Source organism: Congregibacter sp. (genome assembly GCF_045107095.1).
GTDB lineage: Bacteria > Pseudomonadota > Gammaproteobacteria > Pseudomonadales > Halieaceae > Congregibacter.
Map to the genome: position 1 here is coordinate 1 of NZ_JBGCFU010000023.1, position 57,671 is coordinate 57,671.

Below are 57,671 nucleotides of genomic sequence, written 5' to 3' on the forward strand. Positions count from 1 at the left end.
TGCGGAAGTCACCAATCGCAACAGTCTTGCCGCGAAGATCCAAAAGTGACTTGAGATCTTCACGCTGGGAGGACACTAGTATCGTGCCGCCCAGGCTCCCGATATTTCCCGCTTCAGACGAACGATACATAGTCGCAAAAGCAGAAGTCATTCGGTCCGAGGCACGAAGACGAAGATAGTGATAGGGATCAGAAACTACGATCGCACTCTTCCCCCCTCGGGCCAGCGCATCCAACTCGTCAATCGACAACACTTCAAGGGTGAATTGAACATCTGCAAACTGCTCATTTAGACCTTCGAGCCAAGGGCGCATTTGGCGGGCGACTGCCTCTTGAGTGTCGAATTGGAGCACGGCAATAGTCACTTGCTCGTTGCCCTGGGAATAGCTGTTATGGGTAGCCGAGCTCGCCAGCACAAAAAACAGCACGGTGGAGAGCAATCCCTTGGCCATGGACCAAGGACTCATTGAACGGCCCTGGGCAAGTATTGCGAATCTATCAATCTTGGCAAACCCGCATCAGACGGCGAAACCATCTTCTCTGCGAGCATCCGGCGCGCGGTTTCTTCTATCGCGCCATCCGGTGCTAACAAAGCTCTTACACCCTGTAAGCGCGGAAGACGTATTTTTGTCAGAGTCGCTTTCACCTCCGCCGCACTTGAACCTTGATACTCAGCGTAGCGATACACGGCATCATCAGCGTTTCGGTCAAGGTGACTTAGCGCCTTAAAATGGGCCGCAATAACTTGCGACAGAACCTCTTGACGATTGATTAGGCTCGGACGATTAACCACGAGCACATCAAAAATCGTGTTGGAAGCCTCACTACTATCAAAGACCCTTGTAGCACCCAACGCGGAGATGTCATCGGCCAGCGGCGGATAAGCAACGACGGCATCGACCACACCCTGCTCAAAGGCCGCCAGGAGATCACTACCGGATAGATCAACAACCTCGATGTCCTCCATGTTTAGGTCTTCGGCATCTAAGGCCATACGCAGTAAGAATTCACTCACGCTACCTAACTCGACGGCAACGCGGGCTCCCCTAAGATCACGGACACTTTTTAGAGGCGCCTTGGCGAGCACGACATCCGCGCCGGCGGACTCATCCATCACAAGGACAATGGCGATTTTCGGCAGCTCAGTACGCAAGCGAAGGGCTTCATCAAGAGTCAGCGCGGCGACTTGGACTTCTCCGGAGCGTAGCGCCTCCATGGACTCCCCCCCAGATGCAGTACGACGGAGCACCGCTCCCTCGGGGAGCCAATTAAACTCGTCAGCCAGGCTCAAAGTTTCATAGCCAACCCATGGAGCGAAAGCGATATGAAGCTCCACCCTGGGCTGACAGCCAGTGAGCATGAACGCCGGTAAGAACACCAGCAAAAACGCGACCAAGGAGACGCGCATGGCTGTCACTGGGTTGTATGAAGCACGATCAAACATTAGCCGAGCGAGTCCGCGCGATTATCCTGTTATTCGGAGACTCAGCATTCTAGCAAGGGCGCTGCGGATGTCATCCACCAAGTAGGCTGACTAACTGATAAGCCAACAACGCCAGAACATACGCCATACCGCTATAGGCCAGAAACATCCTGATGGCCAGGCGATTGGACGCAGCCTCTTTGCTGAGCACCGCCATGGTAGAAACACACATCAGTGCCACGGCGAAGAACACCAACAAGGACACCCCTGAAGCTATGCCCAAATCGCTGTTCTGAATCTGCGCAACAAGAGGGACCATGTTTTCTTCCGCGCCCTCGATGCCGAATATCACGCCCAGCGTGCCAACGAACACTTCCCGTGCGAGGAAAGAACTCATCACCGCAACTCCGTAACGCCAGTCCAATCCAAGAGGTGCGAACACGGGCTCTACAAAACGACCAATCTGCCCAAGCCACGAGGCCCCCAGGTCAGCACCGTAATTTGGAAAATAACCAAGGAACCAAATCACGAAAGTCACCGCGACAATGATGCCTCCAGCCTTGGTAATAAAATGCTGACAACGTCGCCAGGACTTCCTTAGCAAAGGGACCAGCGTCGGTAACCGGTATGCCGGCATTTCGAGGACGAAGGGCAAGTCAGTTTCCTCCGAGTTACTAAAGCGCGACACCATCGCTGTCACCAAGAGTCCGCAGAGCATCCCAAAAAAATACACCAGAAACATCGCCAAGCCCTGATAGCCCACCAATCCTCCGAGGGCCGTGGTACTGGGAATAAATGCAGCGATCAAAAGCGTGTATACCGGCAGACGTGCAGAACATGGCATGAGAGGAATCGCCATGTAGGTCAAAAAACGACGCCTGGGTGAATCAATAGAACGTGCTGCATAGATTCCGGGTATAGCGCAGGCAACACCCGACAACATAGGAATAAAACTTTTACCCGTCAGCCCGAAGAAACGTAGGGGGCGGTGACAAATCAGCGCTGCTCGAGCCATGTAGCCCGAGTCTTCCAACAAACCGATGACAAAGGTGAGCACAAAGATTTGCGGCACGAAAACCAAAAACGCACCCAGACCGGAGAACAGAGCATCTGCCGTAAAATCTTTCAATAGCGGCGTGTCGATCATTGGAACCACTCGATCTGATATCCAAACGAGTCCTTGCTCCACCGCGTCCATTGCGGGCGTTGACCAGGTGAAAATCGACTGGAACAACAGATACATGATGGCGAAAAACGCGATACCGCCAAAACCTGTATGCAGAAAAAAAGCGTCTAATCGGTTTTGGGTGCGCAGAAGAATGTCACCTTTCGGCCCGTAGCTTCGAGCGAGCTGGTGGGCATTGCCGCGCAGCAGAATATCTGGCTCCTGATGATCGCTTGGGCAGACCGGATTCGATAACTGCTCTGTAACCGTGGCATCAAGACGCTCCAGCCCCTGGCCGGTGCGAGCGGAAATACCCAGCACCGGGGCCCCCATATCACGGCCCAGCGCCTCCAAATCTATATTGATGCGGTGGTTCTCCAGCACATCAATCATGTTCGCAAGCACAAGCACAGGCTTTCCAGCTCGGCCGCACTCCCGGATAACCTGAAGGGCGAAGTACAGACTCTTCTCGAGTCGGGTAACGTCAATGACGCAGAGCACTACTCCTAATTCCCTGTCCTTGAGAGCCAGTTCAAATTGTTCAACCGCTACTCGCTCTTCCCCGGAAATCGCTTGTAAGGAATAGGTGCCCGGGTAGTCATAAAGCGTGACTCCCGGATGTCCGGAAAGCTTTCCGCTGGCTATCTCCACCGTGATACCCGGAAAGTTGGCAACGCGATGCTGCAAGCCCGTCAGACGATTAAAGAGCAGCGTCTTTCCGCAATTGGGGCTACCGATAAGGAGGGCTTTGTGCGGTTCCTTGCGGGTATTATCAGTCATTAGTTTTAGGCCGTATGCGGACGTGGCTTGCAACTTCGTCATCCAGGGAGAACACAGTATTGGCAACGCGATAAACCTTTGGAGCACCCAGAGCAGGTGCCTGAAGACAGCTCACCATCTCCCCAGGGTGAAAACCCAGCTCCATTAACCGAATCCGGTATTCATCCTGGAGCGTTTCGTCGAAGCCATCGATCGCTCCAGACTGGCCCTTGATCAATGTCCAAAGAGTTACGGTCACACTAGTCCTGTTCGCTGCGGCGCTGCTGAGCCTGCCAAAGTTGCGAATAATACCCGTTCTCAAGAAGCAGGTCATGGTGTTTCCCCTGCTCGACAACTTTTCCACTGTGTAAAACCACAATTCGGTCAGCGTCTATGACGGTAGAGAGTCTATGAGCAATGACTAACGTCGTGTGTTGCTGCGCCATGGAAGAAAAAGCATCCAATACAGCCTGCTCCGAGCGGCTGTCCAAGCTCGACGTCGCCTCATCAAAAACCAGGATAGGAGCATCTTTAATTGCAGCGCGGGCAATACCCACCCGCTGTCTCTCTCCGCCGGAAAGCTTCAAGCCCCGCTCCCCCACTACAGTGTCTAGCCCCTTGGGAAGGCGCGCGACGAAGCCCTCCAGGTGTGCCGTCGCTATAGCTTTGAATAAATCATCGTCACCCGCCTCGGGATTGCCATAGCGTATGTTTTCTCGCAGCGTGTCATTAAACAGTACGCAGTCCTGAGGCACGATGGCAATTTGCCGTCGCACGGATCGCTGGCTTAGATCTCGAAGGTCCTGACCATCGATAGTTACCGCTCCAGAGTGGGGATCATAAAAACGAAACAAAAGCTTCACCAACGTTGACTTACCGGCACCACTGGCGCCAACCACTGCGACTTTCTCTCCGCCCTTGATCGAGAAACTCACGTCCTTAAGGATAGGTCTTGAATCTTCATAAGAAAAACTCACCGCATTGAAGCTTAAGTTCGAAGCATTAACCTCCAAGTCCTTGGCATCGCTCTTGTCTGACACCTTGGGCTGCCGATCCAGAAGGGCAAAGAGACGTTCAATGTTCGCAAGAGAACTTTTTATCTCTCGGTATACGAACCCCAGAAAACCCAGGGGCATAAACAGCTGCAACATAAATTGATTGACCAGCACAAAGTCGCCCAGGCTCATGTCGCCGCCTTGTACCTGCCAGGCCGCCAAGGCGAGCATAGACGTTTGGGAGAAAGCAATGATCAGTGCCTGCCCCCCATTGAGTGCAAAGAGTGACAGCCGGTTTTTTCGGCGAGCCACTTCCCAGGTAGCAAGAGATTCGTCGTAACGCTCCGCTTCGAACTCTTCGTTAGTGAAGTACTTCACCGTTTCGTAATTGAGCAAGCTATCCACAGAACGAGTGTTACTGCTCGAGTCCGCTTCATTGACCTCCCGAACAAAACGAGTCCGCCACGCGGTGGCACGAAAGGAATACAGACCATAGAGAGTGACAGAAGTGAGAACGATTACCGCGTAGGGCCACCCATAGCTGAGCAGCAAAATGCCCGTAACCATGGCGATCTCAAAAAGCGTCGGCGCAATATTGAAGATAAAGAAACGCAGCAAAAAGCTGATTCCAGAGGTGCCTCGCTCGATGTCTCGTGCAAGACCTCCGGTGCGCCTATTCAAATGAAAGTCCAGATCAAGGCTGTGGACGTGGCGAAAGACCTGAATGCCAATACGACGCATCGCTCTTTCTGTAACGCGACCAAAGAGCGTATCCCTCAACTCTCCAAACAGCGTGTTGGCCAAGCGCGCAGCACCGTAGGCAAGCACCAGGAGGAGCAAAAGCATCAGACTGGTTGCTTCGGCGCCTGCATCAAGGCCGTCTACCAGTGCCTTGAGCAGAAACGGGATCAGTAAGAGACCGCCTTTGGCGGCTATCAGGCATAACAAAGCAAGCAAGACGCGAGGACGGTTTTCTTTTAGCACGGGCGCCAGGCGGCGATAAATCAGGCCCAGCAAACCTGGCTGCAGGGGCTCAGTCGACCCCGTGTTGTCGAACCCTTTCACAGTGAGTCGGAGTCAATAGTAGGCTCGGAATCAATCGCGCTCCACAGGCCCTCATCCTCCCTCGCCAGCCCGAGTGAAACGAGCTTTTGCAGGGCATCAGCTATCTCAAAGTCGAGGTGAGCCTGCCAACGTTTCGCGAACCATTCTTCGATAACTGCATCGAGGTGTTCAGCGGTGACAGGCCTGCTTTCGGCAAGTAAAAAATACAAAGCTACAAAGGCCTCTTTGCACTCAGAGTCCTCTGCATCGTCCAGTACTCGTAAGAGAACGCCTCCATTGTTATCGAGCAATTTGAAGTAGAGGTCCCGGGTAAGCGCTTGGCGAAAGCGGTTCTTACGGTTTCGATAACTGGACCACTGCTTCCAAAGGTACGCCCCAAGAGCTCCAAAGCCCGCACCGATCAGCAGCAGGCCCCGTTTGTCCAAAACCACGGGGTCGCTGTGAAACCCCAGCCAAAAACCGCCCAAGGCTCCCAACAGAACCAGTGGCGCTCCGAGCTTAGTGGTCGCTACTATCGCCCCACTGGCCAGTGCAGGCACACCAATAAGGAGCCGATCGCTCCAGCGCATGGCGACGCGAGTATTGGGAAACAACATCTCCAAATCCGCATCAGGAACATTCTGAAACAACTTAATCATCACTCGGCCGGGAGTGAACTCCCTATCCGTCTTCACTCCCCGGTCGGCAAAGCGTAAAAACAGTACGACGCGGTCGTAGTTAAGAAACTTCGCCTTGCGCTTTATCAAGCCGAAGAACAAACGAACAGTCTCCGTGCGTTCGTTGCTGCCGCGGCAGTACAAAAGCACATTATCAAAATCCTTGAGATCGACGCGGAGCCGTATTTGAAAAAGCGAAGAACTGCGAAACGCCTTCTTTAACTGCTCATCGGTGAGCACTTCGTAATTTGCTCGATTGAGTAAAACCTCCAAACGACTCGCGAGCGAATCGGTCGTATCCTCTCCCGAGGGCGCGACCTTTGGAAACTGTCGTGTGTCCGCATCCGGGTCAAGGCTTGCGTAACACTCTTTGAGTTCCTGGCGGATTACGTGGAACTCATCGCGAAACGCGTTCTCGATGGACTTTGCGGCGGTTTCAAAGCGTTGTCTTGTAGATTCACCGAGACGCTCTTCAGCGCGAAGCATCTGCAAAACATCATTGCGCCGGAAAGGAATAAAGCGCAAACCCGCCAGCGGAGCCACCACAAGGGCGTCAGAAGTTACTTCGTCGACCTCGTCTTCGTCTTTCCTGTCGTCTAACGAGGCTGCAACCACCCGGATACTCCTTTGCCTGTCGGCGCGTTGAATTGTTTCAAATCCTTTTACAGCTTGTCATTCCAAGGTCTCACGATCAAGATAGCGCCCGCGCTTTCAACAGGACTTAAAGAGCAGCATGAACACAGAACTGTGGATGGCCGTAATCGGCGGCTTATGTATAGGCACATCGGCAGTGGTGCTTCTGTCCCTTGCCGGAAGAATCGCCGGTGTAAGTGGCATTCTTTGGGGGGCACTCACAGAACAGGCAACGCATCTATGGCGCTGGCTTTTTCTACTGGGGCTCGTAGGCGGCGGCGTCGCAGCACACAAACTATTGGAAATCCCTTTACCCTCGCCTCAGAACTTACCCACATCCTGGGCTGTGGTCGGAGGACTATTGGTGGGATTGGGAACAAGGTGGGGCAAAGGCTGTACCAGCGGCCACGGCGTCTGCGGCATTGGCCTTGTCGCTCCACGCTCTACTGCCGCTACCATAACGTTTATGGGGAGTGGCATTATCACGGTCTACGTCGCTCGCCACGTCCTTGGCGTTGGCTTATGAGACCTCTGGCCGGCCTTCTCAGTGGGTTGATCTTTGGCTTTGGACTTGTGCTTTCCGGCATGACCGACCGGGATAAAGTCCTGGGGTTTCTCGATGTCTTTGGAAATTGGCAGCCCGCGTTATTGCTGGTGATGGGTTCCGCGGTGATGGTCACCCTCGTTGGTTTTTCACTTGTGCGGCGTCAACAAAGACCGCTGTTTGCCCCCAGTTTTCACTTTCCTGTGAAACGTGCGATCGATGGCAGGCTTCTCGGAGGTGCCGCCCTCTTTGGCATCGGATGGGGCATCTACGGGTTCTGCCCCGGGCCCGCCGTTACAGCGTTGTTTTATGGAGACGCAGGCACCTACTACTTCTTTGCCGCAATGATAGCCGGGATGTGGATAGCCAATCGCGTAGAGTCGAGAAAGAAAAATGTCTGACACCCCCCCGTCCCTGGCATCTTTAAGAGCAGCGGCAAACTGAGTCTACGCAGCGATGCCGGCCACTCCACAGTACGCCTGGCCGATGCTAGCTGCTGAGCTTGGAGCTGAGCTTTGGGTAAAGCATGAGAACCACACGCCTGCCGGGGCATTTAAAGTGCGAGGGGGCATCACTTTCATTGATTGGTTACGTGAAAATCACCCGGAGTGTCGTGGTATCGCCACCGCAACCCGGGGTAATCATGGCCAAAGTCAGGCTCGTGCTGCCGCCGCTGCCGGGCTCAAAGCGACGATTGTAGTTCCCCGGGGCAACGCACGAGAAAAAAACGATGCCATGCGCAGCTTTGGTGCGAAGCTGATCGAGCACGGTAAGGACTTTGATGAATCCCGAGAAGAGGCTAAGCGTTTGGCTGCGCTGGAGGATCTTTATCTGGTTCCCCCATTCCACCACGCGTTGGTATCGGGTGTCGCAAGCTACGCCCTGGAGCTATTTTCGGCCGTACCTGACATCAAGCGAGTCTACGTACCCATTGGCTGCGGCTCGGGCATCTGCGCGGTCATCGCAGCGAGGGATGCTATGGGCTTGGACACTGAAGTGATTGGCGTTGTTTCTACGGAAGCAACGGCGGCGCAACAGGCTTTTCTTAGCGGCAAAGCCGAGACTACCGCGTCTGCGCGTACTTTTGCCGACGGCGTTGCCGTTCGCTCCGTAGTCCCAGAGGCCCTGGCGATTTACAGAGAAGGAGCACAGCGCGTAATAGCGGTTAGTGATGATGAGATCGCCCACGCTATGCGCCTGTACTTCCGCTGCACACACAATGTCAGCGAAGGGGCTGGCGCGGCACCGCTAGCCGCGGCCGTTCAGGAGAGGGACATCAACGCGGGCCAAAGGATCGCCGTCATTCTTTGCGGGGGTAACGTCGATACCGAGGTGTTTCAGGAGGTACTCTGCGGTCGTACGCCCCAAGTTTGAGCCGCTTGAGGGCACTTAGTGCTTGGCGCGATTTGGAAAGAACAAGGAAATGCTTCGATCAAAGATCGGTAATGCCCGGCAAACCTAGGCATTACCTTATCGGGACGGGGGTGCTTTAGGCGACAATTAATCCTGCAGCGTCAGCAGCAGACAAACCCAGCGCCGAAACAACCATATTAAAGAACTCTGCCTCGCGTGATGAAATATTGTCGTCAGCGTGCATCACCGCTACCAGACCACGCAGAATCGCTCTCCGCTGATCCATGTTCAGCTTGGGCGCCGCGTTCATCAAGCACTTGGGCAGTGGTGTGGACTCATAGATTTTCGATAGCGCGGCGGTTCTCACCTCACTGTCTGAGAGATCTTCGCCAAGCTCTTCTTTGATAACCGCCTGAACCGTAGCGATTTCTGCCGGGTGCGTGTACGCATCGGCATCCGTTGCGCGAGACAGAACCAGCACAAACAGCTCCCTGAAAAGATCAGAATCCGCCGTCTGCGGAGCTTCACCAAAAAGCTGTCTTACTTTGTTGAATTCTACCAGTGCCATATACCCTATCTCCCTGTTCAAGGCTGATCGACGCACGATCATACTGACTTTTCCACAGTGAGAATACCGTCCGCCGGCCATTCTTGCCAGAACTAGCCCCTAATCCGCCCAGCACCCTACTTCCAATATTGAGTTAAGCACCCTTCGACAAACCCAAAAGCCAGCAAACTGCGTACTTTGTCTGTGAATATTTTGCCCTTGCCCGTCCCGGGAAACCCCGGGCAGGCGGTATAATGAGCCAACGACTTTGCGAAAACCATCATGAAAAAGAATCTCATAATCGCCACGCTTATCGGCGTTGGCTTGCTCCTGTGGCTTGCGTCTGGATTGTTCAACGCCGGACCCGAACCCACATTGGACACGAAAACGGTGGCTCTGGCTGATCAGGAGCAAGATTTGCCTCGTGTTCGTGTACGCCAGTTCAATGCTGAACAGCGCACCCTGACACGGATTTTGCGTGGTAAAACTGCCAGCAAGCGTATAGCCAAGGTCAGTGCCGAGACGACGGGGCGTGTAGTAGCTCGTCCGGTGGAGCGCGGCGATCGTGTTGAGGAAGGCGCGTTGCTATGCGAACTGGCGGTAGACGATCGTCGAGCTTCGGTTCTGGAGGCGGAATCGGCGCTATCCCAAGCGGAGATAGAGTATCGCGGCGCTTTGGAGCTACAGGACAAGAATCTACTCTCAAAGATCCGCATCGCACAAGTAGCGGCTGAGCTCGAATCAGCCCGCGCAGGCCTTGCCCGCCAAAAGCTCAACCTCCAACGTACTCGCATTGTTGCGCCCTTTGCTGGAGTGATTGAAACACTACACATGGATGTCGGGGATCTCGCTGCTGTCGGGGCACCTTGTGCGACGCTGATTGACCTGGACCCCCTGCTGATCTCAGCCAATGTGTCCGAAAGAGATATCAACTATTTAAGTCTTGGCGGCTCGGTCACCGCACGCACCAGCACCAATGAAAAGCTCACTGGGAAAGTCACTTTCGTGGGCAGTGTTTCTGACGAAATCACACGCACTTACCCTGTCGAAATCACAGTGCCCAACAGCGATTACCGCTTAAGAGCTGGCCTCACGACCGTAGCCAGTGTCGAGACAGAAACGGTCTTGGCGCACCGTGTGTCGCCCGCGTTGTTTACTCTGAACGATGCCGGCCTAATTGGCCTGAGGGCCGTAGACCGCGATAGCCGGGTGGTATTCCATCCGGTAACTATCGTAGAAGATGCCGCCGATGGCGCCTGGGTGACGGGACTTCCAGGCGTAGTGCGTCTAATTACTGTGGGTCATGAGTTTGTCTCCAAAGGCCAAGAGGTTGATACCCTGGATGACAGCCTTTCACCCGCCACGGCCAGCCTGCTATGAGCAGCTATATAGACAAGGCGATCAACCGATCGCGTAGCACGCTCATGCTGATGGGCGTGCTGGTCCTGGCAGGCTTGATTTCACGATCAGCCTTACCCATAGCTAACGATCCACACATCGTATTGCCCTACTTCTATATCGGGATTCCTCATGAGGGGATTGCCCCCGAGGACTCCGAGCGCTTACTTATCCAACCCATGGAGATCGAGCTGCGCAAGATTGAGGGGATAAAGGAGATTAGCGCGACTGCTTCAGAAGGTTATGCCACGCTGTTTGTAGAGTTCGAGCCCAGTGTCGACCTTAACGTCGCGCTTTCGGATGTGCGAGAGGCTGTGAACAGAGGGAAATCTGAAATACCCTCCACCGCCGAAGAGCCGATTGTCCGCGAACTCGACGTAGATGATTTCCCGCTAATCCAGATTAATCTGCTTAGTCGGGGCGCGAGCGAGCGACAGATTTACGAAACGGCGCTAAGCCTGCGAGACGACATTGAATCAATCCCGTCAGTACTGAGTGCCGATATTCGTGGTGATCGCGAGGAAGTCCTCGAGGTTATCATCGATCCCCAGGCCCTGGAGGCATATCAGATCTCCAGCGAGGCGCTGGTTAACATCCTTCAACGAAACAACCGACTGATTCCCGCGGGGAGTGTCGATACAGGCCAGGGCAGGTTCTCTGTCAAAGTACCTTCCGTTGTAGAGTCCGCCAGTGACATTATGGGCCTACCCGTACAGGTCAGTGGTGACTCAGTGGTGACACTCTCTGACGTCGCCAGCATACGCCGCACTTTCAAGGATCGGGCCAGTCACGCGCGCTTCAACGGTGTTGAAACGATGACGATCGAGGTCAAAAAACGCGTTGATGCTAACGTGATTGACACCTCAGAAGCAGTGTTGAAAATCGTGGAAGAGGCCACGGTGGGGCTGCCCTCGACAATCGCCGTCGTCCCCTCACAAAACACAGCCGAGTTTGCGCAGGTCCAAGTGACCGAACTGCAGGGCAATATTATGACTGCACTCGCATTAGTCATGGTTATCGTAGTCGCTGCAATGGGCTTTCGAAGCGGTGTGATCGTTGGCCTGGGAATCCCTTTCTCGCTTTTATTCTCGATCATCATCATTTATCAGTTGGGCTACACCTTCAATTTCATGGTGATGTTCGGCATGTTATTGGGGCTCGGAATGCTCATTGATGGCGCTATCGTCGTCACCGAGTATGCCGATCGTAAAATGAGCGAAGGCGTTGAACATAAAGAAGCCTACTCCGAGGCTGTAAAACGTATGTTCTGGCCAGTGACTGCGTCCACGGCAACCACGCTCGCCGCGTTCCTCCCGCTGATCTTTTGGCCCGGCATCGCTGGCCAGTTTATGCGCTACCTACCCGTTACGGTGTTCACAGTGCTAAGCGGCTCTCTCGTGTACGCACTGCTATTCGGTCCGGTACTGGGTTCAATTTTCGGCAAACCTACAGTGCACAGCGCCGCAGCGCAGGCGACAATGGAAGAGCTCGATCATGGAGACCCCACGCATCTGAACACCATCACGGGGGCCTATGCTCGAATGATGGCATGGATCACCGGCCACCCACTCACCACGGTGGGCACCATTTTCTCCTTACTTTTTTGCGTTTTCTGGGCCTACGGGAAGTACGGCGCAGGCATGGTGTTCTTCAACGATTCCGATCCTCAGTTTATCTCCATGTCCGTTAGCGGCCGCGGCAACTTCTCTGAGAGCGACGTCAACAAACTGGTTCTTGAGGTCGAACATCAGGTGTTACAGGTGCCCGATATTCGATCGGTGAATACCCGCACGATCCTGCCCGGAGGCAACTCAGGGGGCGGCGGCATGGGCGGCGGTGCCGTCAACGATCGCATTGGCAGCATCTTTCTGGAGCTGGTTCCCGAGTGGGATCGAGACAGAGATGGCTTCGCCGTCATGCGTGAATTGCGTGAGCGGACCGGCGACTTTGCGGGAATTAAAGTAGAAGTTAACGCCATGGAGCAAGGTCCTCCGGTAGGCAAACCGATTCAGATCGAGCTCCGATCCAGACACCGTGACCTCCTCGAACCGGCCATGCTGCGTATTCATAACTATCTCGATACGCTCCCAGAGCTTATCGATATAGACGATACCCGCGCCCTGCCTTCGATCGAATGGCGTATGCAGGTTGATAGAGCGCAAGCCGCTCTGTATGGAGCTGACGTGCTCTCGGCGGGAGTCGCTCTTCAATTAGTTACAAACGGGGTGAAAGTAGCGGAGTATCGGCCGGATGGCGCTGACGACGCGGTAGATATCCGGGCCCGTTTCCCAATTCAGGATCGCGGTATTCGCGCTATGGATGATTTGCGGATCAGCACCGAGCAAGGGCAGATACCCCTGAGTAATTTCGTACGAATTCAGCCCGCGCCAGGTGTGGATACATTTCAGCGTATTGACACTTTCCCAGTAGAGCGTATCCGCGCCAACGTCGTTCAGGGCGTACTCGCGGACACCATGGTGGGGCAAATCCAAGAGTGGCTGGATACTCAAGATTTCGACCCGCGGCTGAATATTGAGTTTCGCGGCGCCAACGAGGAGCAGGCCGATTCTATGGCGTTTGTTCAGGGTGCCTTTTTGCTCTCACTTCTTTTAATGTTCGTGTTATTGGTCACCCAGTTCAACAGCTTTTACCAAAGCGGACTCATTCTTCTCGCCGTCATTATGTCCACTGCCGGCGTGCTGCTAGGGCTCATCGTCACCGGCAATCCCTTCAGCGCGATACTCACAGGAGTGGGGGTCGTCGCACTGGCCGGTATTGTCGTGAACAACAATATCGTACTGATCGACACGTATAATGTTGTGCGGGCAGAAAGTCCCGAACTGAGTGTGCAAGATGCCATCGTGCGCGCCGCAGCCCAGCGACTCCGACCCGTTATGCTCACGACGGTAACAACGGTCTTCGGGCTCCTGCCGCTGGCATGCGATTTATCTATCGATATCGTTAACCGCAGTGTCACAGCCGGGGGGCAGATGGCGACGTTCTGGGGCCCGCTGTCTCAGGCCATTGTGTTTGGTCTGTCCTTCGCAACAGTGCTGACGCTGATAGCGACGCCGGCTTTGCTGGCCTTGCCTACGGACTTACGAAACCGCTGGGCCGCACGAAAAAACAAAAAGCCTGTGACCCTGGAGCCGCAAAAGCCAGCAACTGCCTAAGCCCTTGTGCGGCACAGTACTAAGGCCTCAGGGTTTCGCCAACAGGTCCAGGGCCATCGCGGTGACGGCCCGACGGCCTGTCTCTAAAGTTGGGACCGGGTCCGGTGCAAAGAACGCTGAATGCAGCGAAGGCAGGCGTGCCTCTCCGCGACCTGCCGCCTCCCACAGTGGCTCAGGCACAGTGCCTACGCGAATCATGAAAGAGGGTATTTTCGCGTCGGTACGTCCATAGCGGGAGAAGTCCTCACCCCCCATTTCTTTGGGGATCTCAGCCAGCGCATCGTCACCCAGCTCTGCACGCATTGCGGCAACGCCCCGGGCAACCAATTCTGGATCGTTCCAAAGCGCCGGAGTGTATTCGTTTAAGACCTTAACCTCTGGCAGTCGGTCGTCGGGAAAACCCAAGGCTTCTGCCTGCTTTACGGTTATGCGCTCTATCCCCGACAGAAGCGTCTCTCGCACCTCATCTGAGTAAGAACGCACGGTTAACTGGAGCGTCGCTTTATCGGAGATAATGTTGTGCTTGGTGCCGGCATGGATCGAGCCCACAGTGACCACGCCGGGCTCCGCTGGATGAATGGATCGTGATACCAGCGTTTGCAAATCCATAATTACGGCAGCAGCGAGAACAACAGGGTCCTTTGCCGTATGGGGATAGGCTCCATGCCCCCCTACTCCATGGAGCGTGATATCCACGCTGTCTACATTGGCCATCATCCAGCCAGAAATATATCCGATCTTACCCGCGGGCAGAGTCGCAATAGTGTGCACCGACAGATTGTAATCAGGCTGAGGGAATCGCTCAAAAAGGCCGTCCTTAAGCATGTCTCGAGCACCCGCACCGCGCTCTTCCGCCGGTTGCATAATCACCATGAGCGTTCCCTGCCACTCATCTCTTCTGTTCACCAGTTCCAGTGCTGCTGCTGTCACTACGGTCATATGCACATCGTGGCCGCAGGCATGCATAACGGAAACATCCTGACCATTCATCTCTTTTGCACGCACGGTACTGGCGTAAGAGAGCCCTGTATCCTCCTCAACAGGAAGTCCATCCATGTCGGCGCGGACCATAAGGGTAGGCCCCTCCCCGTTCTGCATCATGGCAACCAATCCATGTCCCCCGACACCACTGGTCACGGTAAAACCTGCTTCTCCCAGCGTTTTAGCCAGCGTTGCGGCTGTTTGCTCTTCCTGAAAAGAAAGCTCGGGGTTTTCATGCAGATACTTGTAGTAGGCGAGCTCGTCAAAGGCCCATAGCTGGGGTGCGATGGCGCACATTGCGACGAGTGAGCTTACCTGGACAAATCGGAGCATGGTGATTCCTCAAAAGACGATATGGCGAGTCTAGCAAAGTCTGGGGCAGCAGATGCCCGACTCCCAAGCATCCCGTACAATGTCCTCACGTTTCGCCTAGTTAAGACACTTGAATAAAGACGCTCAACAGCCCGACATGCCGACACAGGACAATGTCTTGCAAGCCAACGGGGGCTTGCAAACCTACGGGCGCTTGCTGCGTTACGTACGCCCACTCTGGCCAGCATTCTTGGTCAGTATGTTTGGCTTCGTACTGTACGCGGCGACCCAGTCGGCTTTTGCCGGATTAATGCAATATCTGCCCGCCGCTTTTGACGGCAGTCCTCTTGGCAACACAGGCATACTGAATTCCAGCACGCTTAGCAGCTGGGAGCAGCGATTTGGCCTAAACCAAGCTGAGAACGTGCGTCTATTCCTACCGCTGGCACTCGTCGCCATTGTTACCGTGCGAGGCATCGGCTCATACCTGGGTAGCTATTACATTACCTACGTGGCACGACATGTGGTCAATCAGCTGCGCCTAGACGTCTTCGCTCACATTAACAATTTACCGGCGGCCTATCTGGCCCAGCGCAATTCAGCTGAGCTTATTTCTCTGATTACTTTCAATATTGAGCAAGTTGCCGCCGCGGCATCAACTGCCATCAAGGTGATTGTCCGCGAAGGGCTGACGGTAATCGCTCTACTGAGCTACATCTTTTATCTCAATTGGAAGCTTTCACTGCTGTTTGTCGTACTAGCGCCGATCATCGGCGGCATCATCAGCGTCGCCTCTACTCAGTTTAAAAAGTACAGCCGTCGGATACAGGATTCCATGGGCGGTATTACCCGTGTTGCTGCCGAAGCTATTCGAGGCTTTCCGGTGGTTAGAGGTTACGGTGGCACCGCCTCGGAGAATTCACGCTTTGAAGAACGCAGTCGCTATGCCCTGAGTCAGGACCTAAAACTGGCGCGAGTGAACGAGATCAGCACGCCGATTATCCAGTGGCTCACCTACACAGCGCTTGCAGGTCTCTTCTGGTTTGGTTTGGATCCAGCGCTACGTGGAAGCATGGATGCAGGCCAGTTTCTTGCCTACATAACTGCCGCTAGTCTCGTAGCAAAACCCCTTCGCCAGCTCACTCAGGTTAACGCTCGAATCCAGCGCGGTATTGCCGCCGCCGAGAGCGTGTTCGAAGTCCTCGATCAGAGTACAGAAAGCACCACGGGAAGCCCCCTGAAAGAGCCTTCTCAAGGTGCTTACACTCTATGTGATCTGCATTTTCGTTATCCTGGTACGGCGGAAGACACTCTTCATGGTATTTCTCTAGACATCACGTCTGGCGAAACACTGGCTCTTGTAGGGCGCTCCGGATCTGGTAAAACCACCTTGGTTAATCTGCTCGCCGCACAATACCCCCCACCTGCAGACTCCCTGCTTCTGGACGGGGTACCCATGGAGTCGCTCCTCCTTTCAGAGCTTAGACGCCAGATAGCCTTCGTCAGTCAACATACAACCCTTTTTGCGGCGAGCGTGCGTGAAAACATTGCCTATGGCGACCTGGCAGGAGCCAGTGACGAGGCCATTAAAGAAGCTCTTTCTCAAGCTAACGCCTTGGACTTTGTAAGTCGTCTCCCGGCAGGTCTGGACACAATACTGCGAGAAGAAGGCGATGATTTCTCCGGAGGTCAGCGCCAGCGGCTGGCACTGGCTCGGGCATTTCTGAAAAACGCGCCCATCTTGATTCTGGACGAGGCTACCTCAGCACAGGATGCTGAGAGTGAAGGACTGATTCAGCAAGCCCTGCAGCGTATCCTCGCGGGGCGAACAGCCATCATCATTGCCCACAGACTTTCTACCATAGAGCAGGTTGATCGCATTGCAGTGATGGATCAGGGCCGCGTCGTTGAATTGGGCACGCACGAAGAATTACTCGCCAACCAGGGTCTTTACGCCCAACTTCACCAGCAGCAGTTGCAAGCATGAAGGTATTGCAGGTTCTCCCCGCTTTAGACACCGGGGGTGTAGAACGGGGTACTTTGGATATTGCCAAAGCACTTGTCCAGGCGGGACACGATTCCAGCGTGCTCTCTGGTGGCGGCCGTCTTGTAACCCGGCTCGAAAAACAAGGCTCTAAACATATTCAATGGGCGCTGGGGAAAAAATCGCCACTTACGCTTCGCCATGTTCGTCCTCTGCGTCGTTGGCTTGCGTCCCAGCAGTTTGACGTTCTTCATCTTCGATCACGAATGCCCGGCTGGGTTTGCTGGTTAGCATGGCGCGGTATGGATCCAGCAACCCGTCCGCGCTTGGTGACCACGGTGCATGGCATGCACTCGGTCAGTCGGTACAGCGGGATTGTGACCTGCGGTGAGCGGGTGATTGTGGTCTCTGAATCCATCAGAGACTACGTACTACAAAACTATCCGAGTTGCGCCGCAGAGAAACTCCGGCTGATCTATCGCGGCATTAATCCTTTGGAGTTTCCCAGAGGACATCAGGCCACCGAGAAATGGCTGTCCGACTGGTATCGTGAATTTCCACAGCTGCTGGATCAACGAGTGGTCACCATGGCTGGCCGTCTCACCCGTCTTAAGGGCCATCACGACTTCATGGACGTGATTGCGCGACTTCGCGACTCAGGGCATCCGGTGCACGGCCTGATCGTGGGTGGTGAAGACCCAAAGCGTATTGCCTATGCCCGGGAACTCTACGCAGCAGTGGAACAACGAGGATTGGCCGCGCACATTAGCTTCGCAGGGCATCGCGGCGACCTTAGAGATATTTACTCAGTTTCGGATATCGTATTGTCACTCTCCACGCAACCCGAATCCTTTGGACGAACCGTTCTCGAACCTCTCAGCGAAGGGCGTCCCGTCGTGGGCTACGCTCATGGCGGTGTAGCAGAGATACTCGCAGCCCTGTATCCCCGGGGAGCAGTGGCCGTTCGTGATACGACTGCAGCGGCAGAGCAGATAACAGCCATCCTTGCGGGCCAGGTCGCGCCTCCCCGCCGCAATGATCAGTTTCTTCTGGATATAATGGCTAAAGACACCTTGGCCGTTTACGAGGAACTAACGGCTTCAAACAGATAGGCAAAATTGCACATCGGTGCTTTGCCCCATCATTCAACTAAGGAGCCGGACATGCTCATGGCACTTTCTACCTGGTGCGACGTGGAAGCCTATCTTAAGCGCAGCCGCAGCATCATCTTGCCCATCGGATCTATGGAGCAACACGGCCCCACCGGACTCATCGGCACCGATGCCATCTGCCCTACGGTGATCGCAGAGGCGGCCGCTTCGGACAATCCTGACATTCTTGTGGGACCGACCTTCAGTGTTGGCTGTGCCCAACATCATCTGGGGTTCCCGGGAAGTATGACCCTTCGCCCCAGCACTATGATCGCGGCCATCGTCGACTGGAGCTCATCACTCCGGCGCCATGGCTTCGAGCGGATCTACTGGATTAATGGCCATGGGGGCAACATTGCGACGATCGCCGCAGCATTTGCCGAAGTCTACGCCGAGCGCAGTTTTGCAGGAGCCGACTCCAGCATACCCGCTCTGACCATGAAGCAGCGCAACTGGTGGGAACTACCCGATGTTATGAGCACTTGCCGGCGCTTGCATCCAAAACATGAAGGCTCCCACGCCACAGCGTCGGAAGTTGCGGTGACTTATGCAGCGTACCCGGAACAGGTTCGTAATATAGAGCTCACTCCGAAGGTAGCTCCCAGCGGTGGCTTCACCGATGCCGACGACTATCGTCGACGCTTTGCCGACGGACGTATTGGATCTGACCCGACCCAAGCGACAGTCGCTGCGGGAGAAGAAATTATTGCGGTCGCCGCAAAAGCACTTCGCGAGGACTTCCTCGCTTTCGCAAACCGAACTGACCAGGCTTAACGCTCAAGCCTGTCCATTGCAGCAAAGCCCCTAGCCAAATCCGCAATAAGATCGTCCGGGTGCTCAAGCCCTATGTGCAAGCGAATCAACACCTCGTCGTCGGCCAAGGCCACGCTAGGTAGATTCCGCGTAGCCTGCATTGGCAGGCAGAGACTCTCAAACCCGCCCCAGGAAAAGCCCACGCCAAACAACTCAAGAGCATCGATAAAAGCGGCAAGCGCTGCCTCATCTTCTCGCCGCACGATCGTACCAAAGAGCCCGTTAGCCCCCTGAAAATCACGCTCGAAAATTTCGTGTCCGGGGCAGGACTCCCACGCCGGATGGAGGAGCCGAGTCACCCGGGGCTGGGTTTCTAACCAATTGGCAACCGTTCGTGCCCCCCGATCATGAGCCTCTAATCTAATCGCCAGTGTGCGCATGCCCCGTAGCGCCAAGCTGGCGTCATCGGGAGCCAGGTGCATTCCGTGTGCCAGAGTGTGATGGTGTAACTGGGTATACAGTTCGGGACTCCGAGTTGTGGTCACCCCAAATAGGCAGTCCGCATGCCCATTGAGATATTTGGTGCCTGATTGCATGGAAAGATCCACGTCAAAATCCAAGGGATCAAACAACAAAGGAGTTGCCCATGTGTTATCGATCGCGGTGAGCAGACCGTGTTTTTTTGCGACGGCAACGATCGCGGGAACATCCTGAATCTCAAAGGTGGCAGACCCTGGAGACTCCATGAAAATCATCCGCGTACTGTCTTCTACGAGTGATTCCAGATCGTCGCTCATCAAAGGGTCATAAAACGTCGTTCTGACGCCCCGGCGCGCAAGGCTGCCCACACAGAACTTTCGCGTAGGTCCATAGACGCTGTCGACCATAAGCAGGTGATCGCCCGGTGATAAAAAGCAGTTGAGAATACTGGCCATCGAGGCTGTACCCGACGTTGAGAGCACCGCTCCGACGCTACCATCCAGTTCACAGACTGCGTCTTCCAGAGCACGCGTGGTGGGCGTCCCCATACGTCCGTAGTACATGTGCTCCCGATCCAGAGGCGCGGCCTCCCGGGCCTTAAACTCCGCATAGTCCTGAAACAACACGGTCGAGGCATGGAACACCGGACTGGTTACCACACGCGGATCCGGACGCCCCGCATGCACGATCCGTGTGCTCAGGTGTCGGGTGTACGAATTCTCTATTGGGGACTTTTTACTCACGCTCGCGCTCATTTATTGCGGACAACATGCCAAGAGGCTAGCACCGTGGCGAGTACACGGCCAGTAGCACTAGACGAAGAATCATCGGTCTGCGAGAGTAACGTTTTCTTCCAAGGATCTTTCGCATGAGCGACCTCATCCTGCATCAGTATGCGGACTCCCCATTCTCCGAAAAAGTGCGCGCCATCCTGGGTTATGCCGCGCTGCCTTACAGGAGTGTCGATATCCCCGCGATCATGCCCAAGCCCGACCTCATCGCGCTAACCGGCGGATATCGCAGAACACCGGTGATGCAGCTGGGCGCTGATATCTACTGCGACACCGCGCTAATCGCTGAGATCATTGATACCCATAGCGCCCAATCCGAACTGTTCTCAGGGTCGGGGCTTGCCCAAACGATCGCAGCTGCACGCTGGACCGACAGTGAGTTCTTTCGTGTATGCGTCGGTTTGGTTTTTCAGCCGGCGGCCATTGCAGCGAATCCACGTTTTCAGGATCCTGGAGCTGCAGAGGCGTTTGTAAAAGACCGTGCGGCATTTACCAGCGGTAGTCCCGGCCTCGCTGTTCCTTTGTCTCGGGCTGAAGCTGTGTTTAAAGAGCATATGCGAGCAATGGAGCGGAGCCTGGCGGGCATGCCCTATCTTGGCGGTGATACGCCAAGCATTCTTGATTTTTCCACTTGGCACCTCTGCTGGTTTGTTCACCGACAGGAAGTACTTCGACATTATTTTGAAGGCTACCCCGCTGTTGACGCGTGGTTAGAGAAAATGACTGCCTTCAGTGATGGGAAGCTCGTGACCACTATCAGTAGCGATGAGGCAATCACTATCGCCAGAGATACAGAGCCTGCGCCTATTGAGCACGCTAGCGTAGATCCTTTGTTGGACGCCGGTGCAGGCGCGCGAGTGCAGGTCTTGCCCACGGACTATGGATTTCAAGCGGTTGTCGGCTCGCTGGTAGCAGCGGATGACAAACACATTGTCATAGCCCGGGAGGATGACCGCGCTGGCCGCGTAAACGTACACTTCCCACGCTATGGATTTGAAGTTTCACTGGCTGGAGACGAAGCATGAAACACATAGACCCCTCCCGAGAGCAATTTAATGCCTTCAAGGCGCTTCCACGAGATACGCCGATCATGATGCTCAATCTGATTCGTCTCAATGAGACGGCGACGTACCCTGACGGTGAAACTTGCAGCGGCGCCGAGGCCTATCGGCGCTACGGCGAACACAGTGGTCCGATCTTTAGAGAGCTTGGTGGCGAGATCATGTGGCGCGGACACCAAGAATGCATGCTCACTGGGCCCACAGACAAACACTGGGACATCGCATTCGTTGCCCGCTACCCCAATGCAGGGGCATTTTTGGCTATGGTGACCAATCCGGATTACCAGGCCATTGTTATCCACAGAACCGTCGCCGTGGACGATAGTCGCCTAATTCGCTTTGGTGAAGATCACTCTGGTGAGGGCTTTGCTGGCTAGAGGGATTCCGACCACTAGTCAGGGGGCGGCTTTCTCTCTGTAGGAACATGCCTTTTCGACATCGGCCGAGAAGCCCTCTATCAGAACAGACTGTGGAGGCCCCTCCCCCTCCATAGCCTGCTCATTCAGTATTTGGGCATCGATACGGATAGTCCAAGGCTTCCCTGCTCCAAGCTTCTGAGCGAGGTATCCACGCTCAAGCTCCAAGAAGTTCTCGCCCATAATCACCGGATAGCGAAAGCCCGATGCACAATCTGTAAAACTGGCAGCGTCTGCAAAGTAACGAAACTCTCCCCTCAGGGAGATCGCAAACTCGCTGGTATCAAACACAGCCTGTCGCCTTAACCCATAATTTAATTCTGACTCTATCGACTCCCCGGTACGATCGAGCAGACGCAATTCATCTGCACCAACAACCGACAAGAACACCCTGTCATGACCTGATGCGAGCAAAACGAGACGTTGCTGCGCAGCCTCATAGCGCCACTGCCCTATCCTGCCATTCACTGCATTGCGATCAAGGTACTCCTGCCGCAAGTGGAAACGTCCGTCCGGCCACATATCCAGCTGCCACAACACGCCAGGGCAACTCGCACAGGGCAGCTGTCCCTCATAGCTGGTTGCAACCTCAAGTTTAAAAGGCATGCCTCTCGTGGCACCGACCGTGCAACCCATCAACAGCAGCAGGCTCAGCAACATCGGTCTTAGGAACTTAACGCGTATTCGCTGCGGACGGCCCCTGAACAATCGGGCGGAAAATTGATGCATAAAAGAGTCCCAAATTAAGAGAGGCCTATGATCAGTCGAGACGATAGGGGGCGCAAGATGACGGTTTTTTGCGAAATTGTGTGGTTCAGGCTTGCCATACTTCATCATCAAGTACAAAATAAAGGAATTATTCTCTTATATTGGAAAGTCATGCGCGCCCTAGTGAAACGAGAAGCGACTCAAGGCCTCTGGCTGGAGGACGTCCCCCCGCCGAAACCGGGCATCAATGATGTGCTGATCAAGGTACGCCGTACTGCGATCTGCGGCACCGACATGCACATCTATAACTGGGACGATTGGGCGAAACGTACCATTCCTGTCCCCATGGTTGTGGGTCACGAGTTTGTGGGAGAAATTGTCGACGTCGGCAGCAACGTCAACGACTTCAAAGCGGGACAAATTGTTTCTGGTGAAGGTCATGTCGTCTGCGGACGCTGTCGTAACTGCATGGCGGGCCGTCGTCACCTGTGTAACGACAACAGCGGCATCGGTGTCGACCGTCCCGGCGCATTTGCGGAGTACCTCAGCCTGCCCATGTCCAATGTGTGGGAGCACGCCCCCGGTATCGACCTGGATGTTGCTTCCCTCTTTGATCCTCTGGGCAACGCGGTACACACCGCGCTGCAATTCGACCTCTTGGGTGAAGACGTGCTGATAACCGGTGCTGGACCGATTGGCTCCATGGCCGCAGCAGTCTGTCGTCATGCGGGCGCCCGGCACGTTGTGATTACTGATGTCATCGATGAGCGTCTCGCACTTGCCGCAAACCTGGGTGCTACGCGAACGGTAAACGTGGCGAAGGAATCTCTCGCGGATGTGCAACAGGAACTGGGGATGCGTGAGGGCTTTGATGTGGGACTTGAGATGTCCGGCAATCCTCAGGCACTCAATGATCAGATTACCCACCTATGCCACGGAGGCAAAATTGCCATGCTTGGCATCCCCGCGGAAAATACCGCGATCGACTGGAGTCGGGTGATTTTCAACATGCTCACGCTAAAAGGCATCTATGGCCGCGAAATGTATGAGACCTGGTACAAAATGTCCGTAATGATCCAGACCGGCCTGGATATCAGCGGCGTCATTACCCATCGTATGCCTTTCTCGGATTTCGACGCGGGTTTTAAGGCGATGAACGATGGCAGCGCGAGTAAAGTTGTTCTCAATTGGGATTAATGAACCAACAAGCGGCAGAAAAACAGCCAGGGAAGTAGTCTATGTACGGCAACTTTAAAGAGCACCTATGCAGGGAATTACAAGAGATTCGCGACGCAGGTCTCTATAAGGAAGAAATCGAGTTTACCAGTGCTCAGGGTGCCCATGTCGCTATAGAAGGCAGGGAGAATGTACTTAATCTCTGTGCCAACAATTACCTCGGATTGGCGGAACATCCTGAAGTGAAAGCCGCCGCGGCGAAGGGTCTCGAGGACTGGGGCTACGGTATGGCCTCCGTGCGCTTTATCTGCGGCACCCAAAGCGTGCACAAAGATTTGGAAGAGGCCCTCGCAAAATTTCTCGGACTTGAAGATTGCATTCTCTATCCGTCCGGCTTCGACGCCAACGGCGGTCTATTCGAAACTCTTTTAGGCCCCGAGGACGCCGTCATCTCTGACGCCCTCAATCATGCGAGCATCATTGACGGCGTGCGTCTATGTAAAGCGCAACGTTATCGCTATGCCAATAACGACATGGTGGAGCTGGAGGCGCAGCTTCAAGCGGCCGACGCCGCGGGTGCCCGCTTCAAACTCATCACCACCGACGGTGTGTTCTCCATGGATGGGAGTATTGCTCGCTTGGATCGTATCTGTGATCTTGCTGAACAGTACGAAGCACTTGTGCACTTTGACGACTGTCATGCCACGGGATTCCTTGGCGCGCATGGACGAGGCACTCACGAATACCACCAGTGCATGGATCGCGTGGACATCATTACAGGAACCCTCGGAAAAGCTTTGGGCGGAGCGAGCGGTGGTTTTACTGCAGCTCGCACAGAGGTTGTCCAACTGCTCCGCCAACGCTCGCGGCCGTACCTGTTTTCCAACACGGTTGCACCGCCGGTAGTCGCTGGCGCCCTTCGCGCTCTGGAACTCGTGGATACTCAGCCTGAACTACGTAGGGCACTCAAAGAGAACTCTGCATATTTCAGACGAGCACTGGAAGCCGAGAGTTTTGAGTTACTCCCGGGCGATCACCCCATCATTCCGGTCATGCTTCACGATGCGAACAAGGCCGCAAAGATGGCGGAATATATCCGCGCTCAAGGGGTTCACGTTGTCGCGTTTTCCTTTCCCGTGGTACCCAAAGGTCAAGCGCGAATTCGAACGCAAATGTCCGCAGCGCTCACACAAGAAGATCTGGATCGAGCTATAGCAGCCTTTGTCTCAGCCCGAGACATCGTCGCTTAATCGTGGCTTAGTCGTGGCTTAGTCGTGGCTTAGGTCCACCTACACGGCTCATAGGTTAGCTGGCGGCGCAGCTAGAACAAGGCCGGGTAATCTCGCCAGTAGTGACACAGATCGCGCTGCTGCCAGTCTCGATACACATAATCCCAATCAAGCCGGGGAATCCGCCAACCGTGATGAGGCTCCAGGTTGGTAGAAAAGACCGGCGCGCCGTAGTCGCAAAATCGCGTATCGATACTCAAACGAACGCGTTTAGCATCAACGTTGGGCTGGGCTCTGTGTACCGTTTGAGAATGAAAAAGAATCACATCCCCCGCAGTGACATCCGAGACGTGCCACAACGTTTCCTTGGGATAAATTTCGCACTGAACCCCTCCAACGCCCTGCGCTTCAAACACCTTCCGAACGCCATGCACATGCGAACCGGGTAAAATCGTCAGACGCCCCATGTCCGTATCTGCGTCATGAAGCGCAACCCAGATGCCCGCCATGCTAGGGCCGGCGTGATGAGAAAAGGCGTCCTGGTGTGGCGGCGTCTCAAAGCCCAGCTTTCGCGGCGCGGCGATGCGCGCCATCTTCATCGGATAAACGAAAGTTTCTTCCCCTGCTACCAAAGCCATAAGCTGCTGCACCTCAGCGCTATGGAACAGTCTGTGAAGCGACTCCAGTGCCTGTATCTCCGGGTACAGCGAATCCCATAGAGGGTCGCTTTCAAAAAACGGCTCTCCTGCAAGCACTGGCGTACCGACACTGTCATCCCAATGAATGTGGGGAGCCAGTACCGATAACATGTCACTAAGGACCGGTGCCACGGACGCACGTAAAGCAGCCGGCAAGTACAAGTATCCGTCTCGGGAAAACCGTTCCTGGAGGACTGCAATTCCCTCCTCAGTAGAGGAGCGGGTAAACGGCTCATAAACCGCTTCTTCGAAGCTTGTAGCAGCTAGCGCCATAGCTGAACGCCACTCACAAAAAATTGCCCGCTTAGCTGCAAATCCTTACTCACCTCTCTGATAAACCACCTGCCCTTCTTTGTATGTTGTTAAGACCTTCAGGTCCGCGAGACGGCTCGTATCAACAGCTAGCGGGTTTTCAGACAAGACCACCAGGTCCGCTAGCTTCCCAACTTCGAGACTACCTTTGCTGCCCTCTTCAAAGTGCTGCCAGGCAGGCCAAATAGTGAGCGCACGCAAGCCGGTCATCACATCGACGCGATGCTGGGGACCCAGCACTTCGCCGCTACGCGTGGTGCGAGTGACTGTAGCGGAGAGCACGCGCATCGAATCCGGGTTAGCCACCGGAGCATCGTGATGAGACCCAAACATCATCCCGCGCTCTAGCACCCAGCCCGTGGGAGAAATGTTCTGCGCGCGCTCGGGACCTAGCACCGAATCTCGATGCCAGTCTCCCCAGTAAAAGGTATGCATGGGAAAAAGCGACGGGAAAATGCCCAGCTCATCCAGGCCGGCTACCTGCTCTTTTCGCAACACCTGCCCATGAATCAGTACGGGCCGAATCTCGGCATCCGGATACTTCTCTCGCGCCATACGGACGGCAGTGAGTAAGGTATCTGTCGCCGCGTCACCATTAGAGTGTACAAGGATCTGCCACCCGTTTTCGAAGGCGCGCATGACATTACTATTGACCGTATTCACGTCGATGGCCGGATAACCAACATAGTCTTCTTCCTGACCCTCTGGTGGAACATGATAGGCGTGACTTAACCATGCCGTCTTCCCCTGTGGCGAGCCATCGATAGTGAGCTTTACACCGCCCACTCGGTAACGATTTTCATAAGACCGAGATGTAGATACGTCTTCCAGCATCAGCATGTCCGGGTAGGACACAAGATCGATCTTTAGCTCCCCCCTCTCTGCAACACGTTGTAGCGACGCCATCCCCTCAGGGTTAGCTCGTCCCTCCTGCGCAGTGGTATAGCCATAGCTAGCCATGGTGGCAGCGCCGGCAAGCGACATTCTGTCCTGAAGATCCTCACTACTTGCCGCCAGAGCAGAAAAAATCAAACGGAAAAACGCATACTCTTCGGCGACGCCGTTAGGCTGCTTGCCGTCACTCTCTCGACGGAACGCTCCTCCGTCAGGGTCCGGCGTATCAGGCCCAACACCCGCTAATTTGAGACCGAGGCTGTTAGCGACCCCCAAATGTCCCGATTGGTGGATCAGAAGAATCGGGACTTCGCTGGAGACTGCATCCATCTCCTGTCGCGTGGGGTGGCGTTGCTCTGCTAGCTGTGAGTCGTCGTAGCCAAAGCCAATCACCCAACCCAGCTCACGTTCTAAAGCGGGCTCTGACTTCATGTAATCGCGGAGAATACGCTGGATATCGGCAACGCTCGCACCACCCCCATCCGGTGGCGGCAAGATGTTACCGCTCATCGCCTGGAGCCCGATAAAATTTGCATGGCTGTGAGAGTCCACAAAACCTGGAAGCAAAGGCGCACCATCAAGGTCAATACGCTGAGTTTTTCCGTCGGCAAGCGCGAGCACGGTTGCGCTGTCACCCACTGCGACAATCCGCCCATCCTCTACTGCCAAAGCCTCCACAACGCTGCCACCCGCATCCATGGTGATGACCGGGCCACCGAAGAAAACCTTGTCCGGCGCTGCAACGCCAGCTAGCGATGTGACTGCGCACAAAGCGCCACAAAGAGTGCTGCGGATGCCGTTACGCGTGTTGTTGCGAGCGGTGTTGCGAGAGGTGTGGCCAGCGGTGTTGCGCAAGGTGCCACAAAGAGTGGCTTTCTTAGCTTTGCTTAGCTGCATCTATGATCTCCAAATCAACGCATATTTATTATCTATTGAACAATTACTGCGGTGACGCTCCGTCACCAACTTCTTCATGGTGGATAACCCACGACTCCTCTTCGGCAAGGGCGATCCAAGCCTGTAAATCAGCGTCTGCAAGCCAATGGGCGAGATATTGCTTGGCATTTTCGGGAAGCTCAAGCTCGTAGGCTCTAAAACGCAGGGCCACCGGCGCAAACATGGCGTCCACAATACTAAAGTCGCCAAGGAGCCAGGTACCACTCCCACTTTTTGCTTTGGCCTGCCGCCAAAGCTCACAGAGTCTATCAATGTCGCTGCGAACATCCGCTGAGACAAGGACGCTTCGCTGCCTCGCCCGACAGTTCATTGGCAGCGCATGGCGCAAGGCGCCAAAGCCGCTGTGCATCTCGGCCGCCATGGCGCGTCCAAACGCACGCAAGCCCTCGTCCGTCGGCCACATCTTTGCATCGGCGTAGCGTTCGTTGACAGTCTCCGCTATCGCTAAAGAATCCCACACCCACTCATCGTCGATCCAAAGTACCGGGACGCGTCTCGTCGGTGAATACTGCGCGATACGATCCTCAAATTCAGGTGTATCCATGGGCAAGACCACCACATCTGGATCCAAACCAGCCTTGCGCATGCACAACCATGCTCGCAACGACCAGGAAGAGTAATTTCGGTTGCCGCAGACTAGTGTCAGGGCTCTGGAAGTGTCTGTTGTCATGCCACACCTAAAAAAACTCAAACTTGTCGCGACAGCTTAGCGCATGTTGTGCGTAGAGGATGTCAATAACAACTATCTAGCATCTAGGAAACTCATGCCACAACCCACTATCATGTTGAGTCACAGAACCCTTCCTTCCGCCAACTACAGGTTTGCAGGCAGCTTCCTACCTTGCTTCGTTACCTCACAGTGTTTTTCTTTGCCATCTGGCTCGCGGGCTGCGCGAGCACGCCAGATGATATGCGTCCGCCAGGTAAAGAACACTGCGAGTCTTTCTTCATCTACGTTTTGTGCATCTCAGACCTCGATATCGATGGAAAAGTGGACTACATGTACTTTGACGACACACGGGAGATCTTCATGTACGCAGACACCATGCTAGATCAACTAAATGCCGTGCTCCCCCTGCATGCCTGCGCCGTCCCCATGAGTGAAACCACCCGGGAGCTCAGCTCCCAGCTTCTGTACAGCAACGACATCGGGTTGTCTGCACGATTGGCGGTCAAAGCAAAGCTCGCCGTCAGCTATCGCGCAGCCCAACCCGCCATTGACGCCTGTATGGCGTCACTGAATCCGGGCTCGCAGACGCAGGAAGAGGAACGCCCCTTTGACGACGAAGATGACTGGCTAGAGGGACCGCAGTAATGAGCCCCGTGAAGGGCTTGCTCAGAAGAAGCTGCTTGGCCATGCTTCTTCTGGGCATTTCGGCCTGTGGCGGCGGTTCTGGCGGCGGCAGTGCCGCAACTCCTGACGCAACGCCAGTCGCGGCTCCGCCCTCCCCGCCCACCACTGATTCGAGCGACACGCCTGAAAGCGAAGTCCCACCCACGCAGGACTTCCCGCCCGAGTTGCGGGGCATCATGGGAGCATCTCGACTCGCTTCCCGCGCCACTTTTGGTGCGGACTTCAAAACTATTGAACGCATAGAGACCGTAGGCCAGGAAGAGTGGATCGAGGAACAGTTTGAACTCCCCTTAACTTCTCACGATGCTGAAGTGGAAATTCTGCTGGCACGAGAAGCCGCAGGCGAATTTGACGCGCTCAGGCAAAGCCAGGACAACGACAATCTGGCAGCGGTCTATGGCCGCATGGCCTGGTGGCACACAACCATCACCGCTGAAGACCAGTTACGCCAACGGGTCGCCTACTCTCTTAGTCAGATATTCGTTATCTCTGATGAGGTCAACGCCCTGCTTCTAAGCCCCTTTGGCACAAGCAACTATTACGACATGCTGCTCAGCCACGCCTTTGGCAATGTTCGAGATTTGCTAAGGGACGTCACTCTGCATCCCGCAATGGGTCTTTACCTCAGCCACGTCAACAACGCCCGTAGCGATCCGGAAAGTGGCACTTTTCCTGACGAGAACTACGCGAGAGAAGCCATGCAGCTTTTTTCCATCGGCCTCTTTGAATTGAACGCGGACGGCAGTGAGCAATTGGGTTCTGACGGACAGCCCGTCCCGACCTACGATAACAACGACATACGGGAATTCGCAAAAATCTTTACTGGTCTTTCCTGGGGCGGGGAAAACAATCGCTTCGGTTCCGATCGTTACAACTTCACCGAGCCTATGCGTATGTTTGACGCTTTTCACGAACCCGGCGAAAAAGTACTTTTAAGAGGCCTTACAGTACCAGCGGGTCAGGACGGGCTGACGGATATAGAGGCTGCCATCGACAACCTCTTTATGCACCCCAACATCGCGCCGTTTCTTGGGAAGCAACTCATACAGAGACTCGTTACGAGTAACCCCTCGCCAGACTACGTCGCCAGGGTGAGCGCAGCTTTTGACAACAACGGCAGTGGAGAGCGAGGCGATATGCGCGCCATTCTTCGGGCTATTCTCTTTGACCCCGAGGCCTTGGCGGAGCCGGACCCTGAGAGTTCCTTTGGCAAGCTGCGAGAACCCCTGCTACGTTACACAGCGATGCTCCGACAACTTGGAGTTTCTTCACCCGACGGCTTCTATGCGAATCTCGGTTTCTTTGTGCAGCAACTCATTCAACAGCATCCACTTTCTGCGCCAAGTGTTTTTAACTTTTACTCGCCCAGACATCAGCCCATTGGAGAGCTGGCCGAGCAAGGCCTTGTCTCACCGGAGCTACAAATCACCAATAGCAATAGCATTGTTGAAGTATCTAACCTCATGCGCTACGCCGTGGTTGCGGATCTGGTAAACGACCTCAGCGATCCTCCATTCTTGAAGGCGGGACTCACCCTAGGTGATTTTTTGCCACTGGCGGACGACGTAGATGCCCTGATAACGCGGCTGGATACGGTCTTCACTTACGGCACTTTGAGTGCGGATACCCGAAACGCTGTCCGCGAACTGATAGAGCTCCTGGAAGAACCCGAACTCAGGATTCGTATTGCCGCTTATCTTGTACTGATTTCTCCTGACTATGCTGTGGAAAGCTAATGCACTCGAGAGCTAATCCGGTGGATATCTATTGATGAACGGAGAGTATTCGTAATGCGCCCCAACAATCGCACAATGCTGAATCGTCGAGGTTTTCTTAAGCACAGTTGCTCTCTCGGCGTAGCGACCGCAACCCTCGGCTCCAGCCTATTGCAATTGGGTCTGGCGCGGCAGGCGAGCGCTCAGAGCACGGGGGATTACAAAGCGCTTGTGTGTATTCTTCTTGCGGGAGGAAACGACTCCTACAACATGCTCGTGCCCAGAGACACGGATCTCTATAACAGCTATGCAGATATCCGTAGCGACTTAGCCCTCCCGCGTGAGTCTCTCCTCGATTTGCCCGGAACTGACGGCGAAGGACGAAGCTTTGGACTCCATCCGGGCATGCCGGGTGTGCAGTCTCTTTTTGCAAATGGGCAGGCAGCAACGATTGCCAACGTAGGAACACTACTCGCACCCATGGACAGCGCGGCTTTGGCGTCTGGGAGCACGGCATTGCCGTTAGGACTCTACTCACACTCGGATCAAATACAACAGTGGCAGACGGCGGTATCTGACGAACGTATCGCCCAAGGCTGGGGCGGACGCATAGCTGACATTTTGGAGGGTGGTAACCCCGCCAATGGAATCTCAATGAACCTGTCCCTGGCGGGCAATAACGTTTTTCAAAGCGGTAACTTAAGCACTCCTTACGCCATATCCTCGACTGGGGATGGCGCTCCAGCACTCGACGGCTATAACGACTCGGACGAGGGAGGCCAGTTCACCCGCGCTGCCATCGACAGCCTCTTAGCCGCCACGCAGGAGAAAATCTTTCGCCGGGAATACAGTAAACGACTGGCATCGTCCATCGAGTCTCAGGTGACGTTCGTCGAGGCGCTGGCGTTAGCAGGCGAGCCACCAACAAGTTTTTCGAACACGCCCTTCTCCGCGGCACTCCGACAAGTAGCTCGCGTAATCGCTGCGAGAGACTCTCTGGGTGCGAGTCGTCAAACCTTTTTTATCACCGTGGGCGGTTGGGACCACCACGATGATGTCATCGACAATCAAGCGATGATGCTCCCCAGCATTGATATGGGGCTTCTAGAGTTTCAAACCGCGATGAATGCTATGGGAATGGCCGAGCAAGTGACCACATTTACAAGCTCCGACTTTGGACGCACGCTAACCTCAAATGGCAAAGGTTCGGATCACGGCTGGGGAGGTCATCACCTCGTTATGGGAGGCGCCGTTAAAGGAGGACAATTCTACGGCAGCTATCCCGAAATTTACGCTGGCAACCCGCTGGATGTTGGGCGGGGCATTTATGCGCCCACCACATCGGTAGATGAATACTTCGCCGAACTCGCACTGTGGTTTGGTGTTAGTGGTAGTGATCTTGGCGTTGTACTGCCAAACGCGGATCGATTCTTCAGCGTCGATGGAGGAAGCGGGCCTCTGGGGTTCCTCAGCTAGACTTGGCCCTGCTGTAAAAGTAGGGCTGGGCAAGCGCCTCGCGTTTTCCTATGCTGGTGCACGTCTTTTTTGTGAGTCCCTTCAATGTTCACCAACTTAGTTCTCGGTGTGGCCACCATGGCGGTGTGTTTGGCGCTACAGATAGCCCTCTTGACTCGTGCCCTCCTCTACTACGCACATCGGCAGTCATCCCTCGATCACGCCACTTTCTTCGGGACCATGTCAATTTTGTCTGGCGTCATGTTCTTACTCATGTTCGGCAATTTAGGGCAGGTCGCAATTTGGGCAATCTTGTTTCAGTTCCTTGGAGAATTCTCCGAGTACCGCACCGCGTTCTACCACTCAGCGGTAAATTTCTCGACCCTGGGTTATGGCGATATTGTAATGAGCGATGAACGAAAGCTTTTGGGCCCAATTCAGGCCATTAACGGCGTTCTGATGGTTGGAATGTCTACCGCCGCATTCATGACCACTTTACGCGATGCCATAAAACAAAACCGCCATGGCTGGGCAGCAAAACACGCGCCGAAGATTCAAGAACTAGTTGATGAGGACCACTAAGAGACTGGTCGGATCACCAGCTTTACAACTCGGAAATTTGAATAATCGATAAGGAGCTAAAGCAATGCTAAGCGAATCCTACTCTATTGGAGCCGACTCCCCCGCTGTTCGGGACCTCACTATTGGCGACGCATTGCGCGAGGCAGCAGCCGAATGCCCACAGCAGATAGCCCTGGTCGCTGGCACCCCCGAATCCGAGACTCGCAGAGAATGGACTTACAGCAGTTTGTTACAGGAGTCAGAGCGTACCGCCCGAGCCCTACTGGAAGTCTTCGAACAGGGTGATCGCGTAGCAGTTTGGGCGCCTAACATTCCCGAATGGATCATGATGGAGTACGGCTGCGCACTGGCCGGCCTGGTTCTTGTAACAGTAAACCCGTCCTATCAAAGTGAAGAGCTCGCCTATGTGCTGCGCCAGTCCCGGGCCGCAGGCATCTTTCTATTACCCGAATTCCGGGGCAACCCTATGCTCCAGCACCTGAACGCCGCACGAGCCAGTTGTCCGGAGCTCAAAAAAGTTGTGCTGTTCACCGAGTGGCAGGAATTCCTGAATACGGCGGGTGAGAAAGACCTTCCCGCTGTTGCCCCCGAAGATGCCTGCATGATCCAGTACACCTCGGGTACGACGGGCTTCCCCAAGGGGGCCCTCCTTCATCATCGAGGATTAGTGAACAACGGCTCTCACACGCTGAGTATCATGGGAGCGCAACACGGCAAGACCTACATGGGCATCATGCCACTCTTCCATACTGCCGGCTGCGTTCTCGCCGTGCTGGGTGCCTTGTCCAAGCGCTCTTCGTTAGTGTTGGTCGAGGCATTCGAACCAGGTTTGGTTCTGGAGCTCATGGAGGAGTATCGCGCGGCAGCGATGCTCGGTGTTCCCACGATGCTCATAGCGATGATTGAACATCCAAGCTTCTCTGAACGCGATTTATCTGCGGTGAAGGCGCTGTGCTCCGGTGGCTCCACGGTTCCAGCAGACCTTGTAAAAAGACTCGAGGAAGCCGTGGGCGCACCCTTTACGATCGTCTTTGGACAAACGGAGTGCTCACCAGTCGCATGCATGACGCGTGCGGACGACAGTATTGAAGACAAGGCCTACACCCTTGGGCAGGCCATGCCTGGAGTAGAAGTGAAAATCATAGATACCGAAACCGGGGCCACCCAACCCGTAGGGGTTTTGGGAGAGTTCTGCACGCGTGGATACCACGTCATGCATGAGTACTTTGAAAACCCCGAAGCGACGGCCAAAACTATCGATGCAGACGGCTGGCTTCACACGGGGGATCTTTGTTCCATGGACGAACGCGGATATTGCAAGATCGAGGGCCGGCTCAAGGACATGATCATTCGCGGCGGGGAGAACATCTACCCGAGAGAAATCGAAGAGTTGCTCTTCCAGCATCCGAGCGTGGGAGAGGTCGCAGTGGTAGGCCTACCAAGCGAGCGTCTGGGCGAAGAAATTGGAGTATTTCTCCGCCCTGCACCCAATGAGAGTCTGTCCAGAGACACACTCTTTGCCTACCTGAGAGAGCATCTGTCGCCGCAGAAGACGCCAAGACACTGGTTTGAAGTGGAAGCCTATCCACTTACCGGGTCGGGAAAAATCCAGAAGTTTGAGTTACGTAAAAGCTGGGAAAACGGTGAACACAGCGAGATGCCCACGGAAACCTGATTCCACGGGCAAGGCCGGCTATTCCCTTGGCCGGGCAGGCCCAAGATTTTTGCTGGCTCCCTCAGCAATGTTGTCCCCAGAGTCACGTTCAGCCACTGCCTGTTTAAAACCCACATCCACGGCACGTTCACGAAACCACAGACCCTCGGGCGAATGACGGGCAATGCCGTCGAAGAAGTTGGCGAAACGTTGAGTGTTTGCCAGCCCCATCGCCTCGTAGGCCTGGTTAACAACCATTTTGCTCATCATCAGCTGATTTCTGGGAACACCCTTGATGCGATCGCAGAGCGCATGCACAGCCGCATCCAATTCATTTTCAGGTACCGACGCCTGAATCAACCCCATCTCAGCCGCTTCTGCACCGGAGATTAGATCACCGGTAAACAGCATGCGTTTGGCGTTCTCGATACCCAAGCGATACACCCACATCATCGTTGTAGGGATCCCCCAAACTCGTGCCGGGGGGTAGCCGATGCGCGCGTCATCGGCCATCACAATCATGTCACAGCACAGAGCAATATCACTCCCACCTGCCGCCGCCGCGCCATGAATTTTGCAAATCGTAGGCTTAGTGGCTCGCCACAGAGACATGAAGTCCTCCGTATTACGAGACATCATGGCGTAGTCCAACGTGGGGTCCCAGGGCATTTCCTGATTACCGTGCATCTCTCCCGGCGTCTGCGCGTACTCCACCAAATCATAGCCGCCACAAAACCCCTTACCCGCACCCTGAAGTACAATCACATGAACGTCGGCATCGTCATCCGCGCGCTCTACCGCTGTTCTCAAATCTGCTGGCAGGCTCGCATTAATAGCGTTTAGACGCTCTGGGCGATTGAGCGTTAAGGTGGCCACACGATCGTGAGTTTCATACAGAACAGTCGACATAAGAGTGTTTCACTTTTGCAATTCAGTAGGTCAGACACGATGATACCGCCCTGCACATTTGTCCGCAGGCCTTGCGGCCCAAACACCCAATCAGCGCGTACAATATGATGCTTGCGCACACACCGGAGAAGATAAGCAATGGTCACAATCCATCATCTCAATAACTCACGCTCTCAACGCGTACTATGGCTCTTGGAAGAGTTGGGTGTGGACTACGAAGTCCGTAATTACCAGCGTGATGCAGAGACAAATCTTGCACCTCCCGAGCTCCTTGAGATACACCCCCTGGGTAAGTCACCGGTGCTTACCGATGAGGTCAATACAGTCATCGAGTCCGGCGCCATCATCGACTACATCGTCCGGCACTACGGCAAGGGCCAGCTCGCCCCTGAGCCCGGCACACCTGCCTACGAGAATTACCTGCAGTGGATGCATTATGCAGAAGGGAGCGCGATGCTGCCTTTGATGCTGAAGATGTACACGGGGCGCCTACCCGACGGCGGAGAGCTCTTGCAGCCACGCATAAACAGTGAATTGGACAACCATCTCGGATTCATGGATCGCGCGCTTGCAGATCAGGATTGGTTTGTCGCAGATACATTTAGCGCAGCAGACATACAGCTTTCGTTTGTTCCGCAGGTAGGCAAGCTACTTTACGGACTTGAGAGTTTTCCGCGCCTCGACGGCTTTTTGGATCGCATACACGCTCGTCCCGCTTACAAACGCGCACTCGAACGAGGCGGTCCCTACGCCTTTGGAAGCTGATCTGAGAGCTCCGTGACAGCCCTAAGTGAGAAGCTGGCCGCCCGATCCCTAGCCCCGGAGCTCCCTATACTCCGGCTGCAGAGATGGAGTCGTTTGCCACCCACTGCCTTTGGCTTGCTCTGTGGACTCCTGATCGTCTGCGGGATGATGTCTCCTCTTCTGGGAATGAAGTTTAGTAACGCTCTATTTAATGACATTTTGGGCTCGGCGCTTTTTTTTGGCACCAGCCTGGGCATCATCGCCGGGTTCTCAAGACCCGTATTTCAAGGGGCGGCCCAAGACCTAAAAGACCTTTGCGGGGTTATCCCGTGGTCATCTGACGACATTCAGGCCGCCAGTTTGGCCCTTGCCCGCTTTACAGGGAAAGACGTCGGGGTCGCGGTAGTAGTCGGCTGCGTTGCAGGTATAGGGCACTCTTACGTTCTTGAGATTCAAAGCTCTTCCTGGGAGTTTGCGGTACCTCAATTTATCGCCATAGTCTTGTTGTGGCTCGCCATGTTCGTCACAGTCCCGCCGCTGATCATGAATGCCCGACTGTTCTCTGCTTTGGGACAGATTACTAGCCCGGATTTACTCCGCCCATCACGGCACGCCGCTTTCGGGGCCGCTGCACTCCGCCCTGCATTGCTGATGACGAGCCTTTTGTGTGCCTACGCGCTGCTCTTTCTCGGTGGAGAAAACCCGTTGGACGGTCCTGTGCTGATCGGTGTCCTGGGGGGGCTCATACCTCTGGTCGGCATCATCGCGCTGCCTCTTCGTGGTATTCGCAGGAGGATTCGCGAACAAAGGACCACGACTTTAGCGTCTCTCGATGCCCGCCTCGATGCGATCACGGAGGGCGACATCGCTGCAGCAGATGCAAACACACTTTTTCAACTCGATGCCGTGCTGGATATGCGAGAGCGTGTGGCACGGGCGCCCGCCTGGCCCTTCGATGTGGATGCGCTCAAACGCATTCTGCTTTTCACTGTCCTTCCACCTCTTACCTGGGCGGCAGCCGCCATCGTAGAGATCATGATCGACAGTTTCATTTAAAAAGTACGCTATTAACAACAAGTCAATGAACATACATTCAAGGAACAGCTTATGACGAACAATCAGACCTGGGTTCTACGAGCACGCCCCGTAGGCGATATTAAAGACAACGATCTTGAACTCGTAGAAAGCCCGCTGGGAGAACTGGCAGACGGGCATGTTCGAGTAAAAACGATTTACCTCTCTCTGGATCCTACGAACCGTATTTGGATGAGTGATGCCGATGCTTACCTACCTCCTGTAGAAATTGGTGAGGGCATGCGCGGTGGGAGTATTGGCGTTGTTGTAGAAAGCCGCTTCGAGCAGGTGGCAGAAGGCGCCATCGTCAATACTGGGCTGGCAGAGTGGGCGCGCTACAACGACGTCCCGGGCGCAATGGCGAATGTTTTACCGGCAATTCCCGGGCTACCCTTAACTGCCTTTATGGGCCCGCTGGGTGCAACGGGTATGACCGCGTACTTCGGTCTAACCGATATCGGCAAGCCCAAAGCCGGAGACACGCTAGTGGTTTCCGCCGCCGCAGGCGCCGTAGGATCCATGGTCGGTCAAATTGGCAAGATTCATGGTTGTCGCGTTGTTGGTATCGCGGGCTCCGATGAGAAATGTCAGTGGCTTACGGAAAAAGCAGGCTTTGATGCTGCCATCAACTACAAGACACAAGACGTGGGTGCAGCGCTAGATACTCACTGCCCTGATGGCATTGATATCAACTTCGAGAATGTGGGTGGGGAGATCATGGACGCGGTGATAGCGCGTCTCAACGACTTTTCTCGTATGCCTCTGTGCGGTTTGATCTCGGGCTATAACGATACCGATGCAACACCCGGGCCTTACAACTTCGGTAACTTGCTCATGCGACGGACACTCGTAAAAGGCTTCATCATTCTAGACTACCTTGATCGTTTTCCTGAGGGCATGCAGGCAATGGCCGGCTGGCTTATGGAAGGCAGGATTAACTTTGAGACAGACATCGTCGAAGGACTTGAAAATGCGCCCGCTTCTCTCGAGCGCCTGTTCACGGGCAAGAATCTAGGAAAGCTGGTGGTTCGTGTTTCCGACGAGCCTTAGGAGCAATCAGCAGAGCCTTAGTGACACTTAAGGTTTTCTCGTCTAGGGGGACGGCATCCCCGACGGATGAAGGGTAATCCCCCTAGGCTTAATAGGCGTATTATTGTTACTACGGCATTCGACTGCCGTGCCTATTAGCGGAGAAGAGTAATGTTGTCCCCCAAGCGCAGCCTGTGCCCCGCCCTGCGGGCGCTCATGTACGTGCCACTAACAGCGTCGCTGCTTATGCAACTAGTTGCATGTGGCGACAGCGGCGACAACAGCCCTCAACAAGAAAGCCGCGGAAGAGCCGCCGTACCGGTGGTAGTGGAAACTGTCCAACTGAAACCGCGGCAAACGCGCGTAGAGGCGGTGGGAACCGCAAGGGCTCACCGCTCGGTATCATTATTTCCAGAGGTCGCTGGCGAGGTCGTTGAGGTCAACTTTCAGCCGGGTGACCGTGTCACCAAAGGCGACATCCTGATCGCCTTGGATTCCCGCGACGAAAAACTCGCATTAGAACTTGCTGAGCTGCGCTTCGCAGATGCCAAACGCATGCTTGACCGCTACACACAGGCCAATAGCAGTGTGGGTCGAACAGTCCCAGAAACCACCATCGACACGGCTCGCACTACCCTCGATAGTTCGCGCATTGAACGCGACCGTGCGAGCATCGCGCTCCAGCGACGATTCATCACAGCTCCCTTTGACGGCTTCGTGGGTATCACGGACGTCGATGCCGGAGATCGTATAGATGCCACCACAGAAATCACCACGATCGATGATCGCAGTGTGTTACTCGTAAGATTTGATGTACCAGAAGCCTTTGTAGGACGACTGCAAACCGGCGACCCCGTACGCATCGAGGTATGGAGCGCAGAGCGAACCGAGGCGCGAGGAACTGTGGTCGATCTGGGCTCCCGCGTAGACCCACTCTCTCGTGCCTTCACTGCGCGTGCTGAGGTACCCAACACAGACGATCTGCTGCGGCCGGGCATGAGCTTCAGAGTCGAGCTAAACCTTACTGGCAAAGCTTTCCCAGCGGTTCCGGAAGTAGCTCTTCAATGGGGCGCTGAAGGCGCATATATCTGGATTGTAGAAAACGATACGGCGCGACGTGTACCTGCCACCCTGGTCCAAAGACAAGAAGGCAGAGTGCTGGTTGACGCCAGAGTACCAGAGGGCGCCTTGGTGGTCGGCGAGGGAGTTCAGTCCATGCGAAACGGAATTGCCGTTCGCACCATGGATGCCGAGGCTCTTGCGAGAGATGCCCGAGGTGTATTGATGCCCGCTGCCAACGAAGGCTAGCGCATCATGAGCAACTCTGAATTCAGCAATAGCGGTAACGATCTCCCAGCACTGGGCGTTCGACGCCCATGGTTAGTGACGGTGATGAACATGCTCATCGCTATCGCTGGTCTGGCTGCTCTTCTCGCCATTGAGGTTCGGGAACTCCCGGACGTTGACCGACCAATCATTAACGTTCGGGCTCAACTTCCCGGCGGCTCGCCTGAAACCATGGATGCAGAAGTAACACGTATTCTGGAAGGTGCTGTGGCTAGGGTGTCGGGCGTGACCGACATACGCTCATCCAGCGAGGAAAACAGCACCCGTATCCGCGCCGAATTTGGGCCCGGATACGACCTCGACCGCGCAGCCACCGACGTTCGAGAGGCAATCAGTCAAACCGTCCGGGACCTTCCCGATGACGTTGAACAACTAGCAGTTTACAAAGCGGACGAAGATGCCGAAGAGGTTGTACGAGTTGCTGTGCGTACGACGCGCTACAGTGAAGAAGCCTTAACAAGGATCGTAGAACAGGACATTGTGCCCGCGTTTCTAGCGCTCCCCGGTGTCGCCGACGTACCGCTGTTTGGCAGTCGACAAAGAACACTGCGCGTCATCATAGATCCTCTTCGCCTAGCGAGTTATGGACTTACAGTAAGCGATGTCGCAGCGGTGTTGCGCGACGCGCCCCTGGATGTCCCTGCGGGCAGCTTTCGTGGAGGTGACCAGCAGCTGCTGGTTCGAGCAGACGCCTCCGTGGTCACCGAAGCACAAGTCTCCGATACGATCATCACGGGCACGGTGCGTATTGGTGACGTTGCAGACGTCGCCTTCTCCCCCGCCGATGCTGAATCCATCGTGCGCCTGAATGGTCAGCGCGTAGTAGGCATCGGCGTAGTGCGCCAAGCAGGCTCCAACACCATTGAAATCGCCGCCGGCGCTGACCGGGCTATCGCTCAACTCAACGCCCGCTTTGATGATCTAACCCTTGAAAAGATTTCTGACAATGCGATCTTTATTCGCGGAGCTGTCCAAGAAGTTTTACTAAGTTTGCTCCTCGCCGTGCTGGTTGTTGTTGCGACCATCAGAGTTTTTTCCGGCTCCTGGCGGTTAACCCTCGTCCCTGCGATCGCCATACCCGTGTCCTTGTTGGGCACAGCCGCAGCGATTTGGATGCTCGGCTTTTCTATCAATATTCTCACTCTACTCGCTTTGGTACTTGCAACTGGACTCATTGTAGATGACGCGATTGTTGTGCTCGAGAACATCCAGCGCCGTCGCCAACAGGGTTTAGGCGCCAATGCATCCGCCGTACTCGGCACAAGGCAGGTCTTTTTTGCGGTCATTGCAACCACTATCGTCCTTGTGGCGGTCTTCGTACCCATCGCATTTTTGCCCGGCACGGCCGGTCGTTTGTTTCGCGAGTTCGGCCTTGTACTCGCGGTCGCTGTTGCAATCTCATCCTTTGTCGCGCTCTCATTAGTACCGGCTGCAATGGCCCGCCTGGGGAACTCCACTGAGGGTAGCTTCGACCGGCAAATGCGGCGCATCGGTGGCAGCCTGCAAGTTTTTTACAGCCGCAGCCTCCACGCGGTTCTTGCACACCCATGGCCTGTTCTTGCACTTTGTCTACTAGGCGCTGGAGGCGCGGGAGCGCTATACCTCCAACTCGATCAGGAGTTACTCCCAAGCGAAGATCGGGGCGAAATCAATATCTTCGCTCGAGGACCCGACGGCGTGGGCTTGCCCTACATGAGCCGACAAGCTGATCGTATGGAAGACGTGTTACTTCCCCTCGTCGAAAGCGGTGAAATCACATCGCTGTATACCGTGGTCGGCCGTTATGATCCCAACCTCGTTTTCATCAGCGCTCCCCTCGCCCACTGGAATGAACGCACCCGAAGCCAGCAGGAAATAGCCGCGGAGATAGCGCCTATATTACGAAATCTCCCCGGCGCTGGACCGCGGGTTTACAGCAGTAACAGTCTCAATCTCCGCGGCGCATCCGGCGGAGGACTCAAGATTGTTCTCACGGGTAACGAATACAGCCGTATCTATAGAGCCGCACGTGATTACGCTGACGCAATTCGTGATCGTCTCACCAGCGTGAGTGGCCCTCGGGTTGGCTATCAACCCACACAGCCTCAACTGTCGGTGCGCATTGATCGTCGACGACTAGCGGACCTTGGCATTGCGCTTCCGGAACTGGCGGAAACCCTCCGAGCGATGATTGATGGCCTTGACGTCATCGATCTAAACATCGACGACCAGGCGGTACCCATCATGCTTGAAGGCGGTGCGCGTGCGGTAGATGACCCCGGAGATTTGACCAACCTTTACGTTCGTGCTGGCAGCGGAGCGCTGGTAGCCCTCTCCAGCGTCGTAGAAATTGTTGAAGAAGGCGTCGCGAGCGAGCTGGAGCGTCAATCGCAGCGCAGGGCCATCGAGGTCGATGTGGACGTCGCTCAGGGTGTGGCCATGCAAACCGCCGTGGATGAGTTGAGAGCGCTTGCCCTCGAAGTTATACCCGAGGACATTGAAGTGCTGACGAGGGGCGAGGCAGCCACCTTAGAAGAATCCAGCCGAGAAACGCTGATGACCTACGGATTTGCCCTGCTCATCGTTTTCCTCGTCCTGGTGGCACAGTTCGAAAGCCTTACCAGCGCCATCGTGATCATGGCGGTTGTGCCCTTCGGCTTAGCGGCCGCAATTCTCGCCTTGTTCCTCACGGGAACAAGTTTGAACATTTACTCACAAGTCGGACTAGTGATGCTAATTGGTCTGATCGCCAAGAATGGGATCTTGCTGGTAGAGTTTGCCGATCAACTGAGAGATGAGGGACGGAACGTCCGGGAAGCCGTAGCTGAGGCCGCGGCGGTGAGATTGCGCCCTATCGCCATGACACTGGTATCAACGGTGTTGGGAGCCCTTCCGCTCATACTTTCCAGTGGCCCTGGCGCAGAGGCGCGCGCCGCAGTGGGTTGGGTCGTCTTTGGTGGTTTGGGACTCACAGCACTCTTTACCCTGTACCTCACTCCCATACTGTATCTTGGTGTTGCGCGCTTCGCCCGTCCCCGATCTCACGCAGCAGAGGCGCTGGATCTTGAGATGCGCGAAGCAACAAAATTGGGCCACGAATCCTAAGGGAGTACCCTTTGCTAATACGACAAGGTAACAACACAGCACAGCACCAGACCAGAGAGCCTGAGGTCAAGCAATTACTCCGTCGATGTATAAGACTGCTAATAGCTTGTTGCATCGTGACAGGTTTCCAAACGCACGCCGCCGAGAACCGTGCTGACAGCCCCTCTCCCGAGGAGAGACTCTTGGAGCTCGGTATCACGCTCCCCCCAGCACCGAGCCCCGTAGCGAATTACGTCAATGGTGTGCGGACGGGCAATCTCATCTTCCTCGCAGGCAAAGGCCCCAAGCGCGCAGACGGCAGCGAAGTATCCGGCAAACTCGGCAAGGATCTGAGCATCGAAGAAGGCTATGAAGCGGCCAGGCTCACCGCCATAAACCAAATGGCCGTGTTAAAGGTCATGCTCGGAGATCTTAACCGCGTCACTCGAGTGGTGAAGGTATTGGGCATGGTGAATTCTGACCCAGACTTCATCGAGCAACCCGCGGTAATCAACGGATTCTCCGACCTGATCGTGGAAGTTTTTGGCGAGCGCGGTCGGCACGCCCGAGCAGCCGTTGGTATGACCTCGCTCCCTCGGGGGCAGGCTGTGGAGATTGAAATGATTGTCGAGGTCGATGGCGAAACAACTCCATAGGTCAGGGTATCTGTCCGAGTGACGCTAGTCACTCGTATCCGGCAAGCTGCTCCGATCCGCTAGCCTCTTAAGGCTGGCAAGCCGCTCCGATCCGCTAAACCCTCGAACCCGGCAAGCTGCTCCGATCCGCTACGTTCGCTAGATTGGGGGACGCTCGCTTCGCGAATCGCAGCAGCTTGCCTGATGCCGATGTAGACGCCGACGCCGACGTCGACGCCGATCACACAAGGCGCTTTCGTAGCTCCGCGCTTGGACGACTAGCGCTACTTACGAAGCAAGCGTCCCCCTACTAGCGAGCGCAGTAAGTAGTGCTAGTCGTCCAAAAGTCACTTAGTAACAAAGTGCAAAAAAAGGGGCCCTCAGGCCCCTACTTCGAAACACCGATCTTCATAACCCCATACTTATGGCGCCCCAGGGGGCGAAGTGAGCTTTTCCATAACCTGCTCCAGAGAGAAACTCGCCGCCTTTTGTCTAGGAGGATAGTCCTGAAAAGTAGTAAGGAACTGACCCACATAGTCTTGCGCAGGCACCAACAGATAGGCGCGATCAATCATCCAATCGTAATAGGTGTTGGAGGTCAGTTGCGCCCGCTCGTAGGGATCCCGTCGCAGATTGAAAATTAGCGGTAGTCTCAGTTCGACAAAAGGCTCAGACCAAGCTTGCAGGGTCTGGGCAACACGCTGCTCCAGGAACACCAGCTTCCAGTCGTTGTAACGCAGCGCCATCAGATCACCATCGTCGGAGAAGTAAAAAATCTCGTTTCGTGGCGTCTCGGTGGTTTCACCGGTGAGGAACGGTAAGAAATTGTAACCATCCAGATGCACCTTGTACTTGCGCCCAATGGCGCGATGACCTTTTAACAGCTTGCTCTTCACGTCAGGTTCACCGGCGACCGCGAGGAAGGTAGGCAGCCAGTCCATGTGGTGCATGATTTCGTTGGAGACGGATCCCGCCTCAATTTTTCCGGGCCAACGAACCGCCGCAGGCACGCGCCAGCCGCCTTCCCAGTTGGTGTTCTTCTCTCCACGGAAAGGTGTCATACCCGCGTCAGGCCAGGTGTTCATGTGTACGCCGTTATCGGTCGAGTAAAACACCAAAGTGTTGTCCGCGATGCCTAGGTCATCAAGGAGCGTTAAAAATTCCCCGATGTGCAGATCATGCTCAACCATGCCGCAGGTGTATTCATCCGCTCGCGGATACATCGCTTTACAGGATGACATCTTGTTGTCTGCAACGTGCGTGCGAAAGTGCATCCTGGTACCGCTCCACCACACGAAAAATGGCTTGTCATCGGCCACGGACTTCTCAATAAACGCTTTGGCCGCAGCGACGGTTTCATCGTCGACGGTCTCCATACGTTTTTTAGTAAGAGGGCCCGTATCCTCGATTCGGCCATCGGCGAAGGAGTTGATGACCCCTCGAGGGCCATACTTGCGTCGGAATTCCGGGTCGGTTGGATAATCGTAATTCTCGGGCTCTTCCTCAGCATTCAAGTGGTAGAGGTTCCCAAAGAACTCATCAAAACCATGGTTACTGGGCAGGTGCTCGTCTTTATCGCCCAGGTGATTCTTACCGAACTGGCCCGTTACATAGCCATGGTTTTTCAGCAGGCCGGCAATAGTGGGATCTTCTTCCTGCATACCCAACTCAGCGCCGGGCAAACCAACTTTTGATAAGCCTGTACGAAAGACCGACTGCCCCATGATGAATGACGATCGACCAGCAGTGCAGGACTGCTCACCGTAATAGTCGGTGAACAACATGCCCTCACTGGCTATACGATCGATGTTAGGCGTCTGATATCCCATTACGCCGCGGGTATAAGCGCTGATATTGGATTGACCTACATCATCGCCCCAGATAACCAAAATGTTTGGCTTATCTGCCGCGGCGGCGGTGAGACTTGCTCCCGCCAAAGCGAGCGCAGCACTGTTTTGAGTGCTTTCCGCGCTACGAACGCCCCGTGGCCGGGACTCCCTGTGAACTTTCTATAAAGCAGTTTAGCTGAATACCGAATGGGGGGCTATGCGGACAGGTGTTCCTGAAGAAAGGCCACCATCCTGGTCCATGCGAGCTTCGCTGCCTCTGCGTCATAACGAGGCGTCGAGTAGTTGTGAAAGCCGTGGCGCGTCCCTGGGTACACATGCATTTCGTAAGTCACACCTTGGGCTACCAGAGCCGATTCGTAAGCCGCGCGCATGGCGTTGACCCGATCGTCGTTCTCGGCGTAATGCACCTGCACCGCAGCACTAATATCTGGAACCTTCGCCGTATCAGCCGCAGCGCCATAAAAGGGTGCTGCTGCCTGGAGTTCATCACCCAGCTCGGTGGCGAGGAAATTGGTAGTACCGCCACCCCAGCAAAATCCCGTGGCCGCTAACTTACCCGTGGAAAGGGGGTGACCTTTGACGAACCGCGCACTGTTCACCATATCTTGGCGAAGCTTGGCCTGGTCAAGCGTCCGCTGCATCGCGCGGCCATCATCGTCGTTACCCGGGTAACCTCCAATAGGTGCCAAACCATCGGGCGCAAGGGCGAGAAAACCAGCGACAGCAAAGCGACGAGCGACATCTTGTATGTAGGGATTGAGGCCACGGTTTTCATGCATAACCAATACCGCGGGAAAAGGACCGTCTCCGACCGGCTGTGCGAGATATCCACGCATCGCGCCTGAGCTTCCCCCAGGGGACTCATAGTCAATCCAGGTCGCCTTGATACGCTCGTCCGTGAACAGCACTTCCTGTGCTTTGGCGTAGTTGGGAATCAGCGCCTTGGCCATGCTCAGCGCGGAGGCGCCGGCAATTGTTAGGGCTGCAGCGCGCTCAAAAAACTGTCTGCGATTGAGTTTGCCATGACAATATTCGTCATAGAGCTCAAAAACCTGATCATCTATCTCGTGTTGCTGTAAAGATCGTTGTTGCATGGTTTGTTGTTGCATGAATATGAAAGCCTCTATCTACAAGCAAGAAGCTCTTCATGTTCCCACATTCAACAACAACTTACAGGGGCTTTAGGGAGCGCTTCCGCTATCGCCCAGGCTTCACGTCGCTTTTAGCGGACCACCAAGGCCTCGGGAGCATCGAGCGCCTCCAAAGCATCAAGTGTTGGCTCAGCATCTGTTTCTGAATCCTGGGGACCAAGAATCGTGACTCGCGCGCCCGACCCCGCTCTGCTGAGTGACGACACTACGAGGGGCTCACCAGCCTCGAGATCGTTCGCACGAATCAACAGGCTCATATTGCCCTCAGAGTCCTCGCGGATACCTACACGTTGAATATCAACAGACTTCAGCATTTCGTCCTCAACGGTGTACACAATACGGTCGGCGTAGACGCTTTGCAGAGGCACTTCAATGAGATCCTTTTGGGGAGGTAAGGTGATCCGCACATCCACCGCACGACCCAGCGCTAATTCGCTACTAGCCGGCGATGCAAACAAGACGTCAGTACCCGCTCGCCCACTGCGAACTTGAGCACCTATTTCCAGTAGCTCCAGTCTCACCCACTCGCCGCCCACTCGAGCATCTGCGCCTATACTCTGACCGTTGCTCACAGCGGCGTGCAATGCCGTCGCGTCTCGCTCAGGGAGAGATACGCGCACTTGCTGTGAGTCGGCGTTAAACAAAGACATGACGGTTTGGCCCGCGTCGATCCTGGCTCCTATCGCGGCGTCAATTGCAATCACAGTTCCGTCAAACGGCGCGACCAGCGATAGGCGCTCAAGGTTCAGCATACTTTCCTGAAGATCGGTTTCGGCACGGGTAACCCTGGCCTGTGCTGAGGCACGCTGCGCTTTGTGGCTGGCGAGCAACATTTCCTGTTGATTCAGCGCCATTTCCATCTCCAGACGCTGCTGCTCAAGCGCGTCGTAGTCCGTCACAGAAATCTGCCCCTTTTTGTAGAGTGTCTGAAATCGCTCCTGCTTTTTAACCGTAAGCTCAAAGAGCCGTCGCTGATGCTCAGCGTTCTTCGTTTCAGCCGCCTGTTGCGCTTGCAGACGGTCGTACTCTCCCCGGGCCTCTGTAAGCGCAGCTTCATGGCGGCGAACAGATAACTGCGCGTCTCGATCATCAAGACGCAGCAAGAGATCTCCAGCTGCCACCTTTTGACCCTCACGCACATTGACCTGAGTCACGTAGGCTAGCGTCGCGGCCCGTAAGGCTGTTGTATTCGGATTTTCCACACGCCCAAAGACATGTATCTCAGGAGAGAGCGATTCAAATTCCGCAGGCCGCGCAACGACGGGAATGGCCTCGGGAGTCGCATCCACTTCCAACTCCGGGCTGGAAAACGCACTTAGACCGAAGATGGCTACCATCGATCCCAATAGGATCGACAAACTGATCCTCGCGGACGCACTGAGCGCTCGCACATAGCGTCCGAGAACACTGCCACGCAGCCAGCGGCCTAGGAGTCGAAAGGGGGACGAAAGCATTGTTAGGACATTCATGAGCCAGGTGCTCCAAGTGCAGGGTTTTTCAGGTCATCAGCGCGGCTTTGGAGGCGGCGCCAGGATAGTTCGCAGCTTTCGAGCGCGGATAGGATTGCAGGGATAACCAGCAGTATCAGACCGGTGCCGTAAAGCATGCCGAAACAAATCACGGTAGCGAGGGGAATAAATGCAGCTCCCATCAGCGAAGACTCGAGCATCATGGGAACCAGACCCAAGCCCGTGGTCAAAGAGGTGAGCAGTACGGGACGCAGGCGTTGGCGCACAGCTTCGGTAATCGCCTCATCGGCTTTCATGCCGGCATAGCGATGGTCGCGGTAGGCGGTCACAAGAATAATGGAATCGTTCACGATTACCCCTGTAAGGGTAAAAATGCCCAGGAACGCGAGCGGTGTAATGTTAAAGCCCATGCCCCAGAGACCAAGCAAGGCGCCCGTCAAACCAAAAGGTATGGCAAACATAATCGCCAGGGGCCAAGTCAGGGAATGCAGCGTCCAGGCCAGAATGATGTAAATCAATAAAAGGGTTATCAAAAAACCGATAAACATTTCGCGTAAGAGTTGGCTCTGCTCGTTCGCCCAGAACCCCTTGCCCGGACTCACGCCCCACTTACTTGCTATAGACGGCATGATATCGGCTTCAAGCTCGTTGATAACGGCATCTGCTGTCGTGATGGACTTGTCGGGGTAAGCCCGTACAGCAACCGTCTGGACACCATTCACGTGATTGATCTTGTCGATACCTCGACGACTCTCGATATTGGCTACCGTAGACAAGGGAAGAATCTCGCCGGTTGGGGTCGTAACCGGGAGCCGCGCGAGGCTCGTCAAACGATGACGCTCCTGACTGGGAAGAGAGACACGGACTTCCAGTTCAGCATCGTCCTGTGTAAACAACTGAATGCGCTCTCCTTCAAAAGCCGTACGCACCTGACGCCCTACTTCTGTAGAAGAAAGGCCCAAGGCCCGGCCTTCGGGAGTCAGATTGAATACCCATTGATCGCGACCGTAGGGCAGGTCGTCGTGAACGTTGTTTACTCCCGGCATTGTGCGCATGACTGCGGCCAGCTCATCCGCGGCTCCCTTGAGCGCGGTAGTATCGTCACCGCTAAAGGTGAGCTCTATCTCCGGCCAAGGCTGATCACCCTGCTCGATCTGTAGTTGTTCAACGATTGTCGACTCCGGAATCGACGACTGCCAATGTTCAAGAAACTTGGCCAGACTGACTTCGCGAGACTCCGGTGAGGTCAATTCAACAAACACGCTGGCGAACTCCGGACCGTCTCTACGATCCCTGCTAATCGTTGCACCATTCAGCTGCACCCAACGCGCGACGATGTTCCCGCCGCCAAAATGCTCATCGGTAGACTTAACTTGATCTTCGAGGGCCTCGAGATAGGCCTGGCGCTGGTCTGCAGTCGCATCGGCTGTGAACTGGATATTGGCTTCTGCAAACTCAAAGTTGATATTCATATTGAGATCAAACTTGATGTAGCTCATCGCGACCAAACTAATCGCAAAAAAGAACGCGCTGGCTGCAGAGGTAATCGCCACGCGGCGGTGTACCAGACACCAGTTGAGGATCGGAAGCACCCAATTCTCCCGGAAACGCTCAAAGCGCTCATCAAAGGCTTTCCGTAATGCCGGCGTAGGTTTTTTGTCTTCTGCCATGCGCCGAAAAGAGTGCTTGAGATGACCGGGCATAATCAAAAAGCACTCGACGAGCGAGGCGAGGATGACGCACAACATAAGTATAGGAATCTCACGAATGTCGTCGCTGTTCACAATCACCAGCGGTAAAAACGCAGCCATGGTAGTTAAGCTAGAAGCCACAATCGGCGCGAACATACGCTGGGCACCAACGACTGCGGCCTCTTCCGGTCCCAATCCATTTTCAAACTGCCAAAGGGAATGCTCGCCAACGACAATGGCGTCGTCAACGACGATACCCAAGGCCATAACCAGACCGATCATGGAGAGAAAATTCAGGCTTCCGCCAAACCCATAAAACAGAAGCAAGGCGCCCGCAAAAGAGACTGGAATGCCCAATGCAACCCATCCTGCTACGCGAAGATTCAAAAACAAGAACAACATCGCCAGCACCAGGCACAGACCTGATACTCCGTTTCGCAACACTAGACCCATGGTATCGGCGGCGAAACGCCAAGCTTCGATGAATACTTTGGTCTCTACGCCCCGGGCCAGGAGAGACTCCTCCTGTTGCGCGCGCCAGGTCTTGATAACGTTGGCCGCGTCAAAGGTGTCAGAGCTATCACCTCGACGCACACGAAGCTCGATAGCAGGCTTACCCTCGATTAAGGAATAGCGCTGGTTTTCGATCGCGCGGCGCTCGATATGCGCTATGTCACCGAGTTGTGCCAACTGGTCGCCCGAAGTTGACGCGATGGGAAGCTCTTCAAAGCCTCGTACGCTTCGTTGCTGATCCATGGACCGAATCTGGCGTCGTCCCTGCCCCGCACCGATGGTCCCTGCGGGAGTGTCGTTACTCAGCCTCGCCACGGACTGCGCTATATCAACGATACTCGCGTTCATTTCCACGAGCGTTAGGCCGTCGATTTCGATGGCGATTTCTTCCTGAGGAAGGCCACGCAGCTCTACCACATCCGCACCAAGAGCGCGGAGCTGGCGCTCGGCCTCATGCGCCAAAGGTGCTAGCTCCGTAAAATTGTCGGGTCCCGTAAGAAAAACCGCCGCAACAGTCTCGTACCAACGGTCTATTGCCACTCTTGGGGGCTCGAGATTCACAGGCAAATCGCGAACCAAAGCTATGCGCTGCTTGATGGTGTCCACAGCGTTATTGATTTCCACGTTACGGTCAAAACGAAGCTGAACCCACGCGATACCGTTGCGAGTCCAGGAGTTCAGTCGCTCTATCCCTTCCAAGCCGCGGAGCTGATGCTCCACCGGATTAGTAACGAGCTTCTCCATGTCTTCGGCAGAGGCACCAGGCCATTGCAATTCGACTTCAGCGACATTCCAGCTCTGGTCCGGGTTCATCTGAACCTTGATCTTGATGCCGCCCCAGACACCGGCCATCAACATGATCACCATAAGGAGATTTGCGGCCAGACGATGACGGGTGAACATATCGATCCAGCCGGATCGACCGGATTGTGGTGACTTACCTGTTGCGGGGGCTTCCACGATTGCAGACTCACGCCAAATAATTGCTAGTGCGTGCAATCTACTCTTACATCGTCAAGCTGTGGGGTGCTTTGCGGTGAGTCGCAGGATTTTGACGACTAGTGGCCCTGAGTAGCGCGAAACTTCAAAAAATCAAGGCTGTCAGACATGCTTTGGTCTTCGCAGCGCAATAAACACCGCAGCCACCAAACTTTGCACGCCACCATCGACCAGTGGAGAAAACAGGGCGACATCTCCCGTAGGGTCAGGCTGCCCGGGAATTGCTGGAAAAACAGCTTCGAAAAAGATAGCAGTCTTAGTGATGTAAGCTACAGTTTTCGTATACCAGTGGAAGCTTCTAATGACCTACTTAAGAATCAGCCGTCGTCGCGCTTTCGTCATGCTGCTTACAACCCTAGGGTTTTGCCTTGCCGGTCTTGGCGGGCCCGCACTGAGTGCCGATAGCGTTGATGCTTCGCTTTATCAGACCATGGCATATCGCAACATCGGTCCCTTTCGCGGAGGAAGAGTTACCGCTGTAGCCGGAATCAAAGATGACCCACTGACTTACTACTTTGGAGCCACCGGTGGTGGCGTTTGGAAGACCACGAGCGCCGGCAGCGCTTGGGAGAATGTCTCCGATGGCTTTTTCAACACCGGCGGCATTGGCGCCATCGACATCGCTGACAGTGACCCAAACATTATTTTTGTAGGTACTGGCGAAGGTCCTGTGCGCGGAGTAAAAACCTCCCACGGCGATGGCGTCTACAAGTCTACCGATGGGGGTAAAACCTGGACACACATGGGCCTCGAGGCAACTCGACACATTAGCCGTATACACATTCACCCGAGAAACCCCGATGTCGTCTTCCTTGCCGCTCAAGGTAACCCCTGGGGCGCCAACGAAGAGCGCGGAATCTACAAAACCGTAGACGGTGGCAAGAACTGGACGAAAGTACTCTTCGTCAATGAAGACTCAGGCTTCGCCGACATGAGCATGGATGCCAGCGATCCGAACTTCCTGATGGCCACCAGCTGGGATTTTCGCCGCCGGCCTTGGGTTGTGAAAAGCGGAGGCCCAGGCAGTCGGGTTTACAAAACAACCGACGGTGGAGAGAGCTGGACCGAAGTAACAAAGGGCCTCCCTGAACTGAAGGGCAAGATGGGTATAGCCATATCACCGGCTAACCAAAAAATCGTCTACGCCGCCGTCGAGGCAAAGGACGGCCAGGGAGGTGTTTACCGGTCCGATGACAGTGGCGAAAGTTTTACCCAGGTAAGCGACGACCCAAATACCTGGGCGCGCGCCTGGTATTACATGCACATCACGGCCGACCCCAACGATGAAGACGAAGTCTGGGTGATGAATGGTGTACTGATTAAGTCCATAGACGGCGGGAAAAACTTTGAACGCATTAAAGCTCCTCACGTCGACCATCACGCCGTATGGATCAATCCGTCTGATAGCAACATTCTCATTAACGGTAATGACGGCGGCGCTAATGTTTCCATGGATGGCGGTGCGACCTGGTCCACACAAATGAACCAACCGACAGGTCAATTCTATCGAGTGATCACAGATAACAACTACCCGTACCGCATTTACTCGGCACAGCAAGACTCCAATGGCATCACCATCGCCAGCCAGAGTATGAGCGCTAGCGGTGGTGGCATAGGATTAAGTCACTGGTGGTCTATAGGATCTGGAGAGAGTGCAACAATTGCCTTCAACAAAGATGACCCCAAATATGTGTACACCACGTTCTTTGCAAGCATGCTTGGCGAATGGAATCGCGACACGCGCCAGTACCGCAACGTGCGCCCCTACCCGGAACGCATTACCGGCGAGGAGCCAAAAAACCTGAGATACCGCGCGAACTGGAACGGCCCCGTCATCGTGTCACCTCACGACCCCGAGCGTCTTTACTATGGTTCGCAATACTTAATGACCTCCACGGATCGTGGCGTCAGCTGGACCGTGATCAGTGATGACCTCACCCGCAATGATAAAGATCACCAAGGCCGCGGTGGCTACCCTATTTCCAATGAGCAGATTACCGCGGAGAGCTACAACAATCTGTTTGTGATCGCTGAAAGTCCTGTTCGCCAGGGCATCATCTGGACAGGCTCGGATGACGGGCTCGTACACCTCACTCAGGATGGCGGGAAGACCTGGAAGAATGTCACACCCCGAGGACTCTCCGAGGGCATCATCAACGTTATCGACGCATCACCTCATGATGCGGGCACAGCGTATTTCGCCCGTGCCGGCTTCAAAATGAACGACTTCACGCCGGTCATCTACAAAACCGATGATTACGGAAAGTCCTGGAAGAAGATTGTTAAGGGTATTCCCTCCGACACCTTCGCGCGCACAGTGCGCGTCGACCCCAAGAGACCCGGGCTTTTGTACGCTGGCACCGAGAATGGACTGTTTGTGTCCTTTGACGATGGCGGGAACTGGCAAAGCCTGCAGTTAAATCTTCCACAAGTACCGATAACGGATCTCTACGTGCAGCAGGATGATTTGGTGGTATCTACTCAAGGTCGTTCTCTTTGGATTCTGGACGACCTGACGCCCTTACATCAGCTCTTTGATGGTATTCCCGATACCGGGGCTGTCCTTCTCGACCCGCGAGATCCTATTAGGAACATCTCCAATGGCTACCCCGACGACGGACCGGGAGAGAACCCACCCCGAGGCCTTCAGGTCCACTATGTACTCAGTGAGCAAGCTGACGAGCCCATCCAGTTTGAAATTGTGAATCAGCGCGGCGACGTCATACATACCGACAGGTCCGACCTCGAAGGGACGATTTGCGGTCGTGGTCAGGCCGAAATACCCCGTCCTGAAACCATTTCCACGAAGATCGGTGACAACCTCTGGGAATGGCGGTTGCAGATGGGCGAGTTTGAATGTCTACCAGAGATTTACAGCGTATCTGGCAGCATGGACGCATATACAGCTGCGCCCGGGGACTACACCGTGCGCATGACTATCGGAGGGAACGTACAGGAGCAGAGCTTCAAAATTCGTGTGGACCCTCGCCTGGGCGGTGATACAGCCGAAAACCTGCAGGAGTATGCCGAGATGGACGCCCTTTCCAGCTCGCTTATGGAAGCCGCCACAGCCATGAGCAAAGGCGTTACCGACTTGCGTTTAATCAAGAAGCAACTCGCGCTCATCAATGAGCTGGGGCCACCACAGGAGGTCGTCGATAAAGGCACAGAACTGGAATCCGATGTTGACGCCTGGATTGAGCTTATCCTTCAGAAAGAGCTCAAGACATTCCAGCACGTGTATCAGCATGAGGGGCGTTTTCTCATGAAGATTAAGGATCTTCTTGGCCGAATGCATCGCTCACAGATCCCTCTAACCGATGGTTTCAAAGAAGTCACCGGAGACTATTTGCAGCTATGGAGTGGCTATGAGGCGCAGTTGGCTACGATTCGTGGCGAGGGTTTAGACGACTTTAACGCGCTAGCGGAAAAGAATCGCGTCTCAACGATAAAACTTCCTTGACGATCAGGTGGCAACACCACAGCACTGAGCTATCATCAGGCATCAAAATAAAGCTTAGCACTTTGGAGCACATCAACTGATGAACAAGCATTACAGAAGCGCGATACCTGCGTCATACACTCTGGCTCTCGTTTTGGGGACTCTGAGTGTGGGCTTTTCCACAACTAGCCAGGCACAGGTCCCTATCGTCAAACCGGGCGCTCCAGGGCAGGCAACACAAACCCTAAGCGCTGAAGAAGCCGTTGCGATCGCTGAGTCGTCTTATTCGCCTGCCGACGTAACCTTTATGCAGGACATGATCCCCCACCACCATCAAGCTACGCAGATGGCCTTGTTGGTAAAAGATCGCACCAACAACCCCGCACTCGTTGACCTGGCAGATCGCATCAACGGCACCCAGGCCGATGAAATTGCCTTTATGCAGGAGTGGCTCGCTGAGCGTGGGGAAGACGTCCCCGCCCCATCGAATCATCAGGCCATGCACATGCATCACGATATGGCTGGTATGGCGAGTCCAGAGCAGATGGCGGCGCTCGCGGAGGCCGAGGGAACAGACTTCGATCGAATGTTTTTGACACTGATGATCCGGCATCACGATGGCGCCATCACCATGGTCGACGACCTGATGGATCAGCCTGGCTCCGCCTATGATCCGGTGCTTTATGAGTTCACTAACGACATAAGCAACGATCAGGCTGTAGAGATCGAACGCATGAATGGAATGCTCGTGAGCCTATCTGAAGATCCCAGGTCAGGCCTGAAAGCCGGCGTGTTCGATGCGGAACAAGCGATTTCCAATCTGGAGCTCGTTGCCAGCTTGCGTAAGCCCGATGGCTTCTTTGATCCCGCCAACCCTGCCGAACGCGGCGCCCGAGCGCTCGATGAAGAAGACAACCAGGGGGACGAGCGCGACGAAGCGGAAGCCGAGAGCGAAGCGCGCTCGACCACCATAGAAGATGACGCAAGAAATTCTCGACGTCCCATGCTGAGTTTCGCCAACACGGACATGGCCTTTCGCGATGACGTATTGGTGGCCGGTAACTATCACGGCTTTAATGTCTACCAACTCCAGCACGATGGTGTTCCTGATTTAATGGCTTCCATTGTCTGCCCTGGCGGTCAGGGAGATGTCTCTATCGTTGGTGACCTACTGTTTATGTCCGCACAAGAGAACCGCGGGCGTCTGGACTGCGGCCTCGAGGGAGTAACTGAAGACGTCAGCGCCGATCGCTTCCGCGGCTTGCGAATCTTCGACATTTCCGAGCTGACCAGACCTCGCCAAGTTGGCGCTGTGCAAACCTGCCGCGGATCCCACACCCACTCCGTGGTTTCTGGCCCCGACAAAGACGGCATCATCACCATTTATAACTCCGGCACCTCTTCAGTCCGCGAGGAAGAAGAACTGGAAGGCTGCATCGGAGAGATTCCTGGCGATGAACGTACCGCACTCTTCCGCATCGATGTTATCGAAGTGCCTGTAGATAACCCCGCCGCAGCAAAAATTGTGGACAGCCCCCGCGTCTTTGCGGACTCGGAAAGTGGCGTCGCTGCGGGCCTGTGGCGCGGAGGCGATCACGGTGAAGGCACCCAAGACACCTCGCCGACGGATCAATGTCATGACATTACCGTATTCCCCGAAGCCAACATCGCGGCAGGCGCCTGCTCGGGCAATGGGATCATCTTCGATATCAGTGATCCGGCTAAGCCTACCCGTATTGACGTCGTTACCGATAAAGGCTTCGCATACTGGCACTCAGCCACCTTTAACAATGATGGCACCAAAGTGTTGTTTACCGACGAATGGGGTGGTGGGTCGCGCGCTCGCTGCCGCGCCTGGGATCCACTGACCTGGGGCGCTGATGCGATCTACGACATCGTGGATGGCAAGTTGGTGTTTGGTGGTTACTTCAAGATGCCTGCTCCGCAGTTAGAATCAGAAAACTGCGTAGCGCATAACGGATCCATCATCCCTGTTCCAGGTCGCGATATTTTTGTTCAGGCTTGGTACCAGGGCGGCATTTCAATTATCGACTTCACTGATTCCGGGAACCCCGTGGAGATCGGATACTTTGATCGCGGCCCCTACTTTGAAGACGAAATCATCACCGGCGGATTCTGGTCTGTGTATTGGTACGAAGGCTTCATTTATGGCACAGAGATCGTGCGGGGACTGGACGTATTTGACCTTGTAGCCAGCAATTACCTCAGCGAGAACGAGATAGCGGCGGCCAAACTTGCCGATCAGGGTGCATTGTTCAATCCTCAGCAGCAGTTTCGCGTTAGCTGGCCTGCGGAGCCCACCGTCGCTTTGGCCTATCTTGACCAGCTGGATCGCGACAAGGCGCTGAGTAGCGACATGCAAGAAACGTTGCGCGGCGCCCTAGAGCGTGCGCAGACAGCACTGACTGCTGATAAGCGGGACCGTTCTCTGTCGCGCGAGCTCAACAAGATGGCGAAAACTCTGTCTTCATCGGATGTTTCAGCGGACCATGCCCGGCGGGTTGCGGACCTGTCTAAAACACTGAAAGGCATTGCGAAAGGCTTGCGTAGCTAAACTCCTTAAAACTTCGGTGCCCGCGGTGGAACTCGGTAACCATACTGATTTTCGCCGCAGGTGCCGGGCTGATCTAGTCAGCCTCACGTTTAAGGACTGTCAGTCAGTAAGAAATGGTTGCGAGGGTGAGCCGGGCATCATCACTTCCGTAACGCTTTCGAAAACGCCCGCTACCAAGGCCATGTACAGCAGCACAATTCCTAGGCTCTTCGCCGATGCGAGCACCCAACCCACCCGGTAGACGCGAACTACAGATGTAACAAAGCTTGTCAGCATGTAGATCAAGAGGAGAAGCTGTATCGCCATAGCAAGAACAGACTCGGCAGCAAGCTTTTCCAGTGGGAGCATAAACGCGAGTACCAAGTAGGCCACACTGTGTAGATGCAACGAATGGATGAGGTGGTCGAAAAAAAAGCGTTTTCGAAACACGAGCTTCAGAATGAGCGCAAACACCGGCAACAAGAAGAACATCAATTTAGGCACGTAATCAGAGAACAAACGAGCCTGCCCGAGGGCATCAGCACTATCCGTCTGACCTTCGTTTAAAAGTGCACCCTGCCCTGCTACCCAAGCGGCAAGCACGAAGAACAGCACGCTGACAATCAGGTAAAGACGGAAAGGTGAGGAGTAAAGCCTTCGCTTACCGTCGAGATAGTCTCTGGTTAGTACGCCCGGATGCCGTAACATCGTCCAAAGAGTACGAGCCGCGCGACCATCAACATCAAAGGTTTCTTGAAGAACTTCGCCAATCAGCGCGACTATGGGGCGCCTAAGTTCTAGATCTTTCTGCCCGCACTGGGGACAGAA

At 54.9% G+C, this 57,671-nt stretch carries 43 protein-coding genes and 1 pseudogene (1 of these 44 running past the window's edge); 25 read left to right on the forward strand and 19 right to left on the reverse strand.

The window, feature by feature from the left end; translation table 11 throughout:
* From AB8B76_RS04710 to AB8B76_RS04735, 6 genes are all read right to left on the reverse strand, one after another.
* The coding region (locus AB8B76_RS04710) for a PhnD/SsuA/transferrin family substrate-binding protein (protein WP_405270767.1) at window positions 1-466 on the reverse strand (466 nt) is incomplete at its 3' end.
* Complete coding sequence (locus AB8B76_RS04715; RefSeq protein WP_405270769.1) at window positions 463-1,407, reverse strand: ABC transporter substrate-binding protein; 945 nt, start codon at window positions 1,405-1,407, stop codon at window positions 463-465. The genes AB8B76_RS04710 and AB8B76_RS04715, both read right to left, overlap by 4 nt.
* A 106-nt stretch (window positions 1,408-1,513) precedes the next feature.
* Window positions 1,514-3,367, reverse strand: a complete 1,854-nt coding sequence (locus tag AB8B76_RS04720; RefSeq protein ID WP_405270771.1) for a ferrous iron transporter B — start codon at window positions 3,365-3,367, stop codon at window positions 1,514-1,516.
* Window positions 3,360-3,605: a ferrous iron transport protein A gene (locus AB8B76_RS04725; protein WP_405270772.1), complete on the reverse strand. Its 246-nt coding sequence runs from the start codon at window positions 3,603-3,605 to the stop codon at window positions 3,360-3,362. The genes AB8B76_RS04720 and AB8B76_RS04725 overlap by 8 nt, the downstream gene beginning before the upstream one ends.
* A gap of 1 nt (window position 3,606) precedes the next feature.
* Window positions 3,607-5,370 carry an ABCB family ABC transporter ATP-binding protein/permease gene (locus AB8B76_RS04730; RefSeq protein ID WP_405270874.1) on the reverse strand — a complete coding sequence of 588 codons (1,764 nt, stop codon included), beginning with the start codon at window positions 5,368-5,370 and terminating at the stop codon, window positions 3,607-3,609.
* A 32-nt stretch (window positions 5,371-5,402) separates the two neighbouring features.
* Window positions 5,403-6,677, reverse strand: coding sequence for a TMEM143 family protein (locus AB8B76_RS04735; protein ID WP_405270774.1), 1,275 nt, complete (start codon window positions 6,675-6,677; stop codon window positions 5,403-5,405).
* 109 nt (window positions 6,678-6,786) lie between these two features.
* Here AB8B76_RS04735 and AB8B76_RS04740 point away from each other — a divergent pair.
* The 3 genes and pseudogenes from AB8B76_RS04740 to AB8B76_RS04750 all read left to right on the forward strand — a co-directional run.
* A pseudogene (locus AB8B76_RS04740) lies at window positions 6,787-7,221 on the forward strand (YeeE/YedE family protein); the annotation flags it as partial.
* Entirely contained in the window at window positions 7,218-7,640 is a 423-nt protein-coding gene (locus tag AB8B76_RS04745) for a DUF6691 family protein (RefSeq protein WP_405270776.1), read from the forward strand. The pseudogene AB8B76_RS04740 and the gene AB8B76_RS04745, both read left to right, overlap by 4 nt.
* A 55-nt stretch (window positions 7,641-7,695) precedes the next feature.
* On the forward strand, window positions 7,696-8,613 hold the full coding sequence (locus AB8B76_RS04750; RefSeq protein ID WP_405270778.1) for a threonine dehydratase: 918 nt from the start codon (window positions 7,696-7,698) through the stop codon (window positions 8,611-8,613).
* Window positions 8,614-8,728: 115 nt separating this feature from the next.
* Here the strand turns inward: AB8B76_RS04750 and AB8B76_RS04755 are convergent, their stop codons facing one another.
* Complete coding sequence (locus AB8B76_RS04755; protein WP_405270780.1) at window positions 8,729-9,160, reverse strand: TerB family tellurite resistance protein; 432 nt, start codon at window positions 9,158-9,160, stop codon at window positions 8,729-8,731.
* Window positions 9,161-9,421: 261 nt separating this feature from the next.
* Between AB8B76_RS04755 and AB8B76_RS04760 the strand changes: the two genes are divergently transcribed.
* A complete protein-coding gene (locus AB8B76_RS04760; protein WP_405270781.1) occupies window positions 9,422-10,519 on the forward strand; it encodes an efflux RND transporter periplasmic adaptor subunit in 1,098 nt (365 codons plus the stop codon).
* On the forward strand, window positions 10,516-13,710 hold the full coding sequence (locus AB8B76_RS04765; RefSeq protein ID WP_405270783.1) for an efflux RND transporter permease subunit: 3,195 nt from the start codon (window positions 10,516-10,518) through the stop codon (window positions 13,708-13,710). The genes AB8B76_RS04760 and AB8B76_RS04765 overlap by 4 nt, the downstream gene beginning before the upstream one ends.
* 27 nt (window positions 13,711-13,737) lie before the next feature.
* Here the strand turns inward: AB8B76_RS04765 and AB8B76_RS04770 are convergent, their stop codons facing one another.
* Entirely contained in the window at window positions 13,738-15,024 is a 1,287-nt protein-coding gene (locus AB8B76_RS04770; RefSeq protein WP_405270784.1) for an amidohydrolase, read from the reverse strand.
* Between the two features lie 136 nt (window positions 15,025-15,160).
* On the opposite strand from AB8B76_RS04770, the gene msbA reads away from it, so the two are divergent.
* Genes msbA through AB8B76_RS04785 form a run of 3 tightly spaced genes read left to right on the forward strand, consistent with a single transcriptional unit; the run spans window position 15,161 to window position 18,912 of the window.
* Window positions 15,161-16,990 (forward strand): lipid A export permease/ATP-binding protein MsbA, encoded by a 1,830-nt coding sequence (gene msbA / locus AB8B76_RS04775; protein WP_405270785.1) that lies wholly within the window; start codon window positions 15,161-15,163, stop codon window positions 16,988-16,990.
* On the forward strand, window positions 16,987-18,099 hold the full coding sequence (locus tag AB8B76_RS04780; protein WP_405270786.1) for a glycosyltransferase family 4 protein: 1,113 nt from the start codon (window positions 16,987-16,989) through the stop codon (window positions 18,097-18,099). Before msbA ends, AB8B76_RS04780 begins: the two co-directional genes overlap by 4 nt.
* A 51-nt stretch (window positions 18,100-18,150) precedes the next feature.
* On the forward strand, window positions 18,151-18,912 hold the full coding sequence (locus tag AB8B76_RS04785; RefSeq protein WP_405270788.1) for a creatininase family protein: 762 nt from the start codon (window positions 18,151-18,153) through the stop codon (window positions 18,910-18,912).
* On the opposite strand, the gene metC is transcribed toward AB8B76_RS04785, so the two are convergent.
* On the reverse strand, window positions 18,909-20,114 hold the full coding sequence (gene metC / locus AB8B76_RS04790; RefSeq protein ID WP_405270790.1) for a cystathionine beta-lyase: 1,206 nt from the start codon (window positions 20,112-20,114) through the stop codon (window positions 18,909-18,911). The genes AB8B76_RS04785 and metC overlap by 4 nt on opposite strands.
* A gap of 125 nt (window positions 20,115-20,239) precedes the next feature.
* Between metC and AB8B76_RS04795 the strand changes: the two genes are divergently transcribed.
* Entirely contained in the window at window positions 20,240-21,187 is a 948-nt protein-coding gene (locus tag AB8B76_RS04795; protein WP_405270791.1) for a glutathione S-transferase family protein, read from the forward strand.
* The gene (locus tag AB8B76_RS04800; RefSeq protein ID WP_405270793.1) at window positions 21,184-21,600 is read left to right on the forward strand and encodes a DUF1330 domain-containing protein; all 417 of its coding nucleotides are present in this window, start codon (window positions 21,184-21,186) and stop codon (window positions 21,598-21,600) included. The genes AB8B76_RS04795 and AB8B76_RS04800 overlap by 4 nt, the downstream gene beginning before the upstream one ends.
* Window positions 21,601-21,618: 18 nt before the next feature.
* On the opposite strand, the gene AB8B76_RS04805 is transcribed toward AB8B76_RS04800, so the two are convergent.
* Complete coding sequence (locus AB8B76_RS04805) at window positions 21,619-22,368, reverse strand: copper resistance protein NlpE N-terminal domain-containing protein (RefSeq protein ID WP_405270795.1); 750 nt, start codon at window positions 22,366-22,368, stop codon at window positions 21,619-21,621.
* Window positions 22,369-22,518: 150 nt separating this feature from the next.
* Here AB8B76_RS04805 and tdh point away from each other — a divergent pair, with 150 nt between their 5' ends.
* Entirely contained in the window at window positions 22,519-23,544 is a 1,026-nt protein-coding gene (tdh, locus tag AB8B76_RS04810) for an L-threonine 3-dehydrogenase (RefSeq protein ID WP_405270797.1), read from the forward strand.
* 41 nt (window positions 23,545-23,585) lie between these two features.
* Window positions 23,586-24,773 carry a glycine C-acetyltransferase gene (locus AB8B76_RS04815; protein WP_405270799.1) on the forward strand — a complete coding sequence of 396 codons (1,188 nt, stop codon included), beginning with the start codon at window positions 23,586-23,588 and terminating at the stop codon, window positions 24,771-24,773.
* Between the two features lie 71 nt (window positions 24,774-24,844).
* Here the strand turns inward: AB8B76_RS04815 and AB8B76_RS04820 are convergent, their stop codons facing one another.
* Genes AB8B76_RS04820 through AB8B76_RS04830 form a run of 3 tightly spaced genes read right to left on the reverse strand, consistent with a single transcriptional unit; the run spans window position 24,845 to window position 28,283 of the window.
* Window positions 24,845-25,723: a phytanoyl-CoA dioxygenase family protein gene (locus AB8B76_RS04820; protein ID WP_405270800.1), complete on the reverse strand. Its 879-nt coding sequence runs from the start codon at window positions 25,721-25,723 to the stop codon at window positions 24,845-24,847.
* A gap of 45 nt (window positions 25,724-25,768) precedes the next feature.
* Window positions 25,769-27,553, reverse strand: coding sequence for an amidohydrolase (locus AB8B76_RS04825; protein WP_405270802.1), 1,785 nt, complete (start codon window positions 27,551-27,553; stop codon window positions 25,769-25,771).
* A 43-nt stretch (window positions 27,554-27,596) separates the two neighbouring features.
* A complete protein-coding gene (locus AB8B76_RS04830) occupies window positions 27,597-28,283 on the reverse strand; it encodes a glutathione S-transferase family protein (RefSeq protein ID WP_405270803.1) in 687 nt (228 codons plus the stop codon).
* 171 nt (window positions 28,284-28,454) lie between these two features.
* Between AB8B76_RS04830 and AB8B76_RS04835 the strand changes: the two genes are divergently transcribed.
* The 5 genes from AB8B76_RS04835 to AB8B76_RS04855 all read left to right on the forward strand — a co-directional run bounded on the left by AB8B76_RS04835 (window position 28,455) and on the right by AB8B76_RS04855 (window position 34,394).
* Window positions 28,455-28,928, forward strand: coding sequence for a hypothetical protein (locus tag AB8B76_RS04835; protein WP_405270805.1), 474 nt, complete (start codon window positions 28,455-28,457; stop codon window positions 28,926-28,928).
* Window positions 28,928-30,703, forward strand: coding sequence for a DUF1800 family protein (locus AB8B76_RS04840; RefSeq protein ID WP_405270807.1), 1,776 nt, complete (start codon window positions 28,928-28,930; stop codon window positions 30,701-30,703). Before AB8B76_RS04835 ends, AB8B76_RS04840 begins: the two co-directional genes overlap by 1 nt.
* A 54-nt stretch (window positions 30,704-30,757) precedes the next feature.
* Window positions 30,758-32,158 (forward strand): DUF1501 domain-containing protein, encoded by a 1,401-nt coding sequence (locus AB8B76_RS04845; protein WP_405270809.1) that lies wholly within the window; start codon window positions 30,758-30,760, stop codon window positions 32,156-32,158.
* 84 nt (window positions 32,159-32,242) lie between these two features.
* Window positions 32,243-32,719, forward strand: coding sequence for an ion channel (locus AB8B76_RS04850; RefSeq protein WP_405270811.1), 477 nt, complete (start codon window positions 32,243-32,245; stop codon window positions 32,717-32,719).
* Window positions 32,720-32,783: 64 nt separating this feature from the next.
* Complete coding sequence (locus AB8B76_RS04855) at window positions 32,784-34,394, forward strand: AMP-binding protein (protein ID WP_405270813.1); 1,611 nt, start codon at window positions 32,784-32,786, stop codon at window positions 34,392-34,394.
* An 18-nt stretch (window positions 34,395-34,412) separates the two neighbouring features.
* On the opposite strand, the gene AB8B76_RS04860 is transcribed toward AB8B76_RS04855, so the two are convergent.
* A complete protein-coding gene (locus AB8B76_RS04860; RefSeq protein WP_405270815.1) occupies window positions 34,413-35,282 on the reverse strand; it encodes a crotonase/enoyl-CoA hydratase family protein in 870 nt (289 codons plus the stop codon).
* A 138-nt stretch (window positions 35,283-35,420) separates the two neighbouring features.
* On the opposite strand from AB8B76_RS04860, the gene AB8B76_RS04865 reads away from it, so the two are divergent.
* From AB8B76_RS04865 to AB8B76_RS04890, 6 genes are all read left to right on the forward strand, one after another.
* Window positions 35,421-36,047, forward strand: a complete 627-nt coding sequence (locus tag AB8B76_RS04865; protein ID WP_405270817.1) for a glutathione S-transferase family protein — start codon at window positions 35,421-35,423, stop codon at window positions 36,045-36,047.
* Between the two features lie 12 nt (window positions 36,048-36,059).
* On the forward strand, window positions 36,060-37,082 hold the full coding sequence (locus AB8B76_RS04870; RefSeq protein ID WP_405270819.1) for a hypothetical protein: 1,023 nt from the start codon (window positions 36,060-36,062) through the stop codon (window positions 37,080-37,082).
* 51 nt (window positions 37,083-37,133) lie between these two features.
* On the forward strand, window positions 37,134-38,150 hold the full coding sequence (locus AB8B76_RS04875; protein WP_405270821.1) for an NADP-dependent oxidoreductase: 1,017 nt from the start codon (window positions 37,134-37,136) through the stop codon (window positions 38,148-38,150).
* 150 nt (window positions 38,151-38,300) lie between these two features.
* Entirely contained in the window at window positions 38,301-39,437 is a 1,137-nt protein-coding gene (locus AB8B76_RS04880; protein ID WP_405270823.1) for an efflux RND transporter periplasmic adaptor subunit, read from the forward strand.
* 6 nt (window positions 39,438-39,443) lie between these two features.
* Entirely contained in the window at window positions 39,444-42,560 is a 3,117-nt protein-coding gene (locus AB8B76_RS04885) for an efflux RND transporter permease subunit (protein WP_405270825.1), read from the forward strand.
* A 116-nt stretch (window positions 42,561-42,676) separates the two neighbouring features.
* Window positions 42,677-43,195 carry a RidA family protein gene (locus tag AB8B76_RS04890; protein ID WP_405270827.1) on the forward strand — a complete coding sequence of 173 codons (519 nt, stop codon included), beginning with the start codon at window positions 42,677-42,679 and terminating at the stop codon, window positions 43,193-43,195.
* Between the two features lie 401 nt (window positions 43,196-43,596).
* On the opposite strand, the gene AB8B76_RS04895 is transcribed toward AB8B76_RS04890, so the two are convergent.
* The 4 genes from AB8B76_RS04895 to AB8B76_RS04910 all read right to left on the reverse strand — a co-directional run bounded on the left by AB8B76_RS04895 (window position 43,597) and on the right by AB8B76_RS04910 (window position 50,808).
* Window positions 43,597-45,111 carry an arylsulfatase gene (locus tag AB8B76_RS04895; protein WP_405270829.1) on the reverse strand — a complete coding sequence of 505 codons (1,515 nt, stop codon included), beginning with the start codon at window positions 45,109-45,111 and terminating at the stop codon, window positions 43,597-43,599.
* 107 nt (window positions 45,112-45,218) lie between these two features.
* A complete protein-coding gene (locus AB8B76_RS04900) occupies window positions 45,219-46,133 on the reverse strand; it encodes a dienelactone hydrolase family protein (RefSeq protein WP_405270831.1) in 915 nt (304 codons plus the stop codon).
* Between the two features lie 113 nt (window positions 46,134-46,246).
* The gene (locus AB8B76_RS04905; protein ID WP_405270833.1) at window positions 46,247-47,644 is read right to left on the reverse strand and encodes an efflux RND transporter periplasmic adaptor subunit; all 1,398 of its coding nucleotides are present in this window, start codon (window positions 47,642-47,644) and stop codon (window positions 46,247-46,249) included.
* Window positions 47,641-50,808, reverse strand: coding sequence for an efflux RND transporter permease subunit (locus tag AB8B76_RS04910; protein ID WP_405270835.1), 3,168 nt, complete (start codon window positions 50,806-50,808; stop codon window positions 47,641-47,643). Before AB8B76_RS04910 ends, AB8B76_RS04905 begins: the two co-directional genes overlap by 4 nt.
* Before the next feature lie 340 nt (window positions 50,809-51,148).
* Here AB8B76_RS04910 and AB8B76_RS04915 point away from each other — a divergent pair, with 340 nt between their 5' ends.
* Window positions 51,149-54,310, forward strand: coding sequence for a WD40/YVTN/BNR-like repeat-containing protein (locus AB8B76_RS04915; protein ID WP_405270837.1), 3,162 nt, complete (start codon window positions 51,149-51,151; stop codon window positions 54,308-54,310).
* A 79-nt stretch (window positions 54,311-54,389) separates the two neighbouring features.
* The gene (locus AB8B76_RS04920) at window positions 54,390-56,864 is read left to right on the forward strand and encodes a DUF305 domain-containing protein (RefSeq protein WP_405270839.1); all 2,475 of its coding nucleotides are present in this window, start codon (window positions 54,390-54,392) and stop codon (window positions 56,862-56,864) included.
* Between the two features lie 99 nt (window positions 56,865-56,963).
* On the opposite strand, the gene AB8B76_RS04925 is transcribed toward AB8B76_RS04920, so the two are convergent.
* Window positions 56,964-57,671: the 3' portion of a DUF3667 domain-containing protein gene (locus tag AB8B76_RS04925; RefSeq protein WP_405270841.1), read on the reverse strand. 42 nt of this gene lie beyond the right edge of the window; 708 of the gene's 750 nt are visible here — the last part of the coding sequence; the start codon falls outside the window, past its right edge; the stop codon is at window positions 56,964-56,966.

Bases quoted from the DNA above. Each gene is read 5' to 3' on its own strand.
- AB8B76_RS04820 (WP_405270800.1), bottom strand. From the start codon at position 25,723: ATGGCGCTAGCTGCTACAAGCTTCGAAGAAGCGGTTTATGAGCCGTTT.
- AB8B76_RS04780 (WP_405270786.1), top strand. From the start codon at position 16,987: ATGAAGGTATTGCAGGTTCTCCCCGCTTTAGACACCGGGGGTGTAGAA.
- AB8B76_RS04825 (WP_405270802.1), bottom strand. From the start codon at position 27,553: ATGCAGCTAAGCAAAGCTAAGAAAGCCACTCTTTGTGGCACCTTGCGC.
- AB8B76_RS04915 (WP_405270837.1), top strand. From the start codon at position 51,149: ATGACCTACTTAAGAATCAGCCGTCGTCGCGCTTTCGTCATGCTGCTT.
- AB8B76_RS04745 (WP_405270776.1), top strand. From the start codon at position 7,218: ATGAGACCTCTGGCCGGCCTTCTCAGTGGGTTGATCTTTGGCTTTGGA.
- AB8B76_RS04855 (WP_405270813.1), top strand. From the start codon at position 32,784: ATGCTAAGCGAATCCTACTCTATTGGAGCCGACTCCCCCGCTGTTCGG.
- AB8B76_RS04795 (WP_405270791.1), top strand. From the start codon at position 20,240: ATGAGCGACCTCATCCTGCATCAGTATGCGGACTCCCCATTCTCCGAA.
- AB8B76_RS04715 (WP_405270769.1), bottom strand. From the start codon at position 1,407: ATGCGCGTCTCCTTGGTCGCGTTTTTGCTGGTGTTCTTACCGGCGTTC.
- AB8B76_RS04770 (WP_405270784.1), bottom strand. From the start codon at position 15,024: ATGCTCCGATTTGTCCAGGTAAGCTCACTCGTCGCAATGTGCGCCATC.
- AB8B76_RS04840 (WP_405270807.1), top strand. From the start codon at position 28,928: ATGAGCCCCGTGAAGGGCTTGCTCAGAAGAAGCTGCTTGGCCATGCTT.
- AB8B76_RS04900 (WP_405270831.1), bottom strand. From the start codon at position 46,133: ATGCAACAACAAACCATGCAACAACGATCTTTACAGCAACACGAGATA.
- tdh (WP_405270797.1), top strand. From the start codon at position 22,519: ATGCGCGCCCTAGTGAAACGAGAAGCGACTCAAGGCCTCTGGCTGGAG.
- AB8B76_RS04800 (WP_405270793.1), top strand. From the start codon at position 21,184: ATGAAACACATAGACCCCTCCCGAGAGCAATTTAATGCCTTCAAGGCG.
- AB8B76_RS04885 (WP_405270825.1), top strand. From the start codon at position 39,444: ATGAGCAACTCTGAATTCAGCAATAGCGGTAACGATCTCCCAGCACTG.
- AB8B76_RS04785 (WP_405270788.1), top strand. From the start codon at position 18,151: ATGCTCATGGCACTTTCTACCTGGTGCGACGTGGAAGCCTATCTTAAG.
- AB8B76_RS04850 (WP_405270811.1), top strand. From the start codon at position 32,243: ATGTTCACCAACTTAGTTCTCGGTGTGGCCACCATGGCGGTGTGTTTG.
- AB8B76_RS04880 (WP_405270823.1), top strand. From the start codon at position 38,301: ATGTTGTCCCCCAAGCGCAGCCTGTGCCCCGCCCTGCGGGCGCTCATG.
- AB8B76_RS04765 (WP_405270783.1), top strand. From the start codon at position 10,516: ATGAGCAGCTATATAGACAAGGCGATCAACCGATCGCGTAGCACGCTC.
- AB8B76_RS04845 (WP_405270809.1), top strand. From the start codon at position 30,758: ATGCGCCCCAACAATCGCACAATGCTGAATCGTCGAGGTTTTCTTAAG.
- AB8B76_RS04830 (WP_405270803.1), bottom strand. From the start codon at position 28,283: ATGACAACAGACACTTCCAGAGCCCTGACACTAGTCTGCGGCAACCGA.
- AB8B76_RS04720 (WP_405270771.1), bottom strand. From the start codon at position 3,367: ATGACTGATAATACCCGCAAGGAACCGCACAAAGCCCTCCTTATCGGT.
- AB8B76_RS04755 (WP_405270780.1), bottom strand. From the start codon at position 9,160: ATGGCACTGGTAGAATTCAACAAAGTAAGACAGCTTTTTGGTGAAGCT.
- AB8B76_RS04920 (WP_405270839.1), top strand. From the start codon at position 54,390: ATGAACAAGCATTACAGAAGCGCGATACCTGCGTCATACACTCTGGCT.
- AB8B76_RS04875 (WP_405270821.1), top strand. From the start codon at position 37,134: ATGACGAACAATCAGACCTGGGTTCTACGAGCACGCCCCGTAGGCGAT.
- AB8B76_RS04760 (WP_405270781.1), top strand. From the start codon at position 9,422: ATGAAAAAGAATCTCATAATCGCCACGCTTATCGGCGTTGGCTTGCTC.
- AB8B76_RS04860 (WP_405270815.1), bottom strand. From the start codon at position 35,282: ATGTCGACTGTTCTGTATGAAACTCACGATCGTGTGGCCACCTTAACG.
- msbA (WP_405270785.1), top strand. From the start codon at position 15,161: ATGCCGACACAGGACAATGTCTTGCAAGCCAACGGGGGCTTGCAAACC.
- AB8B76_RS04750 (WP_405270778.1), top strand. From the start codon at position 7,696: ATGCCGGCCACTCCACAGTACGCCTGGCCGATGCTAGCTGCTGAGCTT.
- AB8B76_RS04815 (WP_405270799.1), top strand. From the start codon at position 23,586: ATGTACGGCAACTTTAAAGAGCACCTATGCAGGGAATTACAAGAGATT.
- AB8B76_RS04865 (WP_405270817.1), top strand. From the start codon at position 35,421: ATGGTCACAATCCATCATCTCAATAACTCACGCTCTCAACGCGTACTA.
- AB8B76_RS04905 (WP_405270833.1), bottom strand. From the start codon at position 47,644: ATGAATGTCCTAACAATGCTTTCGTCCCCCTTTCGACTCCTAGGCCGC.
- AB8B76_RS04805 (WP_405270795.1), bottom strand. From the start codon at position 22,368: ATGCATCAATTTTCCGCCCGATTGTTCAGGGGCCGTCCGCAGCGAATA.